A 55,646-nucleotide genomic window follows, 5' to 3' on the forward strand; every position below is an offset into this window, starting at 1 on the left:
ATGGACGCGGGCCTGACGCGGCGGGCGCGCCAGACGCTCCAGGAGGTGGGCGGCCTCGTCACGGACTACCGTCAGCGGGCGCGCCTCTTGTCGATGGAGGCGGACGGGCTCGAGCGCGAGGGGCTCCTGTCGCGCGCGGTGGACCGGCGGCAGACGGTGGCCCGGCTCCTGCCGAGCGCGGAGGCCCACTTCGCGGTGGCGCGGCTGCAGGAGTCACTCAAGCGCTACGACGCGGCGGCCCGCTCGGTGAGCGAGGGGCTGGCGCTGTTGCCGCCCGATGCGCGCGAGGCCGCGCGGGCCTGGATGACGCGGCTGGAGTCCGCCGAGCGTGCTCGCGTGGACTCGCGTCGCAAGGAGCTCTTGAGCGACCCGCGCGCGCAGGAGCTGGAGCACCTGCTGGGAGACTCCCGCGAGCCGCTCGTGGAACCCTGACCCTCCTCACGCCGGAATCGGCGCGTCCTGCTCCATCAGGATGGGAGGGATGACGGTGACGGCCGAGGCCGAGGGTTGAAGCCGCTCGTGGATGAACGAGGCGACGAGCGGCCACTCCAGCGTGGCGAAGTCCTGGAAGCGCATCTCCAGGGCCTCCTCGTGCGAGCCCGCGCGGAAGAGCAGGTGCTCGGTGAGGCTCAACGTCTCATCCACCGCCACGGGCAGGCCGTACAGCTCGCCGAAGGGCGGCTCCGCGCCGACCTCGCAGTCCGGGAAGTGGTCGGAGAACTCCCGCTCGGTGGCGAGCCGGGCGGTGCGCACGCCGAGCAGCTCCCGCACGCGCTCCAAATCGACGGTGCCCGCCGCGGGGACGACGAAGATCCAGGGCTGACGGTCCGCCATCACGATGACGGACTTGGCCACGCGCCAGCCGGAGACATGGAGCGCCTCGGCCAGCTCCTGGGCGGTGACCGCCCGGGGGTGCCAGTAGCGCTCGTAGAGGACTCGGTTGCGACGCAGATAGTATTGGATGGAAGCCGGAATCACGGGACGCCACCTCCTTGAACGAAAGGTGTGTCACCGCGACGGTTGGGGCCACGGCACTCCTCGCCCCTCGGGACGGAGCCCCTGGTGCGAGGGCTCGGCGTCCTGTCACTGGAGCAGGCGGGCGGGCGTCACTGCTGGAAGTCGTAGACGCTGCCGAGCTTGAGGATGCGCGTCAGCTCGTCCAGCGCCGTCATCGTCTCGCGCGCGAGCAGCGGGTCCTGCAAATCCTTGGGACGCAGCACGTCGCGGTAGTGGCGGCGCACCCAGGCGGCGAGCGATTCGTGCAGGGCGGGCGTGTAGAAGACGTCCGCGTGGATGGCGCGGCGCTCGGTGTCCGTCAGCCACACGCGCTGACGCAGGCAGGCGGGCCCGCCGCCGTTGTTCATGGACTGGCGCACGTCCAGGTAGTGCACCGCCTTCACCGGCGTGTCCTCGGCCACCACGCGCTCCAGGAAGCCTCGGGCCGCGGGCGTCTCGCGGCTCTCGATGGGCGCGACGATGGCCATCGTCCCGTCCGGCAGCGTCAGCACCTGCGAGTTGAAGGGGTACGCCTTCACCGCGTCCTTGGGGGGCAGCTCCGCGCTGCTGGCCACCACCGCGCGGAAGTCCGGGCCCAGCTTCTCGCGCAGCACCTGGAGCAGCCCCGGGTGGTCCACGAAGGCCAGCTCGTGCAGCATGAGGAAGCGCTCGTTGCCCACCGCGAGCACGTCCGTGTGGAAGGCCCCCGCGTCGATGCCCTCGGGGTGCTGCTGCGGGAAGAGCACCGAGCGCGCGTCCAACTGGTGCAGCCGCGCGAGCGCCTGGCTCGCCTCCAGCGTCTGGCGCGCCGGGAAGCGCTTGGGGCCCGTCACGTCCTGCCACGCGCTGCGGCCCCAGGCGAGCAGGTGCACCCCCGCGTGCCCCGGGGTGGCCAGGCGTGTGTGGTTGGCCGCGCCCTCGTCCGCGAAGTGGCTGCCGGGCGGCAGGGGCGCGTGCACCGCGAAGTGCTTCTCGTCGGCGAAGATGGCGCGAAGCACCGCGTGCGTGGTGTCCGCCTCCAGCGCGCGGTGGAACATCTGCGACAGGTTGGCGGGCGTCAGGTGCACCCGGCCGTCCGCCGTGTCGGAGCTGGGCGCCACGGTGGCCGCGTTGGCGGTCCACATGGAGGACGCGCTGGAGGTCAGCCGCAGCAGGTGCTCGGCCTCGCGCGCGGCGCGGGTGATGACCTCCTCGTCGGTGCCGGTGAAGCCCAGGGTCCTCAGGGCGCGCAGCGAGGGGCGCGGCTGGGGTGGCAGCACCGCCTGGCCGACCCCCAGGCCGGAGACGAAGCGCATCTTCTCCAGGCCCTGGAGCGCGGCCTCCCGGGGATGGCTCGACTCTCCGACGTGACTCTGTGACGCCAGGTTGCCGGGCGACAGACCCGCGTAGTTGTGGGTAGGACCGACGAGCCCGTCGAAGTTGTATTCGCGCATGGGATATGGAGCGACGTGTGGAGCGTCCACCCTTAGCAAAGCGCCTGAAACGTTTCCTCCGGTACCTGCTCATCCGGACGGTCCTGTTGTGCCTTCAACCCCTCCCCCTGGGGTGGGCCCGGGCCCTGGGCTCCCGCCTGGGCGGGTGGGCCTACACGATTGCGGGCGGTGAGCGCCGCAAGGCCCTGAAGTCCCTCGGCACCGCGTTTCCGGAGAAGTCCGACGCGGAGCGGCAGGACCTGGCCCGCGCGTCCTTCCGTCACCTGGGCGCCGCGGCGCTGGAGGTGGCCTGCACGGGCGCGCTGGACCGGGGGCTGGAGTCGCTGGTGGCGTGGCCGGAGGCGGACCGGGCGGTGCTGGACGCGGCCCTGGCGAAGGGCAAGGGCGTGGTCTTCATCTCCGGGCACGTGGGCAACTGGGAGCTGTTGGCCCGGCGGGTGGCGCGGGCGGGCTACCCCAGCCAGAGCATCGCGAAGGAGACCACCGACCCGCGCCTGACGAAGCTGGTGGAGCGCTTCCGGGAGCGGGGTGGGGTGCGCAGCATCTGGCGGGGCCAGGACGGCGCGGCGCGGGCCATGCTGCGCGCGCTCCGGGCCGGTGAAATCCTGGGGCTGCTCATCGACCAGGACACCAAGGTGCAGTCGCTCTTCGTGCCCTTCTTCGGGCAGCTGGCGGCCACGCCCCGCGCGGCGGCGGACCTGGCCGTGCGCACGGGCGCGGCGGTGGTGACGGGCTTCTGTCACCGCGTGGAGGGCGGCGGCTACCGGCTGGCCATGGAGGACGTGCCCCTGCCCGAGGTCGAGGACCGCGAGGCCGCGGCGCTGGCGCTCACCGCCGCCCTGTCGGCGCGAATCGAGGCGGCCATCCGGCGCACCCCCGAGCAGTGGGTGTGGATGCATCAGCGCTGGAAGACGCGGCCCCCCGTCGAGGCCTCCCCCCAGGCCCTGCTCGCCGGGGCGGCGCCGGCCACCGCCCGGTGATAGAAGGCACCCTCGTGTCGCGCTCCGAGCCCGTCCGCCTCCTCGCCCTCTGCCTGCTCGTCGCGGCGTGCTCCCCGCGTCGCCCGGCGGAGGGGGCGTCCCAGCAGCCTCCGCCGCAGGTGGTGCTCCGCGGCGCGCGCCTGGTGTCCTACGAGGGCGAGCGCCTGACGCTGTCGGGCAACGCCGAGTCGCTGACGTACCAGCGCTCCGGCGGCGACGTGCAGGCCACGAACGCGACCTTGCGCATCCCCCCGGGCACCCCCGAGCAGGGCATGTCGGTGGGCACCGAGAAGGGCCTGGACATCAGCGCCCCGAATATGGAGGGCAGCCTCGCGTCCAAGCAGCTGGTGGCGTCCGGCGGCGTGGTGGTGCGCACGGGCGAGGGCATGGTGGTGGAGACGCCGCGGTTGACCTACGACGCCGTGGAGAAGGGCGCCCGGGGCAACGAGGGCGTGAAGGTACGAGGGCCGGCGTACCGGTTGCGGGCGGACCGCTTCGAGCTGTCCTTCCCGGATGAGACGTTCACCTTCGAAGGCTCGGTGGAGACCGTGCTGGGAGAATCAGGGCGTGATTGAGTTCCTCGTGATGGCCTTCTTCGTGGCGCAGCCGGTGCCCGCCGTCGCCGCCGCCACGCCCACGGATGGGGGCACGCCTGCCGCCGCCGCCGCGGGCAGCCCGGGCCAGGGGCCCCTGGGGCCGGTGGACCTGAAGGAGCCGGTGCAGATCAACGCCGACCTCATCGAGGGCGGCAAGTCGCAGGCCACGCTCACCGGCAACGTGAAGGTGAAGCACCGCACCCTGGACCTGAAGTGCGACCGGATGACCGCCTACTTCGCGCCGCCCCGCGTGGTGACGCGCGTGGTGTGCACCGGCGGCGTGCACGCGGTGGACGGCGACCGCATGGCCCGCGGCGAGCGCGCCGAGTACGACGTCGCCTCGGGCGTGCTCGTCGTCACCGGCACCCCGGAGGCGCGCCAGGGGACCACGTACATGCGAGGGACGAAGGTCCGCCTCACGCTGGGCAGCGAGAAGCTCGAGGTGGAGAACGCCGTCATCATCTTCGAGTCGCCGCCGTCGGCCCCCTCGTCCCCCAAGCGCAAGGCCGCGCCCGCGCCCGCTCGCACGGCCCCCGTGGCCCCGGAGGCGGCGCCGCGATGAGCGACGCGAAGCTGTACGCGGAGGGGCTCAAGAAGGCCTATCGCGGGCGCCAGGTGGTCAACGGCGTGTCCTTCACCGTGTCCCCGGGCGAGGTGGTGGGCCTGTTGGGCCCCAACGGCGCCGGCAAGACGACCAGCTTCAACATGGTGGTGGGCCTGGTGACGCCCGACGCGGGCCGCGTGCGCGTGGGCGACGAGGACCTCACGCACCTGCCCATGCACCGCCGCGCGCGCCGGGGCGTGGGCTACCTGCCCCAGGAAGCCTCCGTGTTCCGCAAGCTCACCGTGCGCGACAACTTCCTGTCCGTGCTGGAGCTGCAGAAGGGCCTGGACAAGAAGGCCCGCGAGGCCCGCGCCAGCGCCATCCTGGAGGAGTTCGGCCTCTCCCACGTCGCGGAGTCCCTGGGCGGCACCCTCTCCGGCGGTGAGCGCCGCCGCGCCGAGATTGCCCGGAGCCTCTTGCCCCAGCCGCGCTTCATCCTCTTCGACGAGCCCTTCGCCGGCGTGGACCCCATCAACGTGGGCGACCTCCAGCGGCAGATCTTCCTGCTGCGCGAGCGGGGCCTGGGCGTCCTCATCACCGACCACAACGTCCAGGACACCCTGGGCATCTGTGATAGGGCCTACATCATCACACAGGGGCAGATCCTCGAGGAGGGCACCCCCGCGGAGATCGCCGCCTCGCCCCGGGCGCGCGCCGTCTACCTGGGGGAGCGGTTCCGCCTCCAGCAGCCGCTTTGAGGGACGACTGGCAAGCGGCCAACCGAGTGCATAGACTCCGGTTGGCCTCGCTTTTGCGTCGACAGGTCAACAAGGCCCAGTCACGCTCAGTGCGTGCAAGCTCTTGGTTTCCTTGTGGAATTTTGAATATGCAAGCAAGGGACCACGATTCGGGCACTAGACGCCGTCAGGGGGCCTTGTTACGTTGGCACGGTCTTTGATTGGTCCCGTGTCGTGTAGGGGCTGAATCACTCGGGGAGACCCTGTCTCATGGCGATGGAACTCAAACAAAGCCTGAAGCTTGCGCAGCAGCTGGTGATGACGCCGCAGCTGCAGCAGGCCATCAAGCTGCTTCAGCTCTCCCGGATGGAGCTGCTGGAGCAGGTCCGCGAGGAGATGGATCAGAATCCACTCCTGGAGCAGCCGGACGAGCAGGCACCGGGCGACGTGGGGGACAAGGAGCCCGGAGAGGCGTCGCTGGAGGCGGACAACGTCGAGATTCCGCGCGACGTGGAGCTGCCGTCGGCCTCCGGGGACAACGCCCCGGAGTTCAAGGCGGACGGGGACGGGCCCCCGGAGATCGACTGGGAGCAGTACCTCAACAGCTACCAGTTCAACGAGCCCACCACGGCGTCCAACAAGGGCAACGTGGCCACGGACGACCTGCCGTCGTTCGAGGCGAACCTGGTCAAGAAGGAGGACCTGGTCGACCACATCCAGGAGCAGCTGGGCACGCTGCGCCTGAACGACGCCGAGCGCCGCATCGCGATGCTCATCCTGGGCAACCTGGATGACGACGGCTACCTCAAGCTGCCGGACATCGAGGGAGACCCGCTCATCCGCCTGGCCAACGAGGCGGACGTGCCGATGCACATCGCCGAGCGCACCCTGCGTCGCATCCAGATGCTGGAGCCGCGCGGCTGCGGCGCTCGCGACTTGCAGGAGTGCCTGCTCATCCAGCTGCAGGGGATGAAGGAGCCGCAGGCGCCGCTGTTGGGCCTCATCATCAAGCGGCACATGAAGTACCTGGAGAGCAAGAACCTGCCCGCCATCGCCAAGGACCTGAAGGTCACCTTGGAAGAGGTGGTGGAGGCGGTGAAGCTGCTCCCCAAGCTGGACCCGAAGCCGGGCCGCAACTTCAGCGGGGACGACGCGCAGTACATCACCCCCGACGTCTTCGTCTACAAGATGGGGGACGAGTACACGGTGGTGCTCAACGACGACGGCCTGTCGAAGCTGCGCATCTCCGGCACCTACCGGAACGCGCTGAAGACGGGCGCGGTGGGCCCCGGCCAGACGAAGGACTTCATCCAGGACAAGCTGCGCAGCGCGGTGTGGCTCATCCGCTCCATCCACCAGCGGCAGCGGACCATCTACAAGGTCACCGAGAGCATCGTGAAGTTCCAGCGCGACTTCCTGGACAAGGGCATCGCGCACCTCAAGCCCCTCATCCTGCGCGACGTGGCCGAGGACATCGGCATGCACGAGTCCACGGTGAGCCGCGTGACGACGAGCAAGTACGTGCACACGCCGCAGGGCATCTTCGAGCTGAAGTACTTCTTCAACTCGTCCATCGCCCGCGTGTCCGGCGAGGACACCGCCAGCGAGGCGGTGAAGCACCACATCAAGCAGCTCGTCGCGCAGGAGGACGCGCGCAACCCGTACTCGGACCAGAAGATCGTCGAGCTCTTGCGCTCGCAGGGCACCGAGATTGCCCGCCGCACGGTGGCCAAGTACCGAGAGGTGCTGGGCATCCTCCCGAGCAGCAAGCGCAAGCGGTACTACTGAGCCCGCGACAAGTGGCTCTTGGCGCGTGGGGACGCGCCGTCGGAGATTGGGGGCGTCATGAGCGCCCCTGTCCTCCTGCTTCCCTCGGATGAGGGGCTCCCCTGGCGGGAGCCCCTGCCGCTGGTCGTTCCCCCCGTCGTCCTCGAAGGCCGCGCGGTGCGCCTGGAGCCCCTGTCGCTCGACCACGCCCCGGCCCTCACCGCGCTGTGCGAGGACGCGCTCTTCACGTACTTCACGGTGGTGCCGCGCACGCTCGCGGACGTGGAGCGCTTCATCGCGGACCGCCTGCGCGGCGCGGAGAAGGGCACCGAGCGCCCCTTCGTCATCCTCGAGAAGGCGACGGGCACGCCGGTGGGCTCCACCAGCTACCTGGACATCCAGCGCGACAGCCGCACGCTGGAGATCGGCTGGACGTGGCTGGGGCGCAGGGTGTGGCGCACGCGCGTCAACACCGAGTGCAAGTTCCTGCTGCTCCAGCTCGCCTTCGAGTCGCTGGGCGTCATGCGCGTGCAGCTCAAGACGGACCAGCGCAACACGCGCTCGCGCGCCGCGATTGAGCGGCTGGGCGCGAAGTTCGAGGGAATCCTCCGCAACCACGTCCTGGTACGGGGTGGGGTGGTGCGCGACAGCGCCTACTACTCCGTCATCGACACCGAGTGGCCGGAGGTGAAGGCCCGGCTCTTGGGGATGCTCCAGAAGGAGGGCTAGCGAGCAGGCGGGCCTCGGTCCGGGGTGGGAAAGGCAACGGCGTCATGCCGTTGGTGCTCCCGTCGGGCGGGCGCGGGCGGTATAGGTGCGGCCCGTATGCACTCTTCCTCTCGTTTCCGTGGTGGCGTGGTGTCGGGTGTCCTGGCCGCGCTCGGGCTCCTCGCGGCCGGCTGTGGCTCCTCGCTGAAGGAGCAGGACGTGGACCTGGCGGGGCTGTCCGGCCGCACGCTCCTGTACACGCACGCGGATGTGGACCTGTTCGAGCTGGAGCAGGCCGCGGGCTCGCACCGCGTCACCGTCACCTTCTCCCAGGCGGGCGGCGACGTCTGCACGCGGTTGAACGAGGGCGTCACGGCGACGTTCAACGGCGAGCCGATGCAGGTGGAGCGGGGCGGGGTGGATGGCACCGCGGGCCGCGACCTGTGCCTGCCCACGCGCGCCTTCTTCGACTACGCCCCGGATGAGTGGGCCGCGCTGCCGCCCACCGATGCGCGCGTCGTCTTCCAGGACGGCTCCGGCACCACCATCACCGTCGTCATGAAGGAGGCCCAGGCCAAGCGCTCCTTCGACGGCGTGTCCGACGTGCAGCGGCTGCTCCGGGGCCAGTCCTATTCGTACCAGTGGATGCCGTCGACCGAGAAGCTCGAGTCCGCCGGCGCCACGCTGCTGGCGGAGGGCAGCGCCGTCACCGCGACGCTCACCACCACGCGCGACGGGGGCCGCATCACCTTCACCGTGCCGCCCAACCTGGGCGCCGCCACGCACCTGCTCACCGTCAGGGGCCAGGTCCAGGGCGAGGTGCTGGAGTGCACGGGCGTGACGAGCTGCTCGGGCACCTATTTCCACTCCGAGGAGCAGGTCGTCTCGGTGCAGTAGCCCTCCGCTCGCATCCCTCCGGGGCGGGCGGGCACGTGAGCCCGCTTCGCCCGGTTGTCGTGGCCGGCCTCGGACGCCACCGTGCAGGGACCCTCTTTCCCCTGAACGGAGCGCAGCCATGGCCCAGAAGAACCCCGACCCGCGTGAGGCGGGCCCCAAGCCTCCCTTCCCCGAGCAGACTCAAGCCCCTCCGGGCAAGGAGGGGCGGATGTCGCCGGAGCCGGACTACGGCGAGCAGTCCTACAAGGGACTGGGGCGGCTGAAGGACCGCGTGGCGCTCGTCACCGGTGGCGACAGCGGCATTGGCAGGGCCGTGTGCCTGGCCTTCGCGCGCGAGGGCGCCGACGTGGCCGTCTCCTACTTGAGCGAGGGGGACGACGCCCGACAGGTGCAACGCGTGGTGGAGGACGCGGGGCGCTCGGCGCTGCTGTTGCCCGGGGACCTGGCGGTGGAGGCGAAGTGCCGCGTGCTCGTGGAGGCGACGGTGAAGCGCTTCGGTCGCATCGACATCCTCGTCAACAACGCGGCCTTCCAGGGCAAGGCGGTGGAGAAGTTCGAGGAGCTGGACGCCGAGCGCGTGGAGCGCACGTTCCGCGTCAACATCCTCGCGATGTTCCACCTGGTGCGCTACGCGCTGCCGCACATGAAGGCCGGCGGCACCATCATCAACACCGCCTCCATCCAGGCGTATCAACCCACGCCGCCGCTGCTCGACTACGCCACCACGAAGGGCGCCATCGTCACCTTCACCAAGGGCCTGGCGCAGCAGCTCATCGAGCGCGGCATCCGCGTCAACGCCGTGGCGCCCGGCCCCGTGTGGACGCCGCTGATTCCGCAGTCCTTCGACGGCAAGCAGGTGTCGACGTTCGGCGAGGACTCGCCCATGGGCCGCCCCGCGCAGCCGGCGGAGCTGGCGCCGTCCTACGTGTTCCTCGCCTCGGATGAGTCGCGCTTCGTGAACGCGGAGATATTGGGTGTCACCGGAGGAAGGCTGCTCGCCTGAGCCCGTGTCCCGAGCTACCCGGTGCGCTGCTGTCCGTGCGGCGGCGCACCGCCTGATTCCGAGGGGTTGAAGAGTCTGGTGCCCCGCAGGTCCGAGCACCAGTCACGGCGTGTTGTCAGGCCCCGGACGGCAGGTGCGCTTGGGAAGAGTCAACCTGGGGGGACGGGTTGCTTTCCCGGGGGCAGAACGTTTCTGATCTGTCACGCAGCTCCCCTCACCCTAGGAGGCAGCCACGCATGCAGTTCAACATCACCTTCCGTCAGTTCGGGGCGTCGGATTCCCTCAAGGAGTACGCACGCGAGAAGGTCGAGCGGGTGAACAAGCTGTTGGACAGAGCAGGAGAGGCACACGTCGTCCTGTGGTTGGAGGCCAACCACATCCACCACGCGGACATCACCGTCCACTCCGGGGCCTGGGTGCTCCGCGGGCGCGACAAGAGCAATGACATGTACGCGTCCATCGACCTGGCGATGGACAAGATCGAGCGCCAGCTGCGCCGCTACCGCGACAAGCTCAAGACGCATCACGGCAAGGAGCGCGTGCACCACCGTCAGGACCTGGTGAACCACCTGAAGGTGCGTCACGCCGTCTTCGAGGTGCCGGACGCGGAGGAGCTGGCGGACATCGCCGCGGAGTCCACGGTGGACATGCCCGCGCCGAAGCTCGCCGCCGCCCCGCCCGCGACCCCCGTGGCCGCCGCGACGCGCGTGGTGAGCTCCACCCAGCTCACCGTCAAGCCGCTGTCGGTGGACGAGGCGGTGATGCAGATGAACCTGATGAACAACGACTTCTACGTGTTCCACAACGTGGAGTCGGACGCGCTGGGCATCGTCTACCGGCGCAAGGATGGCCAGTACGGCCTCATCGAGCCCCACGAGCCGCCCGCGCTGGCCGCGGCCGCCGGCACCTGAGGCGAGGGCCTGAAGGAAGCGTCGCGCTCCGCCACCCCCCTCGAGGAGGCGGAGCGCGGACGCTCCCATCCAGTCGATGACGGGAGCGTCGTCGGTCCTTCACGGATGCTGCTTCCCACGAGGCTCGCGGTCGGCCACGGCCTCGTCGGTGTCCCCCCAACCGCCCGGGTAGGGCGGCTGGCGCATCCATCCCCAAGAACGCCTGGGCCCACCGCGCATATCGCGGGGGGCTTCCGGTAAAAACGACGCGCCCCATCTCTCCCCCGGGAGATGGAGCGCGCCTCGGCCCTGGCTGGGAGGGTCCGTCAGTAGCCCTTCTTGCAGCTGGACATCCCCTGCGCGTTGCGCAGGTCGGTGAACACGCCGGTGGAGACAGCCACGGGCGTGGTGACGGCGGGGGCCCGGACGTTGACGAGCGCCAGCGTCATCAGCGCGGCCCGCTCACCCAGCGGGCGCGAGTGGATGGCGGAGGGGAAGGCCACGACGATGTCCGACTCGCGCGCTCCCCCGCACTCGCGCACGCCCGAGAGGGTCTCCGCCTCCCGCTTCAGGAGGTAGGCGCAGCCGCCCACCCGGCCATGCAGCCACGTGCCGTCCTCGGTGAGGTCCACCAGCTGGCCGCCGAAGGTGCCCCAGACCCGGGTGTCGTCCCCCTCGGCCAGCTCCAGTCGCGCGTCCTGCTGGGCCACCGAGCCCGTGAGCAGCTGGTAGTCCCACTGGAGCGCCACCGGCTGCTGGCGGTAGCGGCCGCGCATGCTGTTGTCGGAGATGCTCAGCGTGGAGGTGGGGCCGGTGATGGCGTCTCCCCGCAGGAGCAGGGACTCCCCCGCGGCGTCTCCCAGCGCGGAGCCCTGGACACCGGTCGTGGCGCAGCCGGTGGCCAGCAGCGAGAGGACAAGGCTCGAGCACAGCGTTCGCTTCATGGCGGTCGCTCCCCTTTTCGTTTGCTGTCGTGGTTCACTGAAGGAAACGGACGCTGGGGGAGGGCATATCGTCCCCTGGGGGACGGCGGGGCGGGGAGACATGGGGGCGGCCCGTGGTCCCGGTCCCTGACGCGCAGTGAGCGGGGGTGGCGCCGGGACGACAGGCGACCCTTGCGCGAATCGAGGGTGAGGAGTAATTGCCGCCATCTCAGGAGCGCCAGCGCGGGAGCGTCAGTGAGAATCGCCGAGTTCCTCAGCCCCCAAGCCGTCATCGCGGACATGCAGTCGCGGACGAAGCAGGAGGTGTTGCGCGAGCTGAGCGCCACGTTGGCCCGGGCCCACCCCCCGCTCCTGGAGGAGCGGCTGGTGGAGGTGCTGCGCGAGCGCGAGAAGCTGGGCAGCACCGGCATCGGCGAGGGGGTGGCCATCCCCCACGGCAAGCTGCCGGGCATGACGCAGCTGCAGGCGGCCTTCGGCGTGTCCCGCGCGGGCGTGGACTTCGAGGCCATCGACGGCAAGCCCACCCACCTGTTCTTCGCCCTGGTGGCCCCGGAGAACAGCGCCGGCGTGCACCTGAAGGCCCTGGCCCGCATCTCCCGGCTCTTCAAGAACCCCCGCTTCCGGGCCGCCATCCTCGAGGCGCCCACGACCGCGGAAATCCACGCGCTCATCATCCAGGAAGACGCCCGGCCCTGAGCGCCGGGCCGGGGGGGACACCATGGACGTGGTGCTGCGGCCCATCAACGACGCGTTCTTCCATGAGCAGGTGCTCCCGTTCCTCACGCGCGCCATGGGCGACGCCAGCGGGGCCCTGGAGTCGCTGATGGAGCAGCTGGGGGACGGCCAGTCGCGCATGCTGTGCGAGCGCATGCTGGCGACGTCGGTGCCCGGCGGCCTGGGCTCGGTGGACGCGGACCCCTGGGCGGACCTGGTGGACCGGCTCGCCTTCCAGCCGTGGAGGACGGGGCCCATGGGCTGGGAGGTGGACCCTCGCCACGCGGGGTACGCGGACGCCTGGGACGAGGCGCTGCACCTGGCGCTGATGCTGGAGGAGGCCCACTACCCCTACTGGGACAACCGCACGTCCCGCGAGGTGCGCGACGGCTTCCGCCTGCGTCCGCTGGCGGACGTGGGGCTGGCCTCGCTGCTGGCGGGGCAGTGGGACCCCTTCCCGGAGTTCCCCCCGGACCGCGTCTTCGTCACCCAGGGCCGGGGCGAGTACTTCCCCAACGAGCGCTTCGCCTTCGCGGACTGGGCCTGGCGCCCAGCGCGCGCGGTGGCGCACTGGCAGGTGAACCTGCCGCGCAAGCTGGAGCGGCTGCTCACGCGCGAGCAGGAGCGCATGAAGCTGCCGTCGTTGCCGGAGCGTGACGAGGTGCTCGCCTACTGGCTGGGCAAGCAGGCACAACCGCCGCCGCTGACGGTGGCCTTCTCCGGGCTGGGGCCGCGCGCGGCGAACTGGATTCGCGAGCTGGGCGCGCTCACCGGCCACATCCGTCAGGCGGCGCTGGCGAAGCAGGGCCTCGCGGCGCTCGTCACCAAGGGCACCTCCGTCCGCATCTAGGCCTTGGGCGTGGCGGCGGCGGTGCTCCCGGGGCTCTCCAACAGGAGCGTGACGGGCCCGTCGTTGACGAGCGCCACCTTCATGTCCGCGGCGAAGATGCCGGTGCCCACGGACAGGCCGCGCTGACGCAGGCCCTCACAGGCCTTCTCGTACAGGGCCTTGGCCACGGTGGGCTCCATGGCGTCGATGAAGCTGGGGCGCCGGCCCTTGCGCGCGTCGCCGTAGAGCGTGAACTGGCTGACGACGATGAGCTGCCGCGAGGTGTCCTCCAGCGACAGGTTCATCTTGCCGCCCGCGTCCTCGAAGATGCGCAGCGTGGCGAGCTTCTCCACCATCCAGGCCACGTCCGCCTCGGTGTCGCCCTTGCCCACGCCCAGGAGCACCAGCAGCCCCGGGCCGATGTCGCTCACCTTCTGCCCGTCCACCGTCACCGACGCTTCCAGCACCCGCTGCACCACCGCACGCATCGAACTTTCCTCCCAGGGCCGATTGTCCACCGACGACTGTCAGGGGCGCGTGGCATCTTGCGCCCTTGGATTATGAAAAGAAGTCCACATGCCAGGGCGGCCAAATTGTTCTTGGCGGTAGAGCGAGCGCCCAGCCGTGGACTCCCGCACCCCCTCTCCCTTGCCGTGGTTTCACGCGATTCACCATAATGGCCGCCGACTTCCCCGGAGCGTGCGTGCAGGTTCTTCGAGCCAGACACCTCTTGGCCGCGACGGCCATCGTTTCCCTGCTGCTTCCCCCCGGTGCCCTGGCGGCGCCGCCCTCCGCCGAGAAGCGCGCGGACCGCGAGGCGTTGCGCGCGGCGCTGCTCGAGGTGCTCCAGCGTGCCCCGCTCAAGGTGAGCCGGGTGGGCGTGCACATGCAGAGCCTGGATGACGGCGCGGTGGTGTTCACCCACAACGCGGACGAGCTGCTCAACCCCGCGTCCAACGTGAAGCTCGTCACGTCCGCGGCGGCGCTGGCGACGCTCGGGCCGGAGTTCCGCTACGAGACGGAGTTCCTCGTGGACCCGGAGCTGGGCGCGGACGGCAAGGTGAAGACGCTCTACGTGCGCGGCAAGGGCGACCCGTCCGTCACCACCGAGCGGCTGTGGGGCATGGTGTCGGAGCTGTGGCACGTGGGCGTGCGCGAGGTGGGCGAAATCGTCGTGGACGACTCGTGGTTCGACGCCGAGCGCACGCCGCCCGGGTATGACCAGGAGGACTCGGACCGGGCGTACATGGCGCCTACGGGCGCGCTGAGCCTCAACTGGAACGCGGCGGCCATCTACCTGCGGCCCGGCGCGAGCGCGGGCGCCAAGGGCGTGGTGGAGATGGAGCCGCCCAGCGACTACTTCATCGTCGACAACCAGCTCTCCACGGGAGCGCGCCGGGCGCGGCGGGTGTCGGTGACGTCGGACCCGGTGGGGCCGCAGCAGAAGATTGTCGTGCGAGGGCAGGTGCCGCCCGAGCGCGGCGGCGCGGTGAGTGTCTGGAAGAAGATCGACAACCCGCCCATGTACTTCGGCCAGACGCTCAAGCAGCTCCTGAACACGCGGGGCGTCAAGGCGAAGGGGAGGGTGCGCGCGGGGGCGACGCCGTCGCGTGCCCGGGCGGTGTACGTGGCGCAGTCGGACACGTTCGACGTGCTGCTCAAGCGGCTCAACAAGCTCTCCAGCAACTTCGTCGCCGAGCAGCTGCTCAAGACGATGGGCGCCGAGGGGCGGGGCCAGCCGGGCACCTTCACCAAGGGCGTGGAGGTGGTGGAGCAGTTCCTCGAGCGCGACGTGGGCATCCAGCGCGGCACGTACGTGATGAAGAACGGCAGCGGGTTGAACGACGCGAACCGCTTCTCGGCCACGCAGCTCAACAAGCTGTTGCGCTACATGTATGAGCGCTTCCCGTTCGCGCCGGAGTACCTGTCCTCGGTGCCCATCGCGGGCAAGGACGGCACGCTCAAGTACCGCTTCGAGGGCAGCGACGCGGTGGGCCGGCTGCGCGCGAAGACGGGCACGCTGGAGGGGGTGTCCGCGCTGAGCGGCTACGTGACGAGCGCGGGCGGTGAGCGCTTCTCGTTCTCGATGATGGTGAACGACTTCGCGGGCCGGGCCGGGCCCATCGTCGCGGGGCTGGACGCGCTGGGCGCGGCGGTGGCGGCCACGGGCTCCAGCCTGGGGCCCTCGAGCGCGGTGGCGTCGCTGGCGGACGGTGGCAAGGCGGCGGGCGCGATTGGGGACGTGGCCTCGCGCGTGAAGACGTACCTGGAGCTGGGCCGTCAGAGGGATCCGCGCAACCTGGGCTTCCTGCGCACGGCGTGGCGCAGCGAGAGGGACCCGGCGGTGCGCGCGGTGCTGGCGGAGGGCCTGTACCAGTCCAACCCGCACGACTACCTGGGCGCGCGCACGTTGCTGGACAGCTACTCGGCGGGCAGTGATGTGTATGGCCGGCTGAGGGAGGTGGCGCGGGTGCTGGCGGTGGAGGTGCCGGGCGTCACGAGCATGGTGGAGCTGGCGGCCGGCGGGAACACGGAGGCGCTGGCGCGGGTGCTGGAGCTCGCGGGCGCCACGGGCGCGGATGCCACGGCGCAGGGCGAGATGTCGGTGGCCCTGGGGGAGGTGGCTCGCACGGCGCCGGAGGAGCTGGTGGTGGCGCTGCGCGCGGCGTCGACCTCGGACCGCGAGGCGTCCACGACGCTGCTGGCCCGGGCGCTGGTGCAGACGGGCCAGGCGGACCACCCGTTCTGGAAATCGCTGCGCAAGCTGGTGGGCGCGGCGGATCCGCAGGTGGCGACGTTCGCCAAGGGCCTGGACTCGACGCTGTCGCAGAAGGTGGCGGAGGCCAAGGCCCGCCCGGTGGAAGGCGCGCCGGTGCAGGTGGTGGCTCCGGCGGGCACGCCGCCTCCGGCGTCCTCGAAGCCCCAGGGCAGCGCCCCCGAGGCCCGCACCGCCGAGACGCACCCGGGCGGGTAGCGAGCGTCGCGCCACCGCGGGTCGTCGTACCGGAAGGCGCCGGGCGGGTGGCCTTCCGGGGCCGGGGCTCGCATCTTTGAGCTGCATCCGGGCGGCGATTCCCTGCCGCGACGCACCTGGCTGCGGGGGCTTTGCGTGCTGTCGCGTGTGCACCGCATCGAAGCGGGCGGCGAGCCCGCCTCAGCTCACCCTGAGCCTCGTTCCACCGAGGGGCATTGCTGGGCGGGTGTCTCCTGGGCGTGACTCAAGGCGGGCCCCGCCGCGCGACGCTCGGGGCGTACCCACGCCCTGGTTCGCCTCGCGTGCGGTCCTGGGTGCGCTGAGCCTTCGGGTTCGCGCCCGGGTGGGCCCGTCCCGCACCCGTCAGGTCCTGTCTGCTCGCCTGGTGCGCTGTCGCCCGGGCGGGCCCCGTGCCGCGGTCCGCCTTCTGGAAATGTCAGGGCGCACTGCTATACGTGGAGGGCAACCTGCCAGGGCTGATGCCCGGTGGGCCTATTTCCCCCCCGTGGTGGGGGGGAACTCGACGAAAAGGAAGAGGGAGCAGTCATGGCAGGAGGCGTGAACAAGGTCATCCTCATCGGCAACCTGGGCGCGGACCCCGAAGTGCGGTTCACCCCGGGAGGTCAGGCGGTCGCGAACTTCCGCATCGCGACCAGCGAGAGCTGGACCGACAAGAACGGCCAGAAGCAGGAGCGGACCGAGTGGCACCGCATCGTCGTCTGGGGAAAGCTCGCGGAGCTCTGCGGCGAGTACCTGAAGAAGGGACGGCAGTGCTACGTCGAGGGCCGCCTGCAGACGCGTGAGTGGACCGACAAGGAGAACCGCAAGAACTACACGACCGAGGTCGTGGCCAACGCGGTGACGTTCCTGGGCGGCCGTGACGCCGGGGACAACATGGGCAGCGGCGGCGGTGGTGGCGGGCGCCGGAACTTCGGCTCGCAGCCGCGCGGCGGCGACAACAACGACTACGGCCAGCCGCCTCCGATGGATGACGGCATGGGCGGTGGCGGCGGCGGCAACAACGAGGACGACATCCCGTTCTGAGCCGTGTCGGGACTCCGGCCGCTCCGGTCGGACACCCCAGAAGCGAACCGGCCGCTCCCCGGAAGGACTCGGGGGCGGCCGGTGTGCTTTTCGAGACGTGTGGACCGCGAGGAGGGCACTCCTCTCGGAGTGCCCGGTGACACAGGAAGGCCTAGTGGCCCGCGGGCCCGAGGGCCCCGCCCGCCTGGTACAGCGCGTAGATGGCGCTCCAGCTCATCGCCGTCAGCAGCAGGAAGATGAGGATGGAGACCGGCTCGAAGCGGCGCATGGCGCGCTCGGAGCCCAGCAGGCCCCAGCCCATCGCGAAGCCCTGGAGGCCGTTGGCCAGGTGGTACGCCGTGCCGAGCGTGCCCAGCAGGTAGACGACGAGCGTGGGGCCGTGGAAGTGCATCTCCCGGGCGATGTCCTCGAACATCTCCGGGTGACCCAGCATCAGGCGCGGGCGCAGGAAGGCCAGCCAGATGTGGGCGCCCAGGAACGCGAGCACGCCCAGGGCGCTGACGCGCTGGAGGATGTACTTGAAGTTGCCGTAGTTGTTGTAGCGGTTGTTGTTGGGCCGGAAGCTGAAGAGCCGCACCAGGCCCCAGCCCGTGTGGAACAGCAGCGGCAGCATCACGATGATGAACGTGAGCGCCTGGGCATACGGGTTGGAGTACGTGGTGACGGACTTCTGCCACGCGTCACCGCCACTGAAGGCGGACAGGTTGTCCCACAGGTGGTTGACGACCCAGAAGCTCAGGGGCACCACCGCGAGGAACGAGCCCAGGCGGGACTTGAGGAGCGGAGTCTTCGTTGCAACGGCGTCGGCGGTGGCGGCCTGGGTGCTCATCGTTTCTCCAGCGATGGCGCGCGGGCAGGTGGCCGCGCCCCAGCTCAAGGTCAGGTGACTGACTGTCGGTCGGCGGTTTATAGCCGTTCCGGCCACGACGCTGGATTTCTTCCGCACGTGCGCATCCCAGCCTTCGCGCATGGAGGCATAAGCCTGGACTTATGCGTCACCCCGGCCGGGCCTGCTGCCGGGCCGGCATGCGACGGGGCGTCCGCCTTCTGACGTTGGCGGGCACGCCGGGCTCGGGCACGCTACTCGCCCTGTCATGTCCGATGAGCTCGTCAGTGGATTGCTGAAGAAGTCCGATGTCCGCGTGGTGCTGGCCCTCACCACGCAGCTGTCCCGCCAGGCCCGGGCCACCCACCACACCGCCCCGGCCGCCGCGGCGCTCCTGTCCCAGTCCCTCACCGCCGCCGCCCTGCTGGGCGCCCTCCAGAAGGGCGACTCCCGCGTCAACCTCCAGCTCGAGTGCGACGGCCCCTTGAGGGGCCTCTTCGTGGACGGTGACACGTCCGGCCTGGTGCGGGGCTACGTGAAGAACACGCTCGTGGAGTACACGGGCAGTGACGACCAGTACCACTGGCGTCCCGTGCTGGGGAACAAGGGCTTCCTCTCCGTCCTGCGCGATTTGGGCGGTGGCGAGCACTACCGCTCCTCGGTGGAGCTGGAGCGCTTCGACCTGGCGGGCGACCTGGAGCGCTACTTCCACCAGTCCGACCAGCTCCCCTCGCACGTGGTGCTCGCGCAGCTGCCCGCCGAGGTGGGCGGCAAGCCGGAGTCCCTGGGCATCGTCGCGGGCCTGCTCGTCCAACCCTTGCCCAACGCCGACCTGGAGGTCTTCCAGGCGCTCGGTGAGCGGCTGCGTCGTGACGCCGAAGGCGCCCTTCGGGCCCATGCCCCCGCGGGTGCGTCCGCGGTGCTGCGGGCGCTGCTGCCGGAGGCGGACTTCGAGGTGATGGCCCGCTATCCGTTGCGCTTCGGCTGCTCGTGCAGCGAGGACCGCGTGAAGCGCGCGCTGCTCGCCATGGGGCGCGAGGAGCTCCAGGACCTGCTGGAGAAGGAAGGGCAGGCTGAAGCAACGTGTCAATTCTGCACGACGCGCTATGTCATTCCAGGAGATGAAATTCGGCGCATGTTGGAGAGCGGCTCGGTTTGACTTGGGTGCGTGGCCTCGGTAGAGGCCGCGCGCCATGAGTTACTTCACGCAACTGCTCGAAGGCGGCTACGAGGCCGTCCACCTGCTCAGCGATTCCCGCACGGGACTTCGCGCCATCGTCGGAATGCACAACACGCGACTCGGCCCTGGGCTGGGTGGCACGCGTGCCTTGTCCACGTACACCAGCGAGGAGGAGGCCGTCGCGGACGCGCTCCGGCTGGCGCGCGGGATGACGTACAAGGCGGCGCTCGCGGGCCTGCCGCACGGAGGTGGCAAGGCGGTCATTATGCTGCCCCGGAGCAACTTCGACCGGGCGAAGCTGTTCGAGTCCTTCGGTCGCGCGGTGGAATCGCTCGGCGGCCGCTACATCACCACCGAGGACAGCGGCACCAGCACCGACGACATGGAGCACGTGCGCAAGCACACGAAGAACGTCGTCGGCCTGAAGGAGCGCAGCGGAGACCCGTCGCCCGTCACGGCGTACGGCGTGGCGCGCGCCATGGAGGCCACCGCCAAGCACGTCTTCGGCAGCGCGGACCTCAAGGGCCTGCGCGTCACCGTGCTGGGCGTGGGCCACGTGGGCATGTACCTGGTGAAGGAGCTGCACGAGCGCGGCGCCCACATCTTCGTGAGCGACATCAATGCGGCCAGCGTGGAGCACGCGGTGAAGCAGTACGGCGCCACGGCGGTGGACGCGGACACCCTGCACCGTATGGAGGCGGACGTGTACGCCCCGTGCGCGCTGGGCGGCGCCATCAACGACACCACGCTGCCCCTGCTCAAGGTGAAGGCGGTGTGTGGAGCAGCCAACAATCAGCTGCTCACCATGCGCCACGGCGAGCAGCTGGCCAGCCGGGGCATCCTGTACGTGCCCGACTACGCGGCCAACGCGGGCGGCCTCATCAACGTCGCCCAGGAGTGGGCGGGGTACGACCGGGAGAAGGCGTACGCCCGGGCGGCGAACATCTTCGACACCATCGACACGGTGCTGCGGCGCGCGAAGGAGTCGGGCCTGCGCCCCGAGCAGGTGGCGGACCGGATGGTGGAGGAGAAGCTCCAGGCCTGAGGGCCGTGAGGTCCCCACCGCCTCGTGTGTCCGTGAGGTGGTGGGGATGTGAGCGGGGATGTGGCCAGGGCGCGCGCCTCGGGGTATGACGGGGCCGCACTTCAGCCGGAGCTCACCGCCGTGGCCACCAAGCGGGCAGCACCCGGGCCCAAGGCCCAGGGCAAGCGCAAGCCCACCGCGAAATCCTCCCCGAAGCCTTCGTCGTCGAAGAAGGCCCCCGCGAAGTCTCGTGTCGCGTCGCCGTCGCCGGCCGCGCGCGAGCAGGCGCGCAAGCTGGTCTCCATCCCGACGGACATGGTCCTGGCGCCCCAGGCGGAGGCCCCCCGTCAGCCGACGGGCAAGGACCAGTCGCGCAAGCGCACCGCGGGCGTGCTGCGCGAGCTGTCCTGGGCGCAGTTGGACCGCGCCGTGCAGCAGATGGCCGACGACATCCGCCAGTCCTTCCAGCCCGAGGCGGTGGTGGGCGTGGCGCACGGCGGCGTGTTCGTGGGCGGCGCGCTGGCGTCGGCGCTCGGGTGCGCGTTCTTCCCGGTGCGCATCAGCCGCCGCAGCAGGGACCGCGGCGACAAGGCGCATCCGCGGGGCGGACCGAAGCCCGCGAACGAGATGCCGCGCGAGCTGAAGGGCAAGCGCGTGCTCATCGTCGACGACGTGGCCTCCAGCGGAGACACGCTGGAATTGGCCATGGCGCTGGCGCGCGAGGCGGGGGCGAAGAAGGTGTCCACGGCGTGCCTGGTGGTGAAGCCGGACGCGTACGCGCCCCAGTTCGCGGGCATCTCCACGGGGGCGCTCGTCGTCTTCCCGTGGGACTACGCGCCGGGCACCGGCGACGCGCGCTTCGACGAGGACCCGGACAAGGCCGGAGCCTGAGCCGTACCGCGGTGATGCGATGATTGTCGGCACGGCGGGCCACATCGACCACGGCAAGACGTCGTTGGTGAAGGCCCTCACCGGCATCGACACGGACCGGCTCCAGGAGGAGAAGCGCCGCGGCATCACCCTGGAGCTGGGCTTCGCGCACCTGACGCTGGATGACGGCACCGTCGCGGGCGTCGTCGACGTGCCCGGCCACGAGCGCTTCGTGAAGGCGATGGCCGCGGGCGCCGGCGGCGTGGACCTGGCGGTGCTGGTGGTGGCGTCGGACGAGGGTGTGATGCCCCAGACGCGCGAGCACCTGGACATCTGCCGGCTGCTGGGCGTTCGTGCCGGCGTCGTCGCGCTCACCAAGTCGGACCTGCTGGACGAGCCCGGGCCCGAGTGGCGCGCGCTGGTGGAGGCGGACCTCGCCGCGCTCACCGCCGGCTCGTTCCTGGAGGGCGCGCCCGTGGTGCCGTGCTCCACGCGCACGGGCGAGGGGCTCGCGGCGTTGCGCGCGGCGCTCACCCGGGCGGTGGGCTCGCTGGGGAAGCGCCCCTCGGAGGGGCCCACGTTCCTCCCGGTGGACCGCGTCTTCACGCTCAAGGGCTTCGGCACGGTGGTGACGGGCACGCTGCTGTCGGGCACGGTGGCGGTGGATGACGCGGTGTCGCTCCTGCCGGGCACGCCCGGGCCGCTGCGCGTGCGCGGGGTGCAGCAGCATGGCCGGGCGGTGGCGCGAGTGGAGGCGGGCCAGCGCGCCGCGGTGAACCTACCGGGCGTGGAGCCGGAGTCGCTCCACCGGGGGCAGGTGCTGACGCGCGCCGGAGAGCTGCCCGAGACGCGCATGCTCGACGTGGAGCTGACGCTGCTGCCCTCCGCGCCGTCGCCCCTGCCGCGCCGCCGCAAGCTCCTGCTGCACCTGGGCACCGCGCAGGTGGAGGCCACGGTGGCGCTGCTGGACGTGGAGCGGCTGGAGCCCGGCGAGACGACGCTCGCGCAGCTGCGCCTGGACGCACCGGTGGCCGCGCTCGTGGGGCAGCGCTTCATCCTCCGGGGCTCGCGCGCGCTGCCGGGGCGGGGCGCGACGGTGGCCGGCGGGCGCGTGCTGTCGATTTCCCCTCCCAGGCGCCGCAAGGGCGGCGCGTCCATCGTGGCGCCGCTGCGCGAGGCGGACCCCGCGGGGCAGGTGGCGTGGCTGCTCCGGCAGGCCGGCTATGCGGGGCTCACGCAGCAGGCGCTGTTCGGCCGCTCGGCTCTGGGGCCCAAGGTGCTCACGCGCGCGCTGGAGCTCCTGGGCGCCCGGGGCGCGGTGGTGCTGTTGGACCGGGAGAGCCGGCTGTACCTGTCCGGCGAGGTGCTCGAGGGGTTGCAAGGCCGGGCGCTCGCGGTGCTGGCGGCCTTCCATGAGCGTGAGCCCCTGCGTGAGGGGCTGTCCCGCGAGGAGCTTCGCCAGCGGCTGTCCGGTGAGCTGGATGCGAGGGCCTTCCAGCGGGTGTTGCAGGGGCTGGGGGACGCCGGGAAGCTGGAGGTCGAGCGGGACCTGGTACGCCTGAAGGGGCGTGGACGCGCGCTGTCGTTGGGGGACGAGGCGGCGCGGGCGCGGCTCGCCGCGGAGCTGTCCGCCGCGGGTCTGGCGCCGCCCACCGAGGGCGAGCTGTCCCAGAAGCTCCAGCTCCCGGCGCCCCGCCTGCGCGAGCTGCTGAAGCTCCTGGTGGCCGAAGGCAAGGTGGTGCGCGTCAGCGAGGAGCTGTGCTTCGACGCGGGCTGTCTGGAGGCCTTGAAGGAACGGCTGGTTGCCCACCTGCGCGAGAAGAAGGACATTACCACCCAGTCCTTCAAGGAATTGGTGGGACAGAGCCGCAAGTTCGTCATCCCTCTGTCCGAGTACTTCGACCGGGAGAAGGTGACGCTCCGGGTGGGCGAGAAGCGGGTTCTGCGTCGCGGATGAGCACCAGCCACTACAGCGAGGCGTCGCTGCGCGCCCTCATCGAGCCCTTCGGCAACCCCGTGCTCGCGGTGGTGGACGGGCGCGTGTCCGCGGCCAATGACGCCTACCTCGCCCTCTTGGGGCTGCCCCGGGAGCGGGTGGAGGGGCGCTCCGTCATGGACTTCGTCCAGCCCGAGGAGCGCAGCCGGCTCATCGAGCGCTACCGCCTGGTGGAGTCCGGCGGGGCCATGGAGGCGAGGACGCAGGTCTACCAGGTGCCCTCGGCCGACGGCGTCACGCGCGAGGTGGCCCTCTACGCGTCCCGAATCCCGCTGGAGGGCGGGCGGCACGCGCTGCTGCTCAACCTGCTGCCGCTGACGGACAAGCCCCCCGAGCTGTCCATGGCGGAGCGGTTGGTGGAGACCTCGGCGAGCCTGGTGTCCGCGCACTCCGAGGACGCGGTGCGCCGCGTGGCCCTCAAGGGCCTGGAGGCCGCGGGCTTCCGGGTGCGGCTCCTGCGCTGGGATGGCCTGCGGCTGAACCCGTTGGATGGTGGTGCTCCTCCGCCGGACGTGGCCCTGGGGCTGGAGGCGCTGTCGGACGGGCGCCCCGTGTTCGGCGGCGCGGAGCGGGCCTCGCCCACGCACGTGTACCTGCCCGTCGGCGGCCCCCAGGTGGAGGTCCTTCGCGTGGAGGGCCCGTGGGTGGCGCCCCGGCATGGCTCGGTGCTGACGCTCTTCGCGAAGGTGGTGGGCGCGGCGCTGACGGACGCGCGCGTGCAGTCGGACAGCACGCGCAGCCGGTGGGAGGTGGGGGCCGTCGCGGAGATGGCGCGCTTCGTGGCGCGGCCGATTCCGCCCACGCCCGAGGACTTCCTCTCGCGCGTGTCGGAGCTGCTGCTGGCGGAGGCCGCGGCGCTGCACCTGACGCGGGGCGCGGAGGGGCCGCTGGTGCTGTCGGCCCACGTCGGCCTGACGGAGGTGGTGGGCCCGGGCGGCGATGTCGCGCGGCTGGGTGGGGTGATGGGCGGCTCGGTGCCGGACGCGCTGGATGGCGACCTCACCAGTGAGGCGCAGGCCCAGGCGCTGCGCGAGGCCTCGCAAGGGACGCTGGGCAGCGGCGCGGCGGTGCGGCTGGCGCGGGGCGGCGAGGTGTGCGGCGTGCTCCAGGTGCTGCGCGCGCCGGACCGGCCCTTCGACGCGCGGGACGTGCGGCTGTTGGGGACGCTGTCGGAGCTGCTGATGACGTTGCTCGAGCAGCGCCGGCTGCGCTCGGAGTCCGCGCGCCAGCTCACCGAGACGCGCCTGCTCCTGGACCTGGCCCGGACGACGTCGGGCGTGCTGGAGACCTCGAGCATCCTCGACGTGGCGTCGGACTTCCTCGTCCACCTGCTGGACGTCTCCAACTGCTACATCATGCTGTACGACGAGAGCGCGAAGGTGCTCCGGGGCGCGGCGGCCTCCGCGGCGCACCGCGACTTCTTCCGCACGGTGGTGTTGTCGCTCTCCAGTGACAGCGTGGCGGCGCGCGCCGCGCGCGAGCGCAAGCCGGTGGTCATCGAGGACGTGGAGGCCTCCGGCGGCGGCTTCAACCCGCAGCTCGTCCAGCGCTTCGGGGAGAAGGCGCTGCTGGCGCTGCCGCTCACCTCGCGCGAGGAGCTCATCGGCGTGGTGCTGGTGGACGACACGCGCCGCGCGCGGACGTTCAGCCCGGAGCTGGTGGAGCTGGCGGAGGCCACGTGTGGCCAGCTGTCGCTCTCCATCGCCAACGCGCGCCTGTACGAGTCGCTGTGGGCCAGCTACGCGGAGCTGGCCGCCACGCGCGCGGAGATGGTGAAGCGCGAGCGGCTGGCCGCGCTGGGCGAGCTGTCCGCCATCGTCGCCCACGAGGTGCGAAACCCCCTGGGCGTCATCTTCAACGCGGTGGCCTCGCTGCGCCGGCTCCTGGAGCCCTCCGGCGACGCGGCCATGCTGCTGGACATCCTGGGCGAGGAGAGCGACCGCCTCAACCGCATGGTCGGCGACTTGCTCGACTACACGCGGCCTCGCGACCCCGTGCTCCAGCACGAGGACCTGAGCCGTGTGCTCCAGGACTCGCTGGAGGCGGCGCGCGCGCAGGGTGGGGCGCCGGACCGGCCGGTGCGAATCGACGCGGAGGTGGAGCAGGGGCTGCCGCCCGTGCCCATGGACCGCCGGCTCATCCGCCAGGCGCTGGTCAACGTGGCCGTCAACGCCATCCAGTCCATGCCGCAAGGGGGGCTGGTGCAGGTGCGCGCGCGCCGCGAGGCCCACGCGGGCCGCGAGCAGCTGCGCATCGACGTGGCGGACCAGGGGCCGGGGATTCCCGCCGAGCTGCTCCACCGCGTCTTCGAGCCCTTCTTCACCACCAAGGCCCAGGGCACCGGCCTGGGACTGGCTGTCGTGAAACGAATCCTCGAGGAGCACCGCGGCGAAATCGCCGTGGACAGCACCCCCGGTCGCGGTACCACCTTCACCTTCCGGCTCCCCCTCTCGCAGCCCCCGTCCTTCCCATGACCGACGCGAACCTCCCGCCGTCCCGCGGACGCATCCTCGTCGTGGACGACCAGCGCAACATGCGCGCGACCACCGCGCTGCTCCTGCGCGCCGAGCACTACACCGTCTTCGAGGCGGGCACCGGCGAGGAGGCCCTGGCGCACCTGTCCGGTGGCAGCATGGACCTGCTCCTGACGGACCTGAAGATGGAGCCCATGGACGGGCTGACGCTCCTGCGGCGCGCGCTGGAGGTGGCCCCTCGGCTGCAGGTCATCATGATGACGGCCTTCGGCTCCATCGAGAGCGCGGTGGAGGCCATGCGGCTGGGCGCGTACGACTACGTCACCAAGCCGTTCAAGGAGAGCGAGCTGCGCTACCGCGTGGAGCGCGCCCTGGAGCGCGCGCGCCTCTTGCGCGACGTGGACAACCTGGCCACGGACTTCAACGAGCGCCACGGCCTGTCCGCGCTGGTGGGGCGCAGCGCCGCCATGCGGGACCTCACCTCGCGGCTGATGCGCGTGGCGCAGAGCGACGCCACGGTGCTCATCCAGGGCGAGAGCGGCACGGGCAAGGAGCTGGTGGCGCGCGCGCTCCACGCCCACAGCCGCCGCAAGGGGCGCTCCTTCGTGCCCGTCAACTGCGCGGCCATCAGCGAGACGCTGCTGGAGAGCGAGCTGTTCGGCCACGCGAAGGGCGCCTTCACTGGCGCGGTGAAGGCCCGCCGGGGCCTGTTCGAGGAGGCCGACGGCGGCACGCTCTTCATCGACGAGGTGACGGAGACCAGCCCCACCTTCCAGTCGAAGCTCCTGCGCGCGCTGCAGGAGGGCGAGGTGCGCCGCGTGGGCGAGTCCACCGCGCTGCGCGTGGACGTGCGCACCGTGGCGGCCACCAACCGCGACATCGAGCAGGAGGTGCGCGAGAAGCGCTTCCGCCAGGACCTCTACTACCGCCTCAACGTGGTGACGCTGCGCGTGCCGCCCCTGCGCGAGCGCCTGGATGACGTGCCCGCGCTCGCCGAGCACTTCCTGGGGCGCGCCAACGCCCGCAGCCCCAACCCCCGGCGCCTGTCCGCCGCCGCGGTGACGCACCTGATGAGCTACGACTTCCCCGGCAACGTGCGTGAGCTGGAGAACCTCGTCGAGCAGGCCGCCGCGCTCTCGGAGAGCGACGAGCTGCTGCCCGAGGACTTCCCGCTGCGTCAGGCCCGCCTGACGCCCGTCGCCGGCGCCAGCTCCCTGGGCGCGCTGGACGGCCCGGGCACCCTGCCCCCCGGCACCAGCGCGGGGCCCACCCTGGCCCAGGTGGTCGAGGACGCCGAGCGCCGCGCCATCGCCCAGTCTCTGGAGCGCCACGGCGTGGACCTGGCTCGCGTCGCCGACGAGCTGGGCGTCTCCTCCACCACCCTGTGGCGCAAGATGAAGCGCCTCAACCTCCGGCCGCCCAACGAGGTGGGTCGGGAGTAGGGTGGAGTTGGACGTGTAACTTTTGCGCACCCGTGGATTCAGATCCGAAATGAACGGGGTTCATCGGTGAAAAGCACAACCGCCCGGACTCATTGGAGATTTTCAGTTCTGAAAGCCGATTGCAGGGCTGAAATGCAATCGCCGGGGTGGGCCAATGTTGGGCAGACCTCTAAGTGCCTGAGAAAACTGGAGTTTGTTTCAAATCGGGGTCTGGCACGGCGACTGCTATAGGTTCACGCGGGACACATCGAAGCGAGGCTGAAGGCGGTTCCCCCCCACCCCTTCAGCACTTCCGGTGAGTCACCTTCAGAAGACCCGCGGCCCGACCCTCCCCTGGAGTGTCGGGCCGCCTTCTTTTGTGCCGTCGGACGTTGAGTCAGGCTCGCGTCGGTATCGCTCCTTCTAACCGGAGGCAGGCCGATGACGGTGGATGTGGGGCCGTGTCCGTGGGTGCAGCGGCCCGGACGCGCCGACGATTACCCGACGTATGTCAGGCTGTTCGCGGAGTTGGGGCTGGAGGACCCTCCGCCGCCGGCGTCCATGTGGGAGCAGGAGCTGGCGGCTCGCACCTTTCTCGTGGAGGGGCCGGGTGGGGTGGTGGGGTACACCTCCACCGAGGCGCTGGGCGTCATGGGGTACGTGGGCCAGCTCGTGGTGGCGCCCGAGGCGCGTCGTCAGGGGCTGGGGCGGTGGATGATGCTGAGGACGGCCGAGCGCTTCCGCGCGCAGGGCTGCCAGCACTGGTCCCTCACGGTGGTGCGCGACAACACGCCGGCCCTGGAGCTGTATGGCTCGCTGGGGATGCGGCGCGCGCGGCAGGCCACGGACCTGGAGGTGACGCGGGCCCACGTGGCCACGTTGCCGGAGGCGCCCCGGGGCCCGCGCGTGTCGCTCGTGGAGTCGTCGGATTGGGCGCCGCTGACGGAGGCCTTCGGGATGATTCCGGGCAAGCTCGCGCGCTTCTCGTCACTGGCCTCGCACCAGCTCTGGAAGCTGACGCGGGGCACGGAGCTGCTGGGGTTGATGGACCTGCGCTCCGGCGGCGCGGTGCTCTATCCGTTCTTCGCGGTGTCCCTCGCGCATGCCCGCGCGCTCCTGGAGGACGCCTTCGCCCGCGTGGGGCCCGCGCGTCAGTCGATGGGCGTGGTGATGACGGACAACGAGCCCCTGGTGGCCGCCCTGCGCAAGGCCGGCGCCCGCACGCGCCTGGAGACGTACGAGCTGCGCGGCGAGCTCCCAGGCTGACCTCACGTGCCCCTGAAAGACGACGCCCGCCCGGGCACGAGGCCGGGGCGGGCGGAGTCGACGGGCTCGAGGCCCGCGAAGGCTACTGACCGAAGAGGCTGCTGGCCTGCACCAGCCACGCGGTGACGGGGCCGGGGAGGATGCCCAGCACCACCACGGCCGCGGTGGAGAGCACCAGGGCCAGCTCGGTGGACCAGCTGCGCTCCAGCACCTGGGCGCCCTCGGGCACCGGGCGCATGAACATGTAGACCACCACGCGCAGGTAGTAATAGACGCCCGCCGCGCTGGAGAGCACGCCGATGATGGCCAGGCCGATGAGGCCCGCGTCCACCGCGCTCTGGAACACGAGCAGCTTGCTCATGAAGCCGATGGTGGGAGGAATCCCGCCCAGCGACAGCATGAACGCGGCCATGGCCACGGCCCAGCCCGGGCGCCGCTGCGCCAAGCCACTGAAGCGCTCCAAATCCCAGGCGGTGCCCTTCTCCTCGTCCTCGCGACGCTCGAGCACGGAGACCAGGGTAAAGGCGCCCACCGCGCTGAAGGTGTAGGCCAGCAGGTAGAAGAGGATGCCGCGCAGCGCCTGCGAGCGCGCCAGCTCCAGCGGCGAGCCACCCGTCAGCTCCGACGGGCCCAGCAGGCGGAACTGCTCGCCCGGCGCCGTCACGAACAGCGCCGCCACGCCCACCAGGAGGTAGCCGGCGTGCGCGATGGACGAGTACGCCAGCATGCGCTTCACGTTGCGCTGCGGAATCGCCAGCAGGTTGCCCACCACCATGGTGAGGAAGGCCAAGGTGGAGAACAGCACCAGCGGCATCTGCGGGTCGATGCCCTTGCCCACCGTCAGGAACACGCGCACCAGCGCCGCGAACGCGGCCGCCTTCACGCCCGCGCTCATCAGCGCGGTGACGGGGGTGGGGGCGCCCTCGTAGACGTCCGGCGTCCACATGTGGAACGGCACCGCGGCCACCTTGAAGGCGAAGCCGGAGCCCAGGAGGATGAGGCCCGCGTAGACCAGCGCCGGCTGCTGGGCGAGCGCCGTCGACAGCGGCCCAGCCATGGCCGTCAGCGTGGTGGTGCCGGTGGCGCCGTACAGCAGCGCCGCGCCGTACAGCAGCACCGCGGACGAGAACGCGCCCAGGATGAAGTACTTGAAGCCCGCCTCCGAGGGCCGCGTCCCGCGCCGCAGGTACGACGTCAGCGCGTACGTGGCGATGGAGAGGACCTCCAGGTTCACGAACAGGGTGATGAGCTCGTTGGACAGGGCCAACAGGCTCATGCCCGCCGCGGCGAACAGCATCAGCGCGTAGAACTCACCGCGCTCCGCGCCTCGCTTGCGCAGGAAGCTCACCGAGCTGAGCGACGCCAGCCCCAGGCCCACGCACACCACGAAGGTGAGGAAGCTGGAGAAGGGGTCCAGCACGCCGAAGCCGAGGAACGCCTCGTGCGCCGGCTCGAACATGTTGGACACGGCCACGGCGCCAGCCGCCACCGCCGCCACCACGGAGAGCACGGCCTGGTAGGACCGCGACGCGGTGCTGCTGAGGAACACCTCCGACAGCAGCAGGATGCAGGCTCCCACCACCAGGATGATGGCGGGAATCAGCGGGAGGAAGTCTGCCAGGGTCAGATTGGGCAGGGGCAAGGTCATGGCGAGGGCTCAGTCGGCTTACGGCCGGGACGAGGGGACGGCCCGGGCGGCGAGCGGGGCAGGGGCGCTCGGGGCTGCCACGGTGGGGTTGGCCGGCAGGGACATCACCTCCACGCGCACCTGGTCGGCCTGCACACCCGCTCCGGGCGTGCCCACGCGGGCGCGGGACAGGAAGCGCTCCGTGGACGGCTCGATGCGGTCCAGGAAGGGCTGGGGCATCAGGCCCATCACCCCGACGAGGATGATGAAGGGCAGCACCGTCAGGCTCTCGCGCACGTTCATGTCGCGCAGGTGCTGGTTCTCCCGGTGCGTCAGGCCGCCGAAGAACACCTTCTGCACCATCCACAGCATGTACGCCGCGCCCAGGATGACGCCCGTGGTCGCGAACGCGCCGAACACCGCCGTCAGGTGCGGGTTGCCGGCCGCCGCGCCCAGGTCGCTCTTGAACGTGCCGAGCAGCACCAGGAACTCGCCGATGAAGCCGTTGGTGCCGGGCACCGCCACCGAGGAGAAGGTGATGATGATGAAGGCGGTGGTGAACACCGGCATCACCTTGGCGATGCCGCCGAAGTCCGCCATCAGGCGGCTGTGGCGCCGCTCGTAGAGGAAGCCGAACAGGAGGAACAGCGCGCCCGTGGACACGCCGTGGTTGAGCATCTGGTACGCGCTGCCCGTGGCGCCCTCCGCCGTCAGCGCGAAGATGCCGAGCATGCAGTAGCCCAGGTGGCTGACGGACGAGTACGCGATGAGCTTCTTGATGTCCCGCTGCGCCAGGCACATCAGCGCCCCGTAGACGATGCCGATGACGGCCAGCGTCGCCAGGAACGGCCGGGCCTGCTGCGCGGCCACCGGGAACAGCGGAATCGCGTAGCGCCAGAAGCCGAAGGTGCCCATCTTCAGCATCACGCCGGCCAGGATCATGGAGCCGGCCACCGGCGCCTGCACGTGCGCGTCCGGCAGCCACGTGTGCACCGGCCACATCGGCACCTTGATGGCGAACGCCAGCGCGAACGCCGCGAACAGCCAGGGGCCGTAGGTGTGCAGCGTCGCGGCCATGCCCGTCAGCGAATCACACGCGCCCGCGGGTCCCGCCGAGCACGCGGACAGCTGCCGGTTCGCGTCCAACAGGCCGTTGTAGATGCTCGCGTAGTCGAACGAGCGCGCGCCCGCCGGCGAGCTGATGAAGTACACCGCGATGAGCGCCACCAGCATCAGCAGCGAGCCCACCAGCGTGTAGAGGAAGAACTTCACCGCCGCCATCTGGCGGTCCTCGGCGCCCCACACACCCACCAGCAGGTACATGGGGATGAGCATGGCCTCGAAGAAGATGTAGAACAGCAGCACGTCCAGCGACACCAGCGCGCCCAGCATCGTCGTCTGGAGCACCAGCAGCGCCAGGTGGAACTCCTTGATGCGGTGGCTGATGTACGTGGTGGAGGCCAGCACCACCAGGGGGCCCAGGAACACCGTCAGGAGGATGAGGCTCACCGCCAGGCCATCCACGCCCAGGTGGTAGCTCAGCCCGAACTCCTGGAACCAGGGCACCCGGTACTCGAGCTGGAACTCGGGACCGCCGACCTCGAAGCGTGAGTACGCCCACACGCCGAAGACCAGGTCCACCACCATGCCGATGAACGTGACGGTGCGAATCTGCCCCGCCTCGCCGGCGGGCAGCATCAGCACCAGCGCCGCGAAGACGAGCGGCAGGAAGACGACGAGGTTGAGCAGGTGGGTGTCGAAGAAGCTCATTGCAGCACCTGGATGAGGGCGTAGGCCACGCCGCCGAGCAGGGCGAGGGCCATCACTGCGGCATAGGCCTGGGCGTCGCCCGACTGGACGTAGCGCAGCGCGCTGCCCACGCGCGCCGTCACCCACGCCGTGCCGCGCACCGCCACGGTGTCGATGAGGAGCGCGTCCACCACGCGGAAGAGGATGAAGCTCATGAACTTGATGGGCCGGATGATGGCCAGCTCATACAACTCGTCCACGTAGAACTTGTTCTGCGCCGCGCGGCGCACCGCCCGGGCATAGGCCGGCGCGGGCTGACCCGCGCGGGACGGGAAGAAGCGCAGGTACAGGAACGCCGCCAGCGCGCCGCCGGACACCGCCACCAGCCACGCGAAGCCGTAGTCACCCAGCGTGGGGACGCTCGTGTCGAGCTCCACCGTCTTGCCCGTGGCGACCACGCGGTTCATCGCCGCGAACACCGGGCTCAGGAAGTTCTCGAACACCGGCTGCGGGCGGCCGTCACCGGGCGCCTTGAGCAGCGGCCACGCGTACACGGAGGCCACCACGCTGAGCACCGCCAGCACCACCAGCGGCAGCGTCATCTGCCACGCGCTCTCGTGCGCGTGCGCCACCTTGGCCTCCTTGGAGCGGGGCCCCTCGAAGGTCAGCAGGTACACGCGCGTCATGTAGAACGCGGTGCACGCGGCGATGAGCAGGCCCAGGTAGTAGACCGCGCTGGACACCCAGTGCAGGCCCGCCAGGTGGTTGTGGTGCACGCCGTGGAAGATGGCGTCCTTCGAGAAGAAGCCGGACAGCGGGATGATGCCGGTGATGGCCAGCGTGGCGACGAAGAAGGTGCCCCACGTCCACTTCATCTCGTGGCGCAGGCCGCCCAGCTTCTTGATGTCCGTCTCGTCCCCGTTGCCGTGCATCACGCTGCCGGCGCCCAGGAACAGACACGCCTTGAAGAACGCGTGCGTCACCAGGTGCAGCACGGCCGCCCAGAAGATGCCCATGCCCACGCCCATGAACATGATGCCCAGCTGGGACACCGTGGAGTAGGCGAGCACCTTCTTGATGTCGTCCTGCGCGAAGGCGATGAGCGCCGCCAAGAGCGACGTCAGCGCACCGATGATGGCGACCGTGGCCATCGCCGTGGGGCTGAGCACCAGCAGCGCGGACATGCGGCTGAACAGGTACACGCCCGCGGTCACCATCGTCGCGGCGTGGATGAGCGCGGAGACCGGCGTGGGGCCAGCCATGGCGTCCGGCAGCCAGACGTAGAGCGGCAGCTGCGCGCTCTTGCCCGCGGCGCCCAGGAGGAACAGCAGCAGCGCCACCGTCATCACTCCGCCGAACGTGTAGCCCTCCAGGGGGCCCGCGGCGATGGTCGTGGACAGGTCCACCTTGCCGGCGCCGCCCTCGGGCATCGCCTCGGCGAACTTCTGCAGGCCCAGGAAGGTGACGGGGCCCTTGTCCTCGAGCGCGGAGGCGTAGCGCTGGCTGGTGCTGCCCGCCGCCGTGTAGTCGCGCTCGTCGGCCTGGCGGTTGAAGGCGCCGACCATCAGCACCATCAGGAACGTGGCGATGAGGAACGCGAAGTCACCGATGCGGTTGGTGACGAACGCCTTGCGGCCGGCCCACGCCTTGGCGGGGTCCGTGTACCAGAAGCCGATGAGCAGGTAGCTGGCCATGCCCACGCCCTCCCAGCCCACGAAGAGCAGGACCAGGTTGTCGGCCAGCACCAGCGTCAGCATCGCCGCGACGAAGAGGTTCAGGTACGCGAAGAACCGCCAGTAGGCCTCGTCGTGCTCCATGTAGCTGGTGGAGTACAGGTGGATGAGGAAGCCCACGCCGGTGATGACCAGCAGGAGGATGCCGGACAGGTGGTCCACCATCAGCCCGAAGTTCACCCGGAAGTCGCCCACCGAGAACCAGGTGCCGTAGTCGTGCGCAATCGCGTAGCGGACGTAGTCCCGCTCGTTGCCGAACGGGTTCACGATGAAGGACAGGAGCCGGCGGCTCTCCAGGTCCATGGAGCTGGTGGCCCAGAAGGCCAGCACGCTCAGCACGAAGGCGCCCGCGACCGCGGAGCACGCGACCAGGTGCACGTTGGCGCGGCCCAGCATCTTGCCGAACACGCCGCAGATGAACGCGCCCAACAGGGGCAGCGCGATGATGAGCCAGAGCGAGGGCGCCATCACTTCTGGCGCGACCGGCGCGACCTGGAGGAATTCCGAGAAGGTGCTCATGAGTGGGCTCCTGGCGTGTCCGTCAGTGCTTCATGGTCCGGATGTCTTCCACCAGGATGCTGCCTCGGCTCCGGAAGACGGCGATGACGATGGCCAGTCCGATGGCCGCTTCCGCCGCGGCCACCGCGATGACGAAGAAGGCGGAGACGTGCCCGATGCTGTCGCCGTGCATGCGGGCGAAGGCCAGGAACGTCAGGTTCGCCGCGTTGAGCATCAGCTCCACGCACATGAAGACGACCAGTGCGTTGCGGCGCACCAGCACGCCGAACATGCCCATGCAGAACAGGGCGGCGGCAAGCAGGAGGTAGTAGGAGATGGGGACCATGGCCGGTTCGGGGCCTCGCGGGCGGACGACCTGCGCCGCCATCTAGCACAGAAAGTTTGAGGGAGTCGGCTGCGATCAGATTCGCGACTTGGCCACGACGACCGCGCCCACGATGGCCACCAGCAGCAGCAGGCTCACCGCCTCGAAGGGAAGCAGCCACTGGGTGAAGATGACCTGACCCAGCGTCGCCATGGTGCCGAAGGTCGCCTGCGCCTCCACGCCCATGGACGGGGGCGGCCCGGAGGGCAGCTTGCTGAGCGCGATGCCCAGCACCGCCAGGAGGCCCACCGTCGCCACGCCACCCACGAGCCTCGCCAGCGTGGGCTTTCCACGCGAGGGCGACTCGCTCAGGTTCAGCAGCATGATGACGAACAGGAAGAGCACCATGATGGCGCCCGCGTAGACGAGCACCTGGAGCACCGCCACCGTGTGCGCCCAGAGCAGGACGTACAGCCCGGCCAGGAAGAAGAACGTGGAGACCAGGGCCATGGCGGAGTTGATGGGACTCCGCGCGAAGATGACCATCCCGGCCGACAGCAGCGTCAGGAGCGCGAACGCCCCGAAGAGGATGAGCTCGATGTTCAAGACCAGTCTCCGAACGAACCCCAGGGCTTGTCGCCGAACGGGCAGCGCTTCTCGCGGATGTGGGCCTCGAACTCGTCCTTGAACCGCATCAGGAACGAGTGCGTGGGCAGCGCCGCCGCGTCACCCAGCGCGCAGATGGTGTTGCCCAGGCCGATGGGCGGGTAGGGGGCGATGGAGGACGCCACGTTGGAGAGCATCTCCACGTCGCCCGGGTCGCCGCGGCCCTCTTCAATCTTGCGCAGAAGCCGCGTCTGCCACGGCGTGCCCTCGCGGCACGGCGTGCACTGGCCGCAGGACTCCTCCGCGTAGAAGCGGGCCACGCGCCACAGGCTGCGCACCATGCAGGTGGCGTCGTCCATGACGATGACGCCGCCGGAGCCCGCCATGGTCTGTTTGACCTTGAGGGCCTCGAACTCCATGGCCACGTCCAGCTCGTCCGCGCCCAGCACCGGCGCCGAGGACCCGCCCGGAATCACGGCCTTCACCTTGCGACCCGCCGGCATGCCGCGGCCGTACTTGTCGTCGTAGATGAGCTCCGCGAGGGTCGTGAACATCGACACCTCGTAGACGCCCGGGCGGTTCACCGTGCCGGACAGGCAGACCAGGCGCGTGCCGCCCGACTTGTCCGTGCCCAGCTTCGCGTACCAGTCCGAGCCGCCCGTGAAGACGTGGGGCACGCTGGCGAGCGTCTCCACGTTGTTCACCACCGTGGGGCTGCCGAACAGGCCGACGACGGCGGGGAAGGGGGGCTTCAGGCGCGGCCAGCCCTTCTTGCCCTCCAGGCTCTCCAGCAGGGCCGTCTCCTCGCCGCAGATGTAGGCGCCGGCGCCGCGGACCAGGTAGCAGTTGAGCTCGAAGTCCTTGCCCATCAGCTTCTTGCCGAAGATGCCCGCCTTGTACGCCTCGTCGATGGCGGCCTGGCAGCGCTCCGCGGGGAACTTGAACTCGCCGCGCAGGTACACGTAGCAGGTGTGCACGCCCAGCGCGTAGGACGCGATGGCGATGCCCTCCAGCATCATGTGCGGGTCGTCCTCGAGGATGTAGCGGTCCTTGAAGGTGCCCGGCTCGGACTCGTCGCCGTTGACCGCGAGGTACTTGGGCTTGGGGCTGTCCTTGGGGACGAAGCTCCACTTCAGGCCCGTGGGGAAGCCGGCGCCGCCGCGACCGCGGAGGTTGGACTTCTTCACCTCGTCGATGATGGCGGCCGGCTGCATCTCCAGCGCCTTCTTCAGACCCTCGTAGCCACCGCGCTTCTTGTAGCTGTCCAACGTCCAGGACTGGGGCTTGCCCCAGGCCGCGGAGATGATCGGGTCGATGCCCTTTGCCGTAGAGGCCATGTGATGACGTCCTGCCTGGGTGAAAGGGTGGCGCTTCAGCTCAGCTTGGCCAGGATGGCGTCCAGCTTCGCGCGGGTGAGGCTCTCGTGGTGATCCTCGTTGATCTGCAGGCACGGCGCCGTGCCGCAGGAGGCCAGGCACTCGGTCTCGCGCAAGGTGAACTTCTCGTTGGCTTCACCTGCCTTGAGGCCAAGCTTCTCCTCCAGGTAGGCGAGCATCTTCTCCGCGCCCCAGAGCGAGCAGGACAGGTTCGTGCAGACGTCGATGACGTACTTGCCCGGCTTCTTCAGGTGGTACATCACGTAGAAGCTGGCGACCTCGTAGGCGCGCTCCGGCGTGACCTCCAGGTGCTTGGCGACCAGGCGCAGGCCCTCGGGCGGCAGCCAGCCCTTGATCTCCTGGAGCAGGCGCAGCGCCGGGAGCATGCCCGCGCTTTTGCGATCAGAGGGGTAGTGGGAGATGATCTCCGCGATACCCGCGTCGAACTTCTTCTGCTCTTCAGGAGTGAACAGGGGCTCCGCCATGGCGGGGGGCTACGTATTGCTCCAAAGGCCGCGTTGTCAACATAAACCCTCGACGGTACACTGGGCCGCCATCAGCAAATTGCCGAGCGATTTCAACCCCTTGTTATGACCCCGGGCCCAGAGAACAAGCGTCAGCACCCCCGGGTCCCGGCCGTGCTGAAGGTGGAGTACGCCGACGGACGCCAGGCGCGTGACGTCACGGAGAACCTGTCCCATTCGGGGCTCTTCGTGCAGACCGACCAGGTCTTCACCCTGGGGGACGAGGTGCGGCTCGCACTTTCTTTCCCGGGACTGCTGGATCCGGTAGAAGTCACCGGCATCGTGGCCTGGATGAGGCCCGCGGGCGTCGATCAGCCCGGAGGAGTCGGGGTCCGCGTCGAGCGCGCGGAGGACAGGCGCAGACTGGGTGACATCTTGAGTGCGGCAGGACCCAACAGCCACGCGCCCCACGCCGAGCACGAGGGGTACCGTGTGCTCATCGTCGAGGACAACCCGCACATCATCGAGATGTACAGCTACGTGCTGAAGAAGCTGGCGTCCGGTGAGCTGCACGGGAAGGTGCCCCTGGAGGTCCACTTCGCGCCGGACGGGCACCACGCGCTGGGCATGCTGCGCGAGGGCCGCTTCAGCCTGGTGATGACGGACCTCTACATGCCGGTGATGGACGGCTTCGCGCTCGTGGAGCGCATCCGGGAGGAGGAGGCCCTGCGGGCCATCCCCGTCATCGCCATCTCCGCCGGCGGCAAGGAGGCCCAGGACCGCGCGCTGCAGCTGGGCGTGGACATCTACCTGCGCAAGCCGGTGAAGTTCGTCGAGGTCCTGGAGACGGTGAAGCAGCTGCTTCGCATCCGCTGAGAACCCCCCGGGTTCCGCCAGTCCCACGTTGAGCGGTGGCGGGTGGACGTCGTAGAGTCGCCCACCCATGCCGAAGGCCGCCATCAACCGCGACGCCGTCAGTGGCGAGGCGCTGTTCATCCTCCGAAACCTGAGGGAGAACGGCCAACTCGGACGCTCCAACAAGCTGGCCGATGTGAAGGCCGCGCTGGAGCCGTCCGTCTCGCTCGATTTCGACAACTACTTCTTCTTCCTGCGCAAGTTCCACTACATCGCCATGGACCGCGAGGCCCAGCTCAAGCTCACCGAGCAGGGCGAGCGCGTGGCGGGCGGGGAGCTGTCGGACAAGTTCTCCGTGGAGGTGGGCGAGTTCTTCGCCGACCAGATTGCCTCGGCCGAGGACGAGCCCCCCGTGGCCCAGGGCACCGAGGAGTCGCTGGTGCTGCCGCCGCCCCCGCCGGAGCTGCTCCTGGACGAGGCGGAGGTGGTGCCCACCGCGGCCACGCAGATTGCGCCGCCCCCGTCGCCGCCGCCCATGCCGCCGATGCGCGCCGCGCGCTCGGCCATGCCCGCGCTGGACCTGACGCCGCCGCCCAACACGTCGCAGGTACCCGTGCCCGTCCCGGCGCCCTTCACGCCGCCTGTGCCCGTGGCGCTCATCACCCCCGCGACGCCCGAGCCTCGCCGGGAGACGTCCATCGGTCTGGCTCCCACCGCGCCGCTGCCCCTCGCTCCCCCGTCGTCGTCCGCCGCCCCTTCCATGCCCCCTCCCGCCGCCACTTCTCCCGTCGCCGCCGCGCCCGTCGCCCCGAAGGGCACGGAGCTGGACTTGCGCTACCAGAAGTTCGACCCCATCGGCACGGGCCCGCTGGGCACCGTCTTCAAGGGCCGCTTCACGGCGCTGGGGCTGGACATCTGCCTGAAGGAGCTCAAGGACATCTTCGGGTACTTCTCCTTCCTGCAGCGCGGTGAGGTGCTCAAGCGGCTGAAGAAGGAGCTGTGCGCCCAGGCCCAGGTGCGCCACCCCGGCATCGTCCAGGTGGTGGACCAGAACGTGGAGGCCAGCCGCCCCTACTTCGTCCTGGAGCTGATGAACGGCAGCCTGAAGGAGCGGCTGGACGCGGGCGGTGGCAGCGGGGTGCCGGTGCCCTTCGCGCTGCGCACGTTCCTCCAGATGGCCTACGGCCTGCGCGCGGCCCACGCCACGGGGCTGACGCACCACAACCTCAAGCCGGAGAACGTCCTCTTCGACGCCTACGGCAACGCCAAGCTGTCCGACTTCGGCCTGGGCCGCGTGGTGGAGGTGGACGCCACCAAGGGCATGCCCCAGGTCTTCGTGGGCACCGGCGGCATGGCGTACATGGCCCCGGAGCTGATGAACCGCGGCGCCAAGGACCCGGGCCCCTCCGCGGACGTGTACGGGCTGGGCATCCTGCTCTACGAGATGCTGACCGGGCAGATTCCGGGCCGCCGCTCGCCGCTCCCCTCGGAGGTGAACCCCGAGGCGCCCAGCGGCCTGGACCAGCTCTTCGACAAGGCCACCCAGGACAAGCGCGAGCAGCGCTACCCGGACGTCGACGCCATGCTCGAGGACTTCTACAAGGCCTTCCCGGACAAGGAGTTCCTCGTCCGCGGCGACCTCATCCTCTCCTCCGAGTCGCCCCAGCAGTGACGCGCTCCCGGGCGCGGGCCTCCTCGTGAGGCTCGCCCCCCGTGTGGACGGTGGCGTGGAGAGGCCGTGTCCTGGCCCTCCGCCAGCGCGGTAGCAGGCAGGCACGACGTGGGGGCCTCGCGGCGTCCGCCCCGTCCAGGCGGGGTCATGGCATTGTGCCGCGCGCCATGACCTCCACTGCTCCAGGCTGTGTGCTCGTCACCGTGACGGGCAAGGACCACCCCGGCATCACCGCCCGCCTCACCGGCCTGCTCGCGGACGCGGGCGCCGAGCTGCTCGACGTGGAGCAGGTGGTGGTGCAGGGGCGGCTGACGCTGTGCCTCCTGGTGCGGCTGCCCGAGTCGGTGGGCATTCCCCGGGCGCTGCTCTTCGCCGCGCGGGAGCTCGGCGTGGCGCTGGACTTCCAGGCGGTGGAGACGCCGGACCCCGGGGCTCCCATGCCCGCGCGCTACGTCGTCACCGCGGTGGGGCGCGCGCTGGGGGCGGGGCAGCTGCACTCGCTCACCTCGCACCTGGCCCAGGCGGGCGCCAACGTGGAGCGCATCGTCCGGCTGTCCGAGCCGCACCTGGGCTCCATGGAGCTGCACGTCACCCTGCCGCCCGCGCTGGAGCCCCAGGTGCTCAAGCGCTCGCTGCTGGCGCTGTCCATGCGCGACAACACCTTCGACGTGGCGCTGCAGAAGGAGAGCCTGTTCCGGCGCGGCAAGCGGATGGTGGTGATGGACATGGACTCCACGCTCATCCGCATCGAGGTCATCGACGAGCTGGCGCGCGCGCACGGCGTGGGTGAGCAGGTCTCGCGCATCACCGAGCGCGCCATGCAGGGGGAGATGGACTACGACGAGTCGCTGCGCCAGCGCGTGGCGCTGCTGAAGGGGCTGGACGTGGACGTGCTGCACCGGCTCGCGGCCAACCTGCCCCTCACGGAGGGCGCCGAGACGCTGGTGCGCGTGCTCAAGCGCCTGGGCTACCGCACCGCGGTCATCAGCGGCGGCTTCTCCGTGGCGGCCGAGGCGCTCAAGGCGCGGCTCGGCATCGACCACGCCTACTCCAACGTGCTGGAGGCGGAGGGCGGCAGGCTCACCGGACGCACCGTCGGGGCCATCGTCAACGCGCGCCGCAAGGCGGAGCTGCTCGAGCAGCTCGCGGCCCAGGAGGGCATCCTGCTCGAGCAGGTCATCGCGGTGGGCGACGGCGCCAATGACTTGCTGATGCTGGAGCGCGCGGGGCTGGGCATCGCGTTCCGCGCCAAGCCCCGGCTGCGCGAGGCCGCCGACACGTCCATCTCCGCCGGCGGGCTGGACACCATCCTCTACCTCCTGGGGCTCACCGGGCGGGAGCTCCAGGAGGCGGGCTGAGCGCTACAGGCGCATCCTGGCGGCGAGCTCGCGCTGCTGCAGCTTGCCCTTCTCCAGGAGCAGCTCCAGCAGGGCGCGCAGAATCTTGGAGCTCTTCTCCTGGTTCTGCTGGAGCGTCTGCAGCCGCTGCAGGTCCTCGTCCGTCCACTCGGGCGAGGTGGACGGGCCACCGGCCAGGATTTCGTCGAGGATGTCCGCCGCGCTCGACCCCTGGGCCGCCGCGGGCGGTGCGGGCCGCTCCGGAGCGCGGGGGGCTGGCGCCGCCGCGGGTGACTCGGGCGGGACGATGTCGGCGATGCGCTTCACCACCGTCTTGCCGCTCATGTCGACGACCTTGAACTCGTCGTCCTGCTCGTCGACGGTGGCCTGCGTGTCCGAGGACTGGTTGCGCGAGGGAGAGAAGCGCGTGCTGACCACCGGCTCCTGGCCCCGGTAGTGCCGCAGGATGGCGTGCTCGATTTCACGCTCGCCCGCCACCATGGGGACCACCCGGGCGCGGCTGCGGGCCGCCACCTGGTCCAGCGTGGCCAGGTCCGTGGGGTCCGCCATGGCCAGCACCAGCGTCTTGCCGTTGTCCTTGAGCGTGACGGGGAAGACGGCCTTCTGCTCGGCGAGCGTCATGTCCACGCGCGAGAGCGCGCCTGCGTCCCGGCTGATGTTGCCCAACTGCACGCGCTGCATCCCCAGGCCCTGGCAGATGGCCTCCGTAATCGTGTCCTCGGTGGCCAGCCCCAGGTCGGCGACGACGCGCGACAGCCGCCCGCCCCACTGGTCCAGGGTGGCCATGGCGCTGCGGAGCTGGAGCTCGTCGATGACGCGGGCCTTGACGAGGATTTCGCCGATGCGATTGCGGGAAGGAGAAGCCATGGCTCGGGAGTCTACCGTCTGACGGCGCGGACGCTCAGTCCGCGACGCTTTCGCCCGCTACGAGGGCGAGGAGGCACCATCATGCAGCCCTTCGCGGAAGCCGCCATCCAGCAGTGCCCCTACTGTGGCGAGGAGGTGGAGGTCGACGTGGACCCCATCGGCGCCAGCGCGGAGCGCTACATCGAGGACTGTCCCGTCTGCTGCCGCCCGTGGACCGTGCATGTGTCGCGCGACGAGGAGGCCTACGCCGTGGCCCTGGCCCGCGACGACGACTGACGGCCCGGGTCCACCCGTCCCAGAAGGCCCTCGTCCGGATGTCCGCAGAGCAGGCGTGCGGGCAGGGTGGGAGGGGGCCGCGAGGGCCCGGGGGCGTTGCTTGACACGTCCCGGAGCATGGTTCTCTTGAGTCTTGTGAGGCGGCGCTGGAGTGGAGCCCCGATGGGGCCCCCGAGGCGGAACCGCCGACAACGACAACGTCTGTGATTCACACACCGTGCACTCCGCCAGAGGAGTGTCACGCACAGGAGAAGACCATGCAGAATCGCAACCCGTTCAACTCCGCCGTGGTGGTGAACCCCCTGATGCGCGACTTCGACGCGCTCTTCCGTGAGTTCGCCCAGCCGGGCTTCTTCCGTCAGTCCGCGGTCCGCGAGCGCGTGCCCGCCGCCGACATCCTCGAGTCCGAGGCGGGCGTCACCCTGCACCTCGACATGCCGGGCGTGGACGCCAAGGACATCCAGGTGACGGTGGAGCGCGACGTGCTCACCGTGAAGGCCGAGCGCAAGGCGCAGCCCGTCGCCGAGGGCGTGACCGTGCGCCGCCAGGAGCGCGCGCAGGGCGGCTTCACGCGCTCGTTCTCCCTGCCGGAGACGGTGGACGCCACCAAGGTGGAGGCGCGCTACGAGCAGGGCGTGCTGACGCTCACCTTGCCTCGACGCGAGGAGTCCAAGCCTCGGGTCATCGAGGTCAAGGTCCAGGGCTGATGCTTCGCGCGAGGCGTCGAATCGCGCGCACACCCCTGCTGGGAGGCCGCTGTCCGGGGAAGAACGGCGCGGCTTCCTCCTTCTTCACCCCTGTCGAGGGCTTCCGCGAGGGGGCGGCGGAAGCCCTCCCGACCTCAGCGCTTGGCGCCGAGCGAGATGGGCACGCGGAACAGCTCCAGCACCTGCTGCACATCGAGCGGCTTGGCCAGGCACGCGAGCGCGCCCGCCTGCTTGGACTGCTCCACGACGTCGGCGGTGTGCATGGACGTCATCGTGATGAGCCGCACACCCTCCATCTGCTTGCGCGCGCGGATGCGACGGCAGACCTCGAGGCCGTCGATGTCCGGCATGTTCAGGTCGATGATCATCCCGTGCGGCTTCTGCTCGGACACCAGCAGCAGGGCCTCCACGCCGCTCGTCGTCGTCTGGAGCTCCACCTGCGCGGAGAACGGCTTGAACGCGCGCTTGACGGCGTCCAGCACCGCCCGCTCGTCATCCACCACCAACAGCCGCACCGTGCCGCTGCCCAGCTCCTCCGGAACCGGCATCTGGTGCGCGATGAGGAAGGTGCGCAGGTCCGCCGAGCGCACCCGGCGGTGACCGCCCGGCGTCCTGAAGGCCATCAGGATGCCCCGGTCAATCCACTTGCTCACCGTGGACGGATCCACCTGAAGCAAACGACTGATGTCGTGCGTCGTGTAGAGCTGGTCCGTCATCGCCGTACTCCCCTCTTGCTGCATCATTCCGCTGCCCATGGAATCAACCACCTACCTTGAATACGGGGTTTCCTTCAACCTCTCTGCGCACTGCGTCCATCAGTCCCCCTCATCAGACCCACGGCCCCGTCCCAACGGGCACTGGCCTTGAGGCAGAGCTCCACGAGCTCCCGAGCGGCCCCACGGCCTCCCGGGCTCTGAGCCACGAAGTGGACCTCCTGACGCACCTCGGGAACTGCATCCGCGGGACACGCGGACAAGCCCACCCTCGACAGCGGGGCCAGGTCATTGTGGTCATCCCCCATGTAGGCACAGGCCTCATGGGGTACGCCCAGCTGCTGGAGGAGCTCGTCCAGTGCGGCACCCTTGTCCCGGCGGCCTTGAAACACGGCCGCCAGCCCGAGCTCCCGCCCGCGTGCCTCCACGATTCCTGAGGTGCGAGCGGTGAGGATGGCGGCGGGCAGGCCCGACAGCCGGGCCATGACCAGGGCGTGGCCATCCTTCACGTCGAAGCGCTTCATCAGCTCCCCGCCGTCGCCGTAATACAGGCCGCCGTCGGTGAGCACCCCGTCCACGTCGAAGACCAAGAGCCGCACGCGCGCCGCGCGGGACGTCAGCTCTTCCTTTCCAGGCTTGGAAGGTGCGTCCGTCTGCATCGTCTGCTCGGCTCCCCTCGTCGTGTTCATCAGCCGGGCTCGTGTCCCAACACCCGGCGGATATCCAGCACATTTCGTACCACGTCCTCGAACATCTGTGGATTGAGGGAGCACGGACCGTCACACAGGGCACGGTCAGGGTCCTCATGGACTTCCGTGAACAATGCATCAATCCCGGCGGCCGCGGCAGCGCGGGCGAGCAGTGAGACGAATTTGCGGTCGCCTCCCGTCACCCCGTCCCCGGAGCTGGGCTGCTGCACGGAGTGCGTGGCGTCGAAGCACACGGCCAGGCCCGCCTCGCGCATCTGCGCCAGGCCCCGCATGTCCACCACCAGGTTGTTGTAGCCGAAGGTCGAACCCCGCTCGGTGACGAGCACGTTGGGGTTGCCCGTCTCGAACGCCTTGCGCGCCGAGTGGACGATGTCCTTGGGGGCCACGAACTGTCCCTTCTTCAAGTTCACGCCCTTTCCCGAGCGGGCCACCGCCTCGACCAGGTCCGTCTGCCGGCACAGGAACGCCGGTATCTGGATGATATCCACAACTTCCGAGGCAGGACCTACGTGGCTGGTTTCATGGACGTCCGTGAGGACCGGGACGCCCACTTCATCCCTGATACGCGCTAGAATGCGCAGCCCTTCCCGGAGGCCAGGACCTCGGAAGGACTTCCCGCTTGTCCGGTTGGCCTTGTCATACGAGCACTTGAAGGCATAGGGCACGCCCAGCCGGCTGGTGATGCCCTTGAGCAAGTGCGCATGTTTCAGCGCCATCTCCTCGGACTCGATGCTGTCCGGGCCGGCGATGACGAAGAGTTTCTGTCCCGGGCCAACCTTGTGGCCACAGAGGGTAATCGGAAGGCTGCTGGCGCTCATGCGCGCACCTGGCCGGCGGAGGCGTCGCGCTGGTCGAGCGCGGCCTTGATGAAGCCGGAGAAGAGAGGGTGGGGGGCGAAGGGCTTGCTCTTGAACTCGGGGTGGAACTGGCAGCCGACGAAGTAGGGGTGGTCCGACAGTTCAATCATCTCCACCAGGTTCAGCTCCGGATTATGACCGGAGATGACCAGGCCCGCCTCCTGCAACCGGCCGCGGTAGGCGTTGTTCACCTCGTAGCGGTGCCGGTGGCGCTCCTGGATGAGGTCCTGGCCGTAGAGCTGGTGGGCGCGGGTGGAGGGCTTGAGCGCGCAGGCGTAGCTGCCCAGGCGCATGGTGCCTCCCTTGTCCTGCACCGACACCTGGCTCTCCATGAGCGTCACCACCGGGTGCGGCGTGTGCTCGTTGAACTCCAGGCTGTTCGCGTTGGTGAGCCCCAGCACGCTCCGGCTGAACTCCACCACCGCCATCTGCAGGCCCAGGCAGATGCCGAAGAACGGAATCTTCTTCTCCCGCGCGTAGCGCACGGCGGCGATCTTCCCCTCGGTGCCCCGCACGCCGAAGCCGCCGGGGACCAGGATGGCGTCCACGCCGGCGAGCAGCTTCTCGGGCCCCTGCGCCTCCACGTCCTGGCTGTCCACGAAGTGCAGGTTGACCTTCACGTCGTTGGCGATGCCGCCGTGGAGCAAGGCCTCGTTGAGGCTCTTGTAGCTCTCCGTCAGGTTCACGTACTTGCCGACGATGGCCACCTGCACCTGGCCTCGCGCGGGCTCGTACACCTTGCGGATGATGTTCTCCCAGCGCTCCAGGTGCGGCGCGCGGCTCCAGATGTTGAGCACCTCCGCGAGCCGGTCATCCAGGCCCTGCCGGTGCAGCTCCAGCGGCAGCTCGTAGATGCTGCGCACGTCCGGGGACGTGAACACGTTGCCGGTGTCCACGTTGCAGAACATCGCAATCTTGTCCTTGAGCTCGCGCGACACCTCGCGGTCCGTGCGGCACACCAGGAAGTCGGGCTGGATGCCGATTTCGCGCAGCTTCATCACCGAGTGCTGCGTGGGCTTGGTCTTCACCTCGCCGGCCGCGCCGATGTACGGCAAGAGCGTCAGGTGCACGTAGACGGCGTTCTGGCTGCCCACGTCGTAGCGCATCTGGCGGATGGCCTCGAGGAAGGGCAGGGACTCGATGTCGCCCACCGTGCCGCCCACCTCCACGATGACCACGTCCGCGTCCTGGGCCGCCTGACGGATGCTCGCCTTGATTTCATCCGTGATGTGCGGAATCACCTGCACCGTCTTGCCCAGGTACTCGCCGCGGCGCTCCTTCATGATGACCGCGTGGTAGATGCGGCCCGACGTGAAGTTGTTGAGCCGGCTCATCCGCGCGTTGGTGAAGCGCTCGTAGTGGCCCAGGTCCATGTCCGTCTCGCCACCGTCCTCGGTGACGAAGACCTCGCCGTGCTGGAACGGGCTCATCGTGCCCGGGTCCACGTTGATGTACGGGTCCAGCTTGAGCAACGTGACGGCGAGGCCACGGTTCTCCAGCAGGGCGCCGATGGAGGCCGAGGCGAGGCCCTTGCCGAGGGAGCTGACCACTCCGCCCGTCACGAAAATGAACTTGGTCTTCTTGGAGCGCATATCCCGTTCTGCCAAGTAGGGCAGGGATGCGTCAATTATTCTGCGCCGGACGGGGGGGCGACCGGTCCGCCTGCTGACGCCGCCTCAGTTGCCGTCCCAAGCACCAGGGCGGGACACGGCGAACTCCCGGACGTCGGGTTGTCCGACGCGGAAGTCACGCAAGTCGCAGTTGCGGCAGCTCCAGCCCTCCCAGCCACGCTTGACCACCATGTGCAGGCAGGCGTCGTAGTTGGGACAGTACAGGTTGCGCTGCGCCTGGACGGACTCTTCGTCACGCAGGGCGGTGGGCAGAGGGCTGGGGCACGGGGTGATGGACACGGCGAATCTCCCGGATGGGTACGTCAAGGGTCGGCCACTCCCCCCGGCGCGTCGGAACAGGTTGTCGGGACTTCCATTCCCGACCGGAAAGTAAAAGACCCGCCCCCGCATGTGCGGAGACGGGCCCCTGAAACCTTTAGCGTCTTCCACCGCGACGGAAAGCCGTTTCAGGCCACCGAAGCGGAGGTGGACGCCTGACTCTTGCTGTCGGTCAAGGCATCACCTCCTTTCTTGAGGCCGGAACAACTAATCGCCCCCCTGATTTCGCGCCACTTTCCGATGCGATGAGCGAAGGACGCGGAGGGTAGGCGGCCGTTCAGGCCGCGACGAACTGGCGCTCGACCAGGCGGCGGTAGAGGCCGTCCTGGCCCATGAGGCTGGCGTGGGTGCCGCTCTGGACGATGCGGCCCGACTCCAGCACGAGCACGCGGTCCACGTTGGCCACGGTGGACAGGCGGTGGGCGATGACGAGCGTGGTGCGGCCCTTCATCAGGCGCTCCAGCGCGTCCTTCACCAGGTGCTCGCTCTCCGCGTCGAGCGCGCTGGTCGCCTCGTCGAGGATGAGCAGGCGGGGGTCCTTGAGCACCGCGCGGGCGATGGCGACCCGCTGCTTCTGGCCGCCGGACAGCTGCACGCCGCGCTCGCCTACCTGGGTGTTGTAGCGCTCCGGGAAGCGCTGGATGAAGTCGTGGGCGTTGGCGGCGCGCGCGGCGTGTTCGACCTGGGCGTCGGTGGCGTCGGGCCGGGCGTAGCGGATGTTGTCCGCGATGGAGCAGGAGAACAGCTGGGGCTCCTGGGCCACCATGCCGACGTTGCGGCGCAGCCACTCGGGCTCGAGCGTGGTGAGCGGATGTCCGTCCAGCACCACCGCGCCGCCCTGCGGGTCGTAGAAGCGCGACATGAGCGAGGCGAGCGTGGACTTGCCTCCGCCCGAGGGGCCCACCACCGCGACGACCTCGCCGGGCTTGAGCTCCAGGTCCAGCCCCTGGAGCACGGGTACGTCCGCGCGCGTGGGGTAGGAGAAGCGCACGCCGCGGAACTCCACGTGGCCCTTCACCGACGGGAGCTGGTGGCCTCCGGCGGGGATGGCGGGCACGCGGTCCACCAGCTCGAAGACGCGTTCGGCGGCGCCGCTGGCGCGCATGAAGTCCGCCCACACCTCCGCCACCGCGCTCAGCGAGAGCGCGACGAGCGAGGTGTAGATGAGGAACGAGGTGAGCGCGCCCACCGTGAGCTCTCCGTCCACCACCAGGCGGCCGCCGTACCAGAGCATGGCCGCGGTGGAGCCGTACATGGCCAGCGAGGCGACGCCCATGAAGACGGCGGACTGGCGCGCGCGGTCCTTGGCCAGCGCCAGCGCGCGGTCCACCGCGGCGCCGTAGCGCTCCACCTCGTGGGCCTCCGCGGCGAACGAGCGCACGGTGCGGATGCCGGACAGGTCCTCCTCGGCGACCTCGCTGGAGGCGGCGAGCGCGTCCTGCACCTGGCGCGACAGCACCCGCACGCGCCGGCCGTACACCACCGCGCCGATGGCCACCGCCGGGATGAGCGCGAGCATCACCAGCGTCAGCCGGGGCGAGGTGAAGAACAGCAGCGCCACGCCGCCCAGGGCCTGGAAGGTGTAGCGCAGCGTCATGGAGACGTTGGTGGTGACGGTGTTCTGCAGGACGCTCGTGTCCGAGGCGAGCCGGCTGGTGAGCTCCCCGGTGCGGCGCTCGTCGAAGAAGGCCACCTCCTGGGACAGCAGGCTCTGGAACAGGCGCTTGCGCAGCCGCGTCACCACGCGCTCGCCGGCGGTGCTGAAGAGGTAGGCGCGCAGCGCCATGGCCACCGACTGCACGACGAAGACGGCGAACATCACCAGCGCGATGGTGTCCAGCTTGTCGCGGCTGCGCGCGCCGAGCGCCTCGTCCACCAAGTCACCGATGGCGCGGGGGAAGACGAGCGTGGCGGCGCTGCTGAGCAGCAGGAACAGCGTGCCCACGACGAGCGTGGGAACCTCTGGCCGGGCGAGGGTGAGCAGGCGACCCAGCGTCACGCGCGAGGGGAGCCGGGGCTTGGCGGGTGACGGGCGGGCGGACACCGGCGGAGACTAGCGCGGAGTTTCCCGCTTCGCACGGCTCCCGGCTGTCGGAGCGGGTGGGAGGTGCTCATCCTTCCGGACACGGAGGTAGGCCATCGAGCAGCGCGTCTTCGGCGGTACCGGCAGGCAGGTTCCCGTCCTCGGGCAGGGGACATGGCAGATGGAGGAGGATGACCGCGACGAGGCCATCCGCTCGCTGCGCGCGGGGTTGGACCTGGGGCTCACGCATGTGGACACCGCGGAGCTGTACGGCCATGGCCGCGTGGAGGAGTCCATCGTCTCCGAGGCCATCGCCGGCCGGCGTCAGGAGGTCTTCCTGGTGTCGAAGGTGATGCCGTCCAACGCGACGTACGCGGGCACCCTGGCCGCGTGTGAGCGGAGCCTGAAGCGGCTGCGCACCGACGTGTTGGATTGCTACCTGCTGCACTGGCCCGGTTCGCATCCGCTGGAGGAGACGGTGCGCGCCTTCGAGAAGCTGGTGGCGGACGGGAAGATTCGCTCGTGGGGTGTGAGCAACTTCGGTGTGGCGGAGCTGGAGGAGCTCGTCGAGCTCGCGAAGCCGGAGCGCGTCGCGTGCAACCAGGTGCTGTACCACCTGGAGGAGCGCGCCATCGAACACGCGGTGCTGCCCTGGTGCGAGGCGCGTGGCATCGCGGTGGTGGGCTACAGCCCGTTCGGCAACGGGCGCTTCCCTCGTCCCGACAGTCCGGGCGGGCGCGTGCTGGAGGCGGTGGCCCGCGCGCATGGCGTCACGCCCCGGCAGGTGGCGCTCCAGTTCCTGGTGCGCAGGCCCTCGCTGTTCGCCATCCCGAAGGCGAGCCGCGTGGCGCACCTGCGCGACAACGCCGCGGCCGCGTCGCTGAGGCTGTCGCGGGAGGAGCTGGCGCGCCTGGACGCCGCGTTCCCGCTGGGGGCCTACAGCGACGAGCTGCCGATGCTCTGACTACAGCAGGCCCTTCTCGCGCATGACGGCCTCGACCTTCGCGACGTCGGCGGGGATGTCCACGGCCACCGTGCGCCAGGAGACGCGGGCGCAGCGGATGGAGATGCCGTGCTCCAGCGCGCGCAGCTGCTCCAGCTTCTCCGTCTCCTCGAGCGGCGTGGGGGCCAGCTCGGCGAGGCGCAGCAGCACGTCGCGTCGGTAGCCGTACAGGCCGATGTGGCCCCAGCGGGGGACGGGGGTGCCCGTCTCGCGGGCGTGGGGGACCAGGCTGCGGCTGAAGTAGAGCGCGTCGCCGTTGAGCGCGAGCACCGCCTTCACCACGTGCGGGCTCTCCGCCTCGTCGGCCTCCAGGGGGCGCACGAGGGTGCCCATGCGCACGGCGGTGTCGTCGAAGAGGCCGGCGAGGGCCTCGAGCGCGGCCGGGTCGACCAGGGGCTCGTCGCCCTGGACGTTCACCCAGACGTCCACGTCCGGACGGGCGCGGGCGACCTCGGCCACGCGGTCCGTGCCGGTGGCGCAGGCCGGGCTGGTCATCACCGCGCGGCCGCCGAAGGACTCGACGGTGGCGCGGATGCGCTCGTCGTCGGTGGCGACCCAGACCTCGTGGAAGACGCCTGCTTCCTGACAGCGGCGCCAGACATGCTCCACCATGGGACGGCCGGCGATGAGGGCGAGCGGCTTGCCCGGGTAGCGGGTGCTGGCGTGACGGGCGGGGATGACGGCGATGGTGCGCGAGGAGGGCATGGCACACTCCGTCTATCAGATTCAGAACGGACGCTGGCCCCCGGATGGGTGGGCGCCCCGCAGCCACTAGGCATCCGACCCGGCGTGCCTAGCTTGGCTGGCGACATGAAGAAGGTCATCCACATCGTCGGCGCGCGCCCGAACTTCATGAAGGTCGCGCCCATCCACCGCGCCATCGCCGCGCGGAATCAGCTCCAGCAGGTCCTGGTCCACACGGGACAGCACTACGACGTCAAGATGAGCGACGTCTTCTTCTCGGACCTGGGGCTGCCAGCGCCCGAGGTGCACCTGGGCATCGGCTCCGGGAGCCACGCGCAGCAGACGGCCAAGACGATGGTGGAGCTCGAGCGGGTGTTCCTCGAGCACAAGCCGGACCTGGTCTCCGTCGTCGGTGACGTCAACAGCACCGTCGCCGCCGCGCTCGTGTCGTCGAAGCTGGGGATCGCGCTCGCGCACGTCGAGGCGGGCCTGCGCAGCTACTCGCGGCACCAGCCGGAGGAGATCAACCGCGTCGTCACGGACCGGCTGTCCGACCTGCTGCTCACGCCTTCTCGCGACGCCGACGCGAACCTCCTGAAGGAGGGCGCGGACCCGGAGCGCATCCACTTCGTGGGCAACGTGATGATCGACTCGCTGCTCGCCTCGAAGGAGCGGGCGGACCAGCTGCCCGTGCTGAAGACCCTGGGCGTGGAGCCTCGCGGCTACGCGGTGTGCACGCTCCACCGGCCGTCCAACGTGGATGACCCGAAGCTGCTCGGGGGGCTGCTGTCCGCCATCGCGCACGTGGCTTCGCGCGTGCCGGTCATCTTCCCGGTGCACCCGCGCACGCGGAAGATGATTTCGGAGCAGGGCCTGGGGTCGTGGTTCGAGCGCAGCCCGAACCTGCGCCCCGTGGACCCGATGGGCTACCTGGAGTTCCTCGCGCTGACGTCGCAGGCGAAGTTGATCCTCACCGACTCGGGCGGTCTGCAGGAGGAGACCACGGCGCTGGGCGTGCCGTGCCTCACGCTGCGCGAGAACACCGAGCGCCCCATCACCGTGGAGCAGGGCACCAACGAGGTGGTGGGCACGGACCCGGACCGCATCCGCGAGTCGGCGGACCGCGTGCTCGATGGTCAGGGCAAGAAGGGCCGCATCCCCGAGTACTGGGATGGGCGCTCCGGCGAGCGCATCGCGGACCTGTTCGCGCGCTTCCTGGGCGTGAGCGACGACGCCCGGCGCGCGGCTTCGGCGTGAGCGTGTGACGGCGCACGGTGGGGCTCGTGTGGGCTTCACCGTGTGGCGCGTGCCGCCTCGGCGCCAGGATGTGAGTGCGCATGTGATGGGGGCCCGTGTGGGCTTCACCACGTGGCGTGTGCCCGCCTCGGTGTGACGTTGTGAGGGCGTAAGCGACGGGGACATGTTTGGGCTTCACCGTGTGGCGCGTGTCTGCATCCGCGTGAGGCTGTGACCGCGTACGCGGCGGGGGAGTGAGGACTCCTCCAGGTGGCGTGTTTCCGCAGGGGCTCGTCGACGTCGGCGTGAAGCCGCTTCGATGCGCAGGTCCTTCTGTTTCCGCGCTGGCTCGGGTGGTGCCTCGTCGTGAGGCCTCCCGACCCTGAAGGGTTCGGACTGTGCGCCGTCCCGCGCCGTGTTAGAGCGCGGAGGTGATGCACGGCGAGAAGGATTCATCGGCGGAGGACTCCTCCCCTGAGCAGGAGCCCTCCGAGCAGGGGGGCTCGAGTCGTGCGCCCGCGTCGGACGCCGCTCCCGAGGGCTTCGTCGACATCTCCTTCGTCGTCGAGCCCAACTATGCGGGCTGGCGCCTGGAGGACTACCTGGGCCAGAAGCTGCGCCGCATGCCGCGCGAGCGTCTGGCCGGCATCATCCTGCGCGGCGTCCGCTGCGAAGGACGGCGGCTGAAGCCCTCCACGCCCGTGTACCCTGGCTTGGCCTTCCGCCTGCGCCGCCCCGGCAGCGAGGAGCCGGAGACGCCCACCACGCTGCCCGTCGTCTTCCAGGATGAGTGGCTGCTGGTGCTCGACAAGCCCGCGGGTCTCCCCATCCATCCGACGGCGCGCTACCACAAGGGCACCCTCGTCTCCATCCTGCGCGAGCGCTTCGGGGAGCGCTTCGCCGAGCCCGCGCACCGTCTGGACCGCGAAACCAGCGGCCTGGTCGTCTGCGGTCGCACCACCGAAGCCTGTCGTGTGCTCGGCCGGCTCTTCGTCTCGCGCGACGTGCACAAGGAGTACCTCGCCCTCTGTGAGGGACATCCTCCCGAGGACACCTTCACCGTGGATGCCCCCATCGCCGAGGGCACCGAGCTCATCCGCATCGCCGTGCGCATCGACGCCGTCGAGGGCAAGCCGAGCCGGACCCGCTTCCAGGTGCTCCAGCGATTCACGCGCGATGGTGAGCCCTTCGCGCTCCTGCGCTGCTTCCCGGAGACGGGACGTCAGCACCAGATTCGCATCCACCTGCGTGAGGCGGGCTTCCCGCTGGTCGGCGACAAGATGTACGGCCCGGACCCCGGCTACTTCGACCGCTTCAGCAAGCACAGCCTGGAGCCCGAGGCCTGGTCTCGACTGCGACTGCCCCGACACGCCCTGCACGCCGAGCGCATCGTGTTCCCGCACCCCGGCACCGGCGCGGAGGTCTCGTTCTCGGCGCCGCTCCCCTCGGACCTCGCGGACTTCATCGCGGGCGCGCCCCTGCCGCCTCCGCCCTCCACGGCACCCAGCCGTTGAAACGACGAAGGCCCCCGACCCGATGAAGGGCAGGGGGCCTGGGGCCTCACGCGCGCATGCGCGGCGTCAGGCGGTGAGCTTGTTGGCTTCCTGCGCGGAGCCGGCCATCTCCCCGAGCAGGTACTGACCGGAGAAACACGCCGTGCAGAAGCTGCCCCGGCTGGGGTCTCCCACAGCCTCGCCCAGGCCCTCGATGGAGATGTAGCCTAGCGAGTCCGCCGTGACGTAGCGGGCAATCTCGTCCGTGCTGTGGCTCGCGGCGATGAGCTCCTGCCGGCTGGGCGTGTCGATGCCGTAGAAGCAGGGCCACTTCGTCGGCGGCGAGGAGATGCGCAGGTGCACCTCCAGCGCGCCGGCCGCCTTGATCATCTTCACGATCTTGCGGCTCGTCGTGCCACGCACGATGGAGTCGTCCACCACCACCACGCGCTTGCCCTTGATGACGTTGCGCACCGCCGACAGCTTCAGCTTCACGCCGAAGTGACGGATGGACTGCTGCGGCTCGATGAACGTCCGGCCCACGTAGTGGCTGCGGATGAGCCCCACGTCATACGGAATCCCGCTCTGCTGCGAGAAGCCGATGGCCGCCGCCACGCCCGAGTCCGGCACCGCGATGACCAGGTCCGCGTCGGGCGCCGGCTGCTCGCGCGCCAGCTGCATGCCCATGCGCTTGCGCACCTCGTACACGCTGTTGCCGAACAGCACCGAGTCCGGCCGCGCGAAGTACACCTGCTCGAAGATGCACCGGCCCAGCCGCGCCGGCTCCGCGAACGGCTTGCTCGTGCGCATGACGCCGTTCTCGATGACGAGCAGCTCACCGGGCTCCAGCTCGCGCACCACGTCCGCCTCGATGAGGTCCAGCGCCGTCGTCTCGCTGGCGAGCACGTACGCGCCTTCCTTCATCCGCCCGAGCACCAACGGCCGGATGCCCAAGGGGTCCCTCACCGCGACCAGCTTGTTCTCGGTGAGCACCAGCAGGCTGTAGGCGCCCTCCACCTTGCGCAGGGCCTCCACCAGCTTCTGCTCGAAGCTCCCCTGTCGCGAGCGCGCGAGCAGATGGAGGATGACCTCCGTGTCGGCGTCCGACTGGAAGATGGCTCCGTCGGCCTCCAGCTTCTCCTTCAGCGCCGCCGCGTTGACCAGGTTGCCGTTGTGCGCGATGGCGCACTGACCGCCCGCGTACTGCACGAAGAGCGGCTGCGCGTTCTTGAGCTGGCTGCCGCCCGCCGTCGAATAGCGCACGTGGCCGATGGCCGACTGACCGGGCAGGCCGGCGAGCACTGGCGCATCGAAGATGTCGGCCACCAGCCCCATCTGACGGTGGGCCCGCAGGCCATGACCATCAGAGGCGACGATACCCGCGGACTCCTGCCCGCGATGCTGCAGGGCGTGCAGCCCCAGGTACGTCAGGTTGGAGGCCTCGGCGTGTCCCGTGATTCCGAAGATGCCGCACATGGCGCGCTGCCTTACTCCTTTCGGGCGGTGAGCGGAACAGGAACGCACGCCCCTCTGGTGGGTATTCCACCCGTCACCGGAGTCGGCCGATGTGGGCAGACGAGCCTCGCGGCGAGTGCCGCATGCCGTTAGTCTGCGCACCGCATGGTGTTTCCACGACGAGCCTCCTGGCGTTCCCTGTTTCCCCTGGTCTTGCTCACCGTGGGTGCCGCTTATGCATTGGGTTCCTGGAACTGGTGCGGCACGTGGGCGGAGCGCGCGCCGGTGCTGCTGTCGCAGGTGAAGGGCGAGGGGCCGCTGCGCGCGGGCGCGGCGAAGGTGGCCCTGGCGCCGCCGTTCCCGGTGGTGGTGGCGGGGTACTCGCCGCCGCGTCCCGACGCGACGCAGTCCGACCCGCCGCTCCATGCGCGCGCGGTGGTGTTGGAGGCGGGGGGCTCACGCGTGGGGCTGGTGTCGCTGGAGCTGCTGCTCGTCACGGATGTGGTGACGGCGCGGGTGCGCGAGCACGCGAAGACGCTGGGGCTGCAGGATGTGTTGGTGCTGGCCACGCACACGCACTCGTCGCTCGGGGGCTATGACTCGCGGCTGGTGTCGCAGCTCGTCGGCACGGGGCGCTATCGGGAGGACTCGGAAGCGACGGTGGTGGCCGCGGCGAGCGCCGCGCTCGGGCAGGCCGCCTCCTCGCTCACGGACGTGACGCTGGAGCTGGGGGAGGCGAAGGAGTCCTCGTATGTCTACACGCGCTCGGGTGGCACCGCGCCGGATGGGACGCTGACGCGCGCGGTGCTGCGCGGTGAGGCAGCGCCCGTGGCGGAGCTGCTCTTCTTCGCGGCGCACCCGGCGATGGTGCCTCGGCAGCGCGCGTACGTGGACCCAGACTATCCGGGCCGCTTGAGCACGCTGCGCGAGTCCGAGGGCAGCGGCGTGACGCTGTTGTTGCAGGGCGCGGTGGGCAACGCGTCGGTGGCGTACTCGGAGGGGCAGGGGCTGGAGCGGGTGTCGGGCTTCGCGCGGGCCTTGTCGGAGCTGGCGGGCAAGGCGCCCCTGGCTTCGGCGGGGCCGTCGGTGCGGCTGTCGCTGGCGCGCGCGGAGGCGGTGATGCCCCGGCCGGATGCGTCGCGGCTGGTGCCGGCCTTCACCCGGGCGGCTGGGGATAACTTGTTGTGCAGCTCCGCCGAGCGCGTGGCCGAGGTGTCCGCGTTGGTGTTGGGGCCGCTGGAGCTGGTGACGGTGCCGGGCGAGCCCACGGTGGACGCGGGCGCGGAGCTGGTGCGGC

Annotated in this window: 51 protein-coding genes (2 of these 51 only partly in view); 30 read left to right on the plus strand and 21 right to left on the minus strand. The window is 70.2% G+C overall.

Annotated features, from left to right (window positions below; translation table 11 throughout):
- Positions 1–432 carry the end of an O-antigen ligase family protein gene (locus AC6JA9_RS06080; protein WP_223783456.1) on the plus strand. 2,169 nt of this gene lie to the left of the window's left edge, so 432 of the gene's 2,601 nt are visible here — the last part of the coding sequence; the start codon falls outside the window, past its left edge; the stop codon is at positions 430–432.
- A gap of 6 nt (positions 433–438) precedes the next feature.
- On the opposite strand, the gene AC6JA9_RS06085 is transcribed toward AC6JA9_RS06080, so the two are convergent.
- Positions 439–978 carry an aminoacyl-tRNA deacylase gene (locus tag AC6JA9_RS06085; RefSeq protein WP_141324648.1) on the minus strand — a complete coding sequence of 180 codons (540 nt, stop codon included), beginning with the start codon at positions 976–978 and terminating at the stop codon, positions 439–441.
- Between the two features lie 128 nt (positions 979–1,106).
- Positions 1,107–2,429, minus strand: coding sequence for an N-succinylarginine dihydrolase (gene astB / locus AC6JA9_RS06090; RefSeq protein WP_141324647.1), 1,323 nt, complete (start codon positions 2,427–2,429; stop codon positions 1,107–1,109).
- A gap of 5 nt (positions 2,430–2,434) precedes the next feature.
- Between astB and AC6JA9_RS06095 the strand changes: the two genes are divergently transcribed.
- From AC6JA9_RS06095 to hpf, 9 genes are all read left to right on the plus strand, one after another.
- Positions 2,435–3,409: a lysophospholipid acyltransferase family protein gene (locus AC6JA9_RS06095; RefSeq protein WP_408888038.1), complete on the plus strand. Its 975-nt coding sequence runs from the start codon at positions 2,435–2,437 to the stop codon at positions 3,407–3,409.
- A 14-nt stretch (positions 3,410–3,423) separates the two neighbouring features.
- The gene (locus AC6JA9_RS06100; protein WP_223746140.1) at positions 3,424–3,984 is read left to right on the plus strand and encodes an LptA/OstA family protein; all 561 of its coding nucleotides are present in this window, start codon (positions 3,424–3,426) and stop codon (positions 3,982–3,984) included.
- Positions 3,977–4,567: an LptA/OstA family protein gene (locus AC6JA9_RS06105; protein WP_223746141.1), complete on the plus strand. Its 591-nt coding sequence runs from the start codon at positions 3,977–3,979 to the stop codon at positions 4,565–4,567. Before AC6JA9_RS06100 ends, AC6JA9_RS06105 begins: the two co-directional genes overlap by 8 nt.
- The gene (gene lptB, locus AC6JA9_RS06110) at positions 4,564–5,307 is read left to right on the plus strand and encodes an LPS export ABC transporter ATP-binding protein (RefSeq protein ID WP_046711212.1); all 744 of its coding nucleotides are present in this window, start codon (positions 4,564–4,566) and stop codon (positions 5,305–5,307) included. Before AC6JA9_RS06105 ends, lptB begins: the two co-directional genes overlap by 4 nt.
- Before the next feature lie 249 nt (positions 5,308–5,556).
- Complete coding sequence (gene rpoN, locus AC6JA9_RS06115) at positions 5,557–7,074, plus strand: RNA polymerase factor sigma-54 (RefSeq protein ID WP_223746142.1); 1,518 nt, start codon at positions 5,557–5,559, stop codon at positions 7,072–7,074.
- A gap of 57 nt (positions 7,075–7,131) precedes the next feature.
- Positions 7,132–7,782: a GNAT family N-acetyltransferase gene (locus AC6JA9_RS06120; protein ID WP_473570540.1), complete on the plus strand. Its 651-nt coding sequence runs from the start codon at positions 7,132–7,134 to the stop codon at positions 7,780–7,782.
- 96 nt (positions 7,783–7,878) lie between these two features.
- Positions 7,879–8,658 (plus strand): hypothetical protein, encoded by a 780-nt coding sequence (locus tag AC6JA9_RS06125; RefSeq protein WP_223783452.1) that lies wholly within the window; start codon positions 7,879–7,881, stop codon positions 8,656–8,658.
- Between the two features lie 118 nt (positions 8,659–8,776).
- Positions 8,777–9,661: an SDR family oxidoreductase gene (locus AC6JA9_RS06130; protein ID WP_497959253.1), complete on the plus strand. Its 885-nt coding sequence runs from the start codon at positions 8,777–8,779 to the stop codon at positions 9,659–9,661.
- A gap of 236 nt (positions 9,662–9,897) precedes the next feature.
- Positions 9,898–10,572: a ribosome hibernation-promoting factor, HPF/YfiA family gene (hpf, locus tag AC6JA9_RS06135; protein ID WP_497959254.1), complete on the plus strand. Its 675-nt coding sequence runs from the start codon at positions 9,898–9,900 to the stop codon at positions 10,570–10,572.
- Between the two features lie 305 nt (positions 10,573–10,877).
- Here the strand turns inward: hpf and AC6JA9_RS06140 are convergent, their stop codons facing one another.
- A complete protein-coding gene (locus AC6JA9_RS06140; protein ID WP_497959255.1) occupies positions 10,878–11,495 on the minus strand; it encodes a hypothetical protein in 618 nt (205 codons plus the stop codon).
- Between the two features lie 234 nt (positions 11,496–11,729).
- On the opposite strand from AC6JA9_RS06140, the gene AC6JA9_RS06145 reads away from it, so the two are divergent.
- Both AC6JA9_RS06145 and AC6JA9_RS06150 read left to right on the plus strand, forming a co-directional pair.
- A complete protein-coding gene (locus AC6JA9_RS06145) occupies positions 11,730–12,191 on the plus strand; it encodes a PTS sugar transporter subunit IIA (RefSeq protein ID WP_046711218.1) in 462 nt (153 codons plus the stop codon).
- A 22-nt stretch (positions 12,192–12,213) separates the two neighbouring features.
- The gene (locus AC6JA9_RS06150; RefSeq protein ID WP_141324636.1) at positions 12,214–13,059 is read left to right on the plus strand and encodes a hypothetical protein; all 846 of its coding nucleotides are present in this window, start codon (positions 12,214–12,216) and stop codon (positions 13,057–13,059) included.
- Here the strand turns inward: AC6JA9_RS06150 and dtd are convergent.
- Positions 13,056–13,526 (minus strand): D-aminoacyl-tRNA deacylase, encoded by a 471-nt coding sequence (dtd, locus tag AC6JA9_RS06155; RefSeq protein WP_223783449.1) that lies wholly within the window; start codon positions 13,524–13,526, stop codon positions 13,056–13,058. The genes AC6JA9_RS06150 and dtd overlap by 4 nt on opposite strands.
- A gap of 215 nt (positions 13,527–13,741) precedes the next feature.
- Here dtd and dacB point away from each other — a divergent pair, with 215 nt between their 5' ends.
- Both dacB and AC6JA9_RS06165 read left to right on the plus strand, forming a co-directional pair.
- Positions 13,742–16,012, plus strand: a complete 2,271-nt coding sequence (dacB, locus tag AC6JA9_RS06160; RefSeq protein WP_497959256.1) for a D-alanyl-D-alanine carboxypeptidase/D-alanyl-D-alanine endopeptidase — start codon at positions 13,742–13,744, stop codon at positions 16,010–16,012.
- A 546-nt stretch (positions 16,013–16,558) separates the two neighbouring features.
- Positions 16,559–17,056: a single-stranded DNA-binding protein gene (locus tag AC6JA9_RS06165; protein ID WP_223746150.1), complete on the plus strand. Its 498-nt coding sequence runs from the start codon at positions 16,559–16,561 to the stop codon at positions 17,054–17,056.
- Positions 17,057–17,207: 151 nt separating this feature from the next.
- On the opposite strand, the gene AC6JA9_RS06170 is transcribed toward AC6JA9_RS06165, so the two are convergent.
- Positions 17,208–17,885: a succinate dehydrogenase/fumarate reductase transmembrane subunit gene (locus AC6JA9_RS06170; protein ID WP_497959257.1), complete on the minus strand. Its 678-nt coding sequence runs from the start codon at positions 17,883–17,885 to the stop codon at positions 17,208–17,210.
- A 265-nt stretch (positions 17,886–18,150) separates the two neighbouring features.
- On the opposite strand from AC6JA9_RS06170, the gene hslO reads away from it, so the two are divergent.
- The 7 genes from hslO to AC6JA9_RS06205 all read left to right on the plus strand — a co-directional run bounded on the left by hslO (position 18,151) and on the right by AC6JA9_RS06205 (position 28,113).
- Positions 18,151–19,041 (plus strand): Hsp33 family molecular chaperone HslO, encoded by an 891-nt coding sequence (gene hslO, locus AC6JA9_RS06175; RefSeq protein WP_223746152.1) that lies wholly within the window; start codon positions 18,151–18,153, stop codon positions 19,039–19,041.
- 34 nt (positions 19,042–19,075) lie between these two features.
- Positions 19,076–20,107, plus strand: coding sequence for a Glu/Leu/Phe/Val dehydrogenase family protein (locus AC6JA9_RS06180; RefSeq protein ID WP_141324630.1), 1,032 nt, complete (start codon positions 19,076–19,078; stop codon positions 20,105–20,107).
- Positions 20,108–20,155: 48 nt separating this feature from the next.
- Positions 20,156–20,977 carry a phosphoribosyltransferase gene (locus AC6JA9_RS06185; RefSeq protein WP_324289119.1) on the plus strand — a complete coding sequence of 274 codons (822 nt, stop codon included), beginning with the start codon at positions 20,156–20,158 and terminating at the stop codon, positions 20,975–20,977.
- A gap of 19 nt (positions 20,978–20,996) precedes the next feature.
- The gene (gene selB / locus AC6JA9_RS06190) at positions 20,997–22,913 is read left to right on the plus strand and encodes a selenocysteine-specific translation elongation factor (RefSeq protein WP_267697933.1); all 1,917 of its coding nucleotides are present in this window, start codon (positions 20,997–20,999) and stop codon (positions 22,911–22,913) included.
- Positions 22,910–25,426, plus strand: a complete 2,517-nt coding sequence (locus AC6JA9_RS06195) for an ATP-binding protein (RefSeq protein WP_267697932.1) — start codon at positions 22,910–22,912, stop codon at positions 25,424–25,426. Before selB ends, AC6JA9_RS06195 begins: the two co-directional genes overlap by 4 nt.
- Entirely contained in the window at positions 25,423–26,868 is a 1,446-nt protein-coding gene (locus tag AC6JA9_RS06200; protein WP_497959258.1) for a sigma-54-dependent transcriptional regulator, read from the plus strand. Before AC6JA9_RS06195 ends, AC6JA9_RS06200 begins: the two co-directional genes overlap by 4 nt.
- A 420-nt stretch (positions 26,869–27,288) precedes the next feature.
- A complete protein-coding gene (locus tag AC6JA9_RS06205; RefSeq protein ID WP_223783443.1) occupies positions 27,289–28,113 on the plus strand; it encodes a GNAT family N-acetyltransferase in 825 nt (274 codons plus the stop codon).
- An 82-nt stretch (positions 28,114–28,195) separates the two neighbouring features.
- Here AC6JA9_RS06205 and AC6JA9_RS06210 read toward each other — a convergent pair whose 3' ends face one another.
- From AC6JA9_RS06210 to AC6JA9_RS06240, 7 genes are all read right to left on the minus strand, one after another.
- Positions 28,196–29,755, minus strand: coding sequence for an NADH-quinone oxidoreductase subunit N (locus tag AC6JA9_RS06210; RefSeq protein ID WP_223746474.1), 1,560 nt, complete (start codon positions 29,753–29,755; stop codon positions 28,196–28,198).
- A 24-nt stretch (positions 29,756–29,779) separates the two neighbouring features.
- Positions 29,780–31,510: a complex I subunit 4 family protein gene (locus AC6JA9_RS06215; protein WP_223746159.1), complete on the minus strand. Its 1,731-nt coding sequence runs from the start codon at positions 31,508–31,510 to the stop codon at positions 29,780–29,782.
- A complete protein-coding gene (nuoL, locus tag AC6JA9_RS06220; protein WP_223746160.1) occupies positions 31,507–33,741 on the minus strand; it encodes an NADH-quinone oxidoreductase subunit L in 2,235 nt (744 codons plus the stop codon). Before nuoL ends, AC6JA9_RS06215 begins: the two co-directional genes overlap by 4 nt.
- A gap of 22 nt (positions 33,742–33,763) precedes the next feature.
- Positions 33,764–34,066, minus strand: coding sequence for an NADH-quinone oxidoreductase subunit NuoK (gene nuoK, locus AC6JA9_RS06225; RefSeq protein WP_046711231.1), 303 nt, complete (start codon positions 34,064–34,066; stop codon positions 33,764–33,766).
- A gap of 75 nt (positions 34,067–34,141) precedes the next feature.
- A complete protein-coding gene (locus AC6JA9_RS06230) occupies positions 34,142–34,651 on the minus strand; it encodes an NADH-quinone oxidoreductase subunit J family protein (RefSeq protein ID WP_223746161.1) in 510 nt (169 codons plus the stop codon).
- The gene (gene nuoF, locus AC6JA9_RS06235; RefSeq protein WP_223783442.1) at positions 34,648–35,988 is read right to left on the minus strand and encodes an NADH-quinone oxidoreductase subunit NuoF; all 1,341 of its coding nucleotides are present in this window, start codon (positions 35,986–35,988) and stop codon (positions 34,648–34,650) included. Before nuoF ends, AC6JA9_RS06230 begins: the two co-directional genes overlap by 4 nt.
- 35 nt (positions 35,989–36,023) lie before the next feature.
- Positions 36,024–36,512, minus strand: coding sequence for an NADH-quinone oxidoreductase subunit NuoE family protein (locus AC6JA9_RS06240; RefSeq protein WP_141324621.1), 489 nt, complete (start codon positions 36,510–36,512; stop codon positions 36,024–36,026).
- Between the two features lie 105 nt (positions 36,513–36,617).
- Between AC6JA9_RS06240 and AC6JA9_RS06245 the strand changes: the two genes are divergently transcribed.
- The 3 genes from AC6JA9_RS06245 (at position 36,618) to serB (ending at position 40,376) form a co-directional block, all read left to right on the plus strand.
- A complete protein-coding gene (locus tag AC6JA9_RS06245; RefSeq protein ID WP_046711233.1) occupies positions 36,618–37,367 on the plus strand; it encodes a TIGR02266 family protein in 750 nt (249 codons plus the stop codon).
- Between the two features lie 67 nt (positions 37,368–37,434).
- Positions 37,435–39,018, plus strand: a complete 1,584-nt coding sequence (locus tag AC6JA9_RS06250; protein ID WP_223746163.1) for a serine/threonine-protein kinase — start codon at positions 37,435–37,437, stop codon at positions 39,016–39,018.
- Between the two features lie 167 nt (positions 39,019–39,185).
- Positions 39,186–40,376, plus strand: coding sequence for a phosphoserine phosphatase SerB (gene serB / locus AC6JA9_RS06255; protein ID WP_497959259.1), 1,191 nt, complete (start codon positions 39,186–39,188; stop codon positions 40,374–40,376).
- A gap of 3 nt (positions 40,377–40,379) precedes the next feature.
- On the opposite strand, the gene AC6JA9_RS06260 is transcribed toward serB, so the two are convergent.
- Entirely contained in the window at positions 40,380–41,243 is an 864-nt protein-coding gene (locus tag AC6JA9_RS06260) for a GspE/PulE/PilB domain-containing protein (protein WP_497959260.1), read from the minus strand.
- Between the two features lie 81 nt (positions 41,244–41,324).
- Here AC6JA9_RS06260 and AC6JA9_RS06265 point away from each other — a divergent pair, with 81 nt between their 5' ends.
- Complete coding sequence (locus tag AC6JA9_RS06265; protein ID WP_141328702.1) at positions 41,325–41,519, plus strand: CPXCG motif-containing cysteine-rich protein; 195 nt, start codon at positions 41,325–41,327, stop codon at positions 41,517–41,519.
- Positions 41,520–41,776: 257 nt separating this feature from the next.
- Complete coding sequence (locus AC6JA9_RS06270; RefSeq protein WP_141328704.1) at positions 41,777–42,226, plus strand: Hsp20/alpha crystallin family protein; 450 nt, start codon at positions 41,777–41,779, stop codon at positions 42,224–42,226.
- 134 nt (positions 42,227–42,360) lie between these two features.
- Here the strand turns inward: AC6JA9_RS06270 and AC6JA9_RS06275 are convergent, their stop codons facing one another.
- The 6 genes from AC6JA9_RS06275 to AC6JA9_RS06300 form a co-directional block, all read right to left on the minus strand.
- Positions 42,361–42,981 carry a response regulator gene (locus AC6JA9_RS06275; RefSeq protein ID WP_046711239.1) on the minus strand — a complete coding sequence of 207 codons (621 nt, stop codon included), beginning with the start codon at positions 42,979–42,981 and terminating at the stop codon, positions 42,361–42,363.
- 35 nt (positions 42,982–43,016) lie between these two features.
- The gene (locus AC6JA9_RS06280) at positions 43,017–43,598 is read right to left on the minus strand and encodes a KdsC family phosphatase (RefSeq protein WP_046717472.1); all 582 of its coding nucleotides are present in this window, start codon (positions 43,596–43,598) and stop codon (positions 43,017–43,019) included.
- Between the two features lie 29 nt (positions 43,599–43,627).
- Positions 43,628–44,467: a 3-deoxy-8-phosphooctulonate synthase gene (gene kdsA / locus AC6JA9_RS06285; RefSeq protein WP_223746167.1), complete on the minus strand. Its 840-nt coding sequence runs from the start codon at positions 44,465–44,467 to the stop codon at positions 43,628–43,630.
- Complete coding sequence (pyrG, locus tag AC6JA9_RS06290; protein ID WP_223746168.1) at positions 44,464–46,098, minus strand: CTP synthase; 1,635 nt, start codon at positions 46,096–46,098, stop codon at positions 44,464–44,466. The genes kdsA and pyrG overlap by 4 nt, the downstream gene beginning before the upstream one ends.
- Before the next feature lie 84 nt (positions 46,099–46,182).
- On the minus strand, positions 46,183–46,416 hold the full coding sequence (locus tag AC6JA9_RS06295) for a hypothetical protein (protein WP_141328710.1): 234 nt from the start codon (positions 46,414–46,416) through the stop codon (positions 46,183–46,185).
- Between the two features lie 316 nt (positions 46,417–46,732).
- On the minus strand, positions 46,733–48,499 hold the full coding sequence (locus tag AC6JA9_RS06300) for an ABC transporter ATP-binding protein (protein ID WP_497959261.1): 1,767 nt from the start codon (positions 48,497–48,499) through the stop codon (positions 46,733–46,735).
- A 94-nt stretch (positions 48,500–48,593) separates the two neighbouring features.
- Between AC6JA9_RS06300 and AC6JA9_RS06305 the strand changes: the two genes are divergently transcribed.
- Complete coding sequence (locus AC6JA9_RS06305) at positions 48,594–49,442, plus strand: aldo/keto reductase (RefSeq protein WP_223746170.1); 849 nt, start codon at positions 48,594–48,596, stop codon at positions 49,440–49,442.
- On the opposite strand, the gene kdsB is transcribed toward AC6JA9_RS06305, so the two are convergent.
- Complete coding sequence (kdsB, locus tag AC6JA9_RS06310) at positions 49,443–50,186, minus strand: 3-deoxy-manno-octulosonate cytidylyltransferase (RefSeq protein WP_141328716.1); 744 nt, start codon at positions 50,184–50,186, stop codon at positions 49,443–49,445.
- A 105-nt stretch (positions 50,187–50,291) separates the two neighbouring features.
- Here kdsB and wecB point away from each other — a divergent pair, with 105 nt between their 5' ends.
- Entirely contained in the window at positions 50,292–51,422 is a 1,131-nt protein-coding gene (gene wecB, locus AC6JA9_RS06315) for a non-hydrolyzing UDP-N-acetylglucosamine 2-epimerase (protein WP_141328718.1), read from the plus strand.
- Positions 51,423–51,835: 413 nt separating this feature from the next.
- Positions 51,836–52,915 (plus strand): RluA family pseudouridine synthase, encoded by a 1,080-nt coding sequence (locus tag AC6JA9_RS06320; protein ID WP_223746171.1) that lies wholly within the window; start codon positions 51,836–51,838, stop codon positions 52,913–52,915.
- Positions 52,916–52,981: 66 nt separating this feature from the next.
- Here the strand turns inward: AC6JA9_RS06320 and purF are convergent, their stop codons facing one another.
- Positions 52,982–54,370, minus strand: coding sequence for an amidophosphoribosyltransferase (gene purF / locus AC6JA9_RS06325; RefSeq protein WP_223746172.1), 1,389 nt, complete (start codon positions 54,368–54,370; stop codon positions 52,982–52,984).
- A gap of 144 nt (positions 54,371–54,514) precedes the next feature.
- Between purF and AC6JA9_RS06330 the strand changes: the two genes are divergently transcribed.
- Positions 54,515–55,646, plus strand: the 5' portion of a protein-coding gene (locus tag AC6JA9_RS06330; RefSeq protein WP_267697925.1) for a neutral/alkaline non-lysosomal ceramidase N-terminal domain-containing protein. The gene runs 179 nt beyond the window's last position; 1,132 of the gene's 1,311 nt are visible here — the first part of the coding sequence; its start codon is at positions 54,515–54,517; its stop codon lies beyond the right edge, outside the window.

The organism is Myxococcus sp. MH1 (assembly GCF_059738865.1).

Excerpts from the sequence above, each read along its gene's own strand:
- AC6JA9_RS06200 (WP_497959258.1), top strand. The coding sequence starts at position 25,423 with ATGACCGACGCGAACCTCCCGCCGTCCCGCGGACGCATCCTCGTCGTG.
- rpoN (WP_223746142.1), top strand. The coding sequence starts at position 5,557 with ATGGCGATGGAACTCAAACAAAGCCTGAAGCTTGCGCAGCAGCTGGTG.
- AC6JA9_RS06095 (WP_408888038.1), top strand. The coding sequence starts at position 2,435 with ATGGAGCGACGTGTGGAGCGTCCACCCTTAGCAAAGCGCCTGAAACGT.
- nuoK (WP_046711231.1), bottom strand. The coding sequence starts at position 34,066 with ATGGTCCCCATCTCCTACTACCTCCTGCTTGCCGCCGCCCTGTTCTGC.
- AC6JA9_RS06320 (WP_223746171.1), top strand. The coding sequence starts at position 51,836 with ATGCACGGCGAGAAGGATTCATCGGCGGAGGACTCCTCCCCTGAGCAG.
- hslO (WP_223746152.1), top strand. The coding sequence starts at position 18,151 with ATGTCCGATGAGCTCGTCAGTGGATTGCTGAAGAAGTCCGATGTCCGC.
- purF (WP_223746172.1), bottom strand. The coding sequence starts at position 54,370 with ATGTGCGGCATCTTCGGAATCACGGGACACGCCGAGGCCTCCAACCTG.
- nuoL (WP_223746160.1), bottom strand. The coding sequence starts at position 33,741 with ATGAGCACCTTCTCGGAATTCCTCCAGGTCGCGCCGGTCGCGCCAGAA.
- AC6JA9_RS06180 (WP_141324630.1), top strand. The coding sequence starts at position 19,076 with ATGAGTTACTTCACGCAACTGCTCGAAGGCGGCTACGAGGCCGTCCAC.
- AC6JA9_RS06195 (WP_267697932.1), top strand. The coding sequence starts at position 22,910 with ATGAGCACCAGCCACTACAGCGAGGCGTCGCTGCGCGCCCTCATCGAG.
- AC6JA9_RS06205 (WP_223783443.1), top strand. The coding sequence starts at position 27,289 with ATGACGGTGGATGTGGGGCCGTGTCCGTGGGTGCAGCGGCCCGGACGC.
- AC6JA9_RS06165 (WP_223746150.1), top strand. The coding sequence starts at position 16,559 with ATGGCAGGAGGCGTGAACAAGGTCATCCTCATCGGCAACCTGGGCGCG.
- wecB (WP_141328718.1), top strand. The coding sequence starts at position 50,292 with ATGAAGAAGGTCATCCACATCGTCGGCGCGCGCCCGAACTTCATGAAG.
- AC6JA9_RS06240 (WP_141324621.1), bottom strand. The coding sequence starts at position 36,512 with ATGGCGGAGCCCCTGTTCACTCCTGAAGAGCAGAAGAAGTTCGACGCG.
- AC6JA9_RS06280 (WP_046717472.1), bottom strand. The coding sequence starts at position 43,598 with ATGCAGACGGACGCACCTTCCAAGCCTGGAAAGGAAGAGCTGACGTCC.
- kdsB (WP_141328716.1), bottom strand. The coding sequence starts at position 50,186 with ATGCCCTCCTCGCGCACCATCGCCGTCATCCCCGCCCGTCACGCCAGC.
- AC6JA9_RS06270 (WP_141328704.1), top strand. The coding sequence starts at position 41,777 with ATGCAGAATCGCAACCCGTTCAACTCCGCCGTGGTGGTGAACCCCCTG.
- serB (WP_497959259.1), top strand. The coding sequence starts at position 39,186 with ATGACCTCCACTGCTCCAGGCTGTGTGCTCGTCACCGTGACGGGCAAG.
- kdsA (WP_223746167.1), bottom strand. The coding sequence starts at position 44,467 with ATGAGCGCCAGCAGCCTTCCGATTACCCTCTGTGGCCACAAGGTTGGC.
- AC6JA9_RS06245 (WP_046711233.1), top strand. The coding sequence starts at position 36,618 with ATGACCCCGGGCCCAGAGAACAAGCGTCAGCACCCCCGGGTCCCGGCC.
- nuoF (WP_223783442.1), bottom strand. The coding sequence starts at position 35,988 with ATGGCCTCTACGGCAAAGGGCATCGACCCGATCATCTCCGCGGCCTGG.
- AC6JA9_RS06125 (WP_223783452.1), top strand. The coding sequence starts at position 7,879 with ATGCACTCTTCCTCTCGTTTCCGTGGTGGCGTGGTGTCGGGTGTCCTG.
- AC6JA9_RS06120 (WP_473570540.1), top strand. The coding sequence starts at position 7,132 with ATGAGCGCCCCTGTCCTCCTGCTTCCCTCGGATGAGGGGCTCCCCTGG.
- astB (WP_141324647.1), bottom strand. The coding sequence starts at position 2,429 with ATGCGCGAATACAACTTCGACGGGCTCGTCGGTCCTACCCACAACTAC.
- AC6JA9_RS06215 (WP_223746159.1), bottom strand. The coding sequence starts at position 31,510 with ATGAGCTTCTTCGACACCCACCTGCTCAACCTCGTCGTCTTCCTGCCG.
- AC6JA9_RS06170 (WP_497959257.1), bottom strand. The coding sequence starts at position 17,885 with ATGAGCACCCAGGCCGCCACCGCCGACGCCGTTGCAACGAAGACTCCG.
- AC6JA9_RS06250 (WP_223746163.1), top strand. The coding sequence starts at position 37,435 with ATGCCGAAGGCCGCCATCAACCGCGACGCCGTCAGTGGCGAGGCGCTG.
- dtd (WP_223783449.1), bottom strand. The coding sequence starts at position 13,526 with ATGCGTGCGGTGGTGCAGCGGGTGCTGGAAGCGTCGGTGACGGTGGAC.
- AC6JA9_RS06140 (WP_497959255.1), bottom strand. The coding sequence starts at position 11,495 with ATGAAGCGAACGCTGTGCTCGAGCCTTGTCCTCTCGCTGCTGGCCACC.
- AC6JA9_RS06265 (WP_141328702.1), top strand. The coding sequence starts at position 41,325 with ATGCAGCCCTTCGCGGAAGCCGCCATCCAGCAGTGCCCCTACTGTGGC.
- hpf (WP_497959254.1), top strand. The coding sequence starts at position 9,898 with ATGCAGTTCAACATCACCTTCCGTCAGTTCGGGGCGTCGGATTCCCTC.
- selB (WP_267697933.1), top strand. The coding sequence starts at position 20,997 with ATGATTGTCGGCACGGCGGGCCACATCGACCACGGCAAGACGTCGTTG.
- pyrG (WP_223746168.1), bottom strand. The coding sequence starts at position 46,098 with ATGCGCTCCAAGAAGACCAAGTTCATTTTCGTGACGGGCGGAGTGGTC.
- lptB (WP_046711212.1), top strand. The coding sequence starts at position 4,564 with ATGAGCGACGCGAAGCTGTACGCGGAGGGGCTCAAGAAGGCCTATCGC.
- AC6JA9_RS06275 (WP_046711239.1), bottom strand. The coding sequence starts at position 42,981 with ATGGGCAGCGGAATGATGCAGCAAGAGGGGAGTACGGCGATGACGGAC.
- AC6JA9_RS06150 (WP_141324636.1), top strand. The coding sequence starts at position 12,214 with ATGGACGTGGTGCTGCGGCCCATCAACGACGCGTTCTTCCATGAGCAG.
- AC6JA9_RS06130 (WP_497959253.1), top strand. The coding sequence starts at position 8,777 with ATGGCCCAGAAGAACCCCGACCCGCGTGAGGCGGGCCCCAAGCCTCCC.
- AC6JA9_RS06260 (WP_497959260.1), bottom strand. The coding sequence starts at position 41,243 with ATGGCTTCTCCTTCCCGCAATCGCATCGGCGAAATCCTCGTCAAGGCC.